Annotated in this window: 53 protein-coding genes (1 of these 53 only partly in view); 32 read left to right on the plus strand and 21 right to left on the minus strand. The window is 71.3% G+C overall.

Annotated elements, in window-relative coordinates:
* Window positions 1–100 precede the first annotated feature (100 nt).
* From ACLQ3F_RS14260 to ACLQ3F_RS14270, 3 genes are read right to left on the minus strand one after another with little or no spacing between them, the layout of a single operon-like run.
* Window positions 101–463: a PH domain-containing protein gene (locus ACLQ3F_RS14260; protein ID WP_030337500.1), complete on the minus strand. Its 363-nt coding sequence runs from the start codon at window positions 461–463 to the stop codon at window positions 101–103.
* 10 nt (window positions 464–473) lie between these two features.
* Window positions 474–1,229: a class I SAM-dependent methyltransferase gene (locus ACLQ3F_RS14265; RefSeq protein ID WP_425849162.1), complete on the minus strand. Its 756-nt coding sequence runs from the start codon at window positions 1,227–1,229 to the stop codon at window positions 474–476.
* Window positions 1,226–2,110, minus strand: coding sequence for a LysR family transcriptional regulator (locus ACLQ3F_RS14270; RefSeq protein WP_425849165.1), 885 nt, complete (start codon window positions 2,108–2,110; stop codon window positions 1,226–1,228). The genes ACLQ3F_RS14265 and ACLQ3F_RS14270 overlap by 4 nt, the downstream gene beginning before the upstream one ends.
* A 114-nt stretch (window positions 2,111–2,224) precedes the next feature.
* Here ACLQ3F_RS14270 and ACLQ3F_RS14275 point away from each other — a divergent pair, with 114 nt between their 5' ends.
* A complete protein-coding gene (locus ACLQ3F_RS14275) occupies window positions 2,225–2,674 on the plus strand; it encodes a VOC family protein (protein WP_355010146.1) in 450 nt (149 codons plus the stop codon).
* On the opposite strand, the gene ACLQ3F_RS14280 is transcribed toward ACLQ3F_RS14275, so the two are convergent.
* Window positions 2,661–2,969, minus strand: coding sequence for a 4a-hydroxytetrahydrobiopterin dehydratase (locus ACLQ3F_RS14280; RefSeq protein ID WP_112604995.1), 309 nt, complete (start codon window positions 2,967–2,969; stop codon window positions 2,661–2,663). The two genes, ACLQ3F_RS14275 and ACLQ3F_RS14280, sit on opposite strands and share 14 nt — an antisense overlap.
* Window positions 2,970–3,152: 183 nt before the next feature.
* Between ACLQ3F_RS14280 and ACLQ3F_RS14285 the strand changes: the two genes are divergently transcribed.
* Window positions 3,153–3,599, plus strand: a complete 447-nt coding sequence (locus tag ACLQ3F_RS14285; RefSeq protein ID WP_355010145.1) for a (deoxy)nucleoside triphosphate pyrophosphohydrolase — start codon at window positions 3,153–3,155, stop codon at window positions 3,597–3,599.
* Window positions 3,600–3,738: 139 nt separating this feature from the next.
* On the opposite strand, the gene ACLQ3F_RS14290 is transcribed toward ACLQ3F_RS14285, so the two are convergent.
* From ACLQ3F_RS14290 to ACLQ3F_RS14315, 6 genes are all read right to left on the minus strand, one after another.
* Complete coding sequence (locus ACLQ3F_RS14290) at window positions 3,739–4,803, minus strand: succinate dehydrogenase/fumarate reductase iron-sulfur subunit (protein ID WP_425849170.1); 1,065 nt, start codon at window positions 4,801–4,803, stop codon at window positions 3,739–3,741.
* Window positions 4,800–6,728, minus strand: coding sequence for a fumarate reductase/succinate dehydrogenase flavoprotein subunit (locus ACLQ3F_RS14295; protein WP_357207963.1), 1,929 nt, complete (start codon window positions 6,726–6,728; stop codon window positions 4,800–4,802). Before ACLQ3F_RS14295 ends, ACLQ3F_RS14290 begins: the two co-directional genes overlap by 4 nt.
* 12 nt (window positions 6,729–6,740) lie before the next feature.
* On the minus strand, window positions 6,741–7,547 hold the full coding sequence (locus tag ACLQ3F_RS14300; RefSeq protein ID WP_124859396.1) for a hypothetical protein: 807 nt from the start codon (window positions 7,545–7,547) through the stop codon (window positions 6,741–6,743).
* Between the two features lie 265 nt (window positions 7,548–7,812).
* Entirely contained in the window at window positions 7,813–9,219 is a 1,407-nt protein-coding gene (locus ACLQ3F_RS14305; RefSeq protein ID WP_425849174.1) for a TldD/PmbA family protein, read from the minus strand.
* Between the two features lie 120 nt (window positions 9,220–9,339).
* Window positions 9,340–10,776: a TldD/PmbA family protein gene (locus tag ACLQ3F_RS14310; RefSeq protein ID WP_425849176.1), complete on the minus strand. Its 1,437-nt coding sequence runs from the start codon at window positions 10,774–10,776 to the stop codon at window positions 9,340–9,342.
* 32 nt (window positions 10,777–10,808) lie between these two features.
* Complete coding sequence (locus ACLQ3F_RS14315; protein ID WP_425849178.1) at window positions 10,809–11,360, minus strand: Uma2 family endonuclease; 552 nt, start codon at window positions 11,358–11,360, stop codon at window positions 10,809–10,811.
* Between the two features lie 600 nt (window positions 11,361–11,960).
* Here ACLQ3F_RS14315 and ACLQ3F_RS14320 point away from each other — a divergent pair.
* From ACLQ3F_RS14320 to ACLQ3F_RS14355, 8 genes are all read left to right on the plus strand, one after another.
* On the plus strand, window positions 11,961–13,016 hold the full coding sequence (locus ACLQ3F_RS14320; protein ID WP_425849306.1) for an ABC transporter ATP-binding protein: 1,056 nt from the start codon (window positions 11,961–11,963) through the stop codon (window positions 13,014–13,016).
* Between the two features lie 55 nt (window positions 13,017–13,071).
* Entirely contained in the window at window positions 13,072–14,082 is a 1,011-nt protein-coding gene (locus tag ACLQ3F_RS14325; RefSeq protein ID WP_425849181.1) for an ABC transporter ATP-binding protein, read from the plus strand.
* Window positions 14,079–15,086 carry an ABC transporter permease gene (locus tag ACLQ3F_RS14330; RefSeq protein ID WP_425849184.1) on the plus strand — a complete coding sequence of 336 codons (1,008 nt, stop codon included), beginning with the start codon at window positions 14,079–14,081 and terminating at the stop codon, window positions 15,084–15,086. Before ACLQ3F_RS14325 ends, ACLQ3F_RS14330 begins: the two co-directional genes overlap by 4 nt.
* Before the next feature lie 11 nt (window positions 15,087–15,097).
* Window positions 15,098–16,084 (plus strand): ABC transporter permease, encoded by a 987-nt coding sequence (locus ACLQ3F_RS14335; protein WP_112604983.1) that lies wholly within the window; start codon window positions 15,098–15,100, stop codon window positions 16,082–16,084.
* Between the two features lie 145 nt (window positions 16,085–16,229).
* Entirely contained in the window at window positions 16,230–17,972 is a 1,743-nt protein-coding gene (locus ACLQ3F_RS14340; protein WP_425849187.1) for an ABC transporter substrate-binding protein, read from the plus strand.
* Between the two features lie 62 nt (window positions 17,973–18,034).
* The gene (pip, locus tag ACLQ3F_RS14345; RefSeq protein ID WP_425849190.1) at window positions 18,035–18,982 is read left to right on the plus strand and encodes a prolyl aminopeptidase; all 948 of its coding nucleotides are present in this window, start codon (window positions 18,035–18,037) and stop codon (window positions 18,980–18,982) included.
* Window positions 18,983–19,099: 117 nt separating this feature from the next.
* On the plus strand, window positions 19,100–19,561 hold the full coding sequence (gene coaD, locus ACLQ3F_RS14350; protein WP_425849192.1) for a pantetheine-phosphate adenylyltransferase: 462 nt from the start codon (window positions 19,100–19,102) through the stop codon (window positions 19,559–19,561).
* A 76-nt stretch (window positions 19,562–19,637) separates the two neighbouring features.
* Window positions 19,638–20,174 carry an ATP-binding protein gene (locus ACLQ3F_RS14355; protein ID WP_425849195.1) on the plus strand — a complete coding sequence of 179 codons (537 nt, stop codon included), beginning with the start codon at window positions 19,638–19,640 and terminating at the stop codon, window positions 20,172–20,174.
* 134 nt (window positions 20,175–20,308) lie between these two features.
* Here the strand turns inward: ACLQ3F_RS14355 and ACLQ3F_RS14360 are convergent, their stop codons facing one another.
* Window positions 20,309–21,211, minus strand: a complete 903-nt coding sequence (locus ACLQ3F_RS14360; RefSeq protein WP_425849199.1) for an NADP-dependent oxidoreductase — start codon at window positions 21,209–21,211, stop codon at window positions 20,309–20,311.
* 103 nt (window positions 21,212–21,314) lie between these two features.
* On the opposite strand from ACLQ3F_RS14360, the gene ACLQ3F_RS14365 reads away from it, so the two are divergent.
* Both ACLQ3F_RS14365 and ACLQ3F_RS14370 read left to right on the plus strand, forming a co-directional pair.
* Window positions 21,315–21,713, plus strand: a complete 399-nt coding sequence (locus ACLQ3F_RS14365; RefSeq protein ID WP_425849201.1) for a winged helix-turn-helix transcriptional regulator — start codon at window positions 21,315–21,317, stop codon at window positions 21,711–21,713.
* Window positions 21,714–21,855: 142 nt separating this feature from the next.
* Complete coding sequence (locus ACLQ3F_RS14370; protein WP_425849203.1) at window positions 21,856–22,269, plus strand: nuclear transport factor 2 family protein; 414 nt, start codon at window positions 21,856–21,858, stop codon at window positions 22,267–22,269.
* Window positions 22,270–22,357: 88 nt separating this feature from the next.
* Here ACLQ3F_RS14370 and ACLQ3F_RS14375 read toward each other — a convergent pair whose 3' ends face one another.
* Together ACLQ3F_RS14375 and ACLQ3F_RS14380 are read right to left on the minus strand one after the other, a co-directional pair.
* Entirely contained in the window at window positions 22,358–22,561 is a 204-nt protein-coding gene (locus tag ACLQ3F_RS14375; protein WP_425849206.1) for a DUF1737 domain-containing protein, read from the minus strand.
* 66 nt (window positions 22,562–22,627) lie between these two features.
* Window positions 22,628–24,772, minus strand: coding sequence for a prolyl oligopeptidase family serine peptidase (locus tag ACLQ3F_RS14380; protein ID WP_425849209.1), 2,145 nt, complete (start codon window positions 24,770–24,772; stop codon window positions 22,628–22,630).
* Between the two features lie 86 nt (window positions 24,773–24,858).
* Here ACLQ3F_RS14380 and mshB point away from each other — a divergent pair, with 86 nt between their 5' ends.
* The 3 genes from mshB to ACLQ3F_RS14395 all read left to right on the plus strand — a co-directional run bounded on the left by mshB (window position 24,859) and on the right by ACLQ3F_RS14395 (window position 26,819).
* A complete protein-coding gene (mshB, locus tag ACLQ3F_RS14385) occupies window positions 24,859–25,785 on the plus strand; it encodes an N-acetyl-1-D-myo-inositol-2-amino-2-deoxy-alpha-D-glucopyranoside deacetylase (RefSeq protein ID WP_387352507.1) in 927 nt (308 codons plus the stop codon).
* Window positions 25,786–25,802: 17 nt separating this feature from the next.
* Window positions 25,803–26,240, plus strand: a complete 438-nt coding sequence (locus tag ACLQ3F_RS14390; protein WP_387352509.1) for a hypothetical protein — start codon at window positions 25,803–25,805, stop codon at window positions 26,238–26,240.
* 114 nt (window positions 26,241–26,354) lie between these two features.
* Entirely contained in the window at window positions 26,355–26,819 is a 465-nt protein-coding gene (locus ACLQ3F_RS14395) for a hypothetical protein (protein WP_425849211.1), read from the plus strand.
* Window positions 26,820–26,847: 28 nt separating this feature from the next.
* Here the strand turns inward: ACLQ3F_RS14395 and ACLQ3F_RS14400 are convergent, their stop codons facing one another.
* Entirely contained in the window at window positions 26,848–27,819 is a 972-nt protein-coding gene (locus ACLQ3F_RS14400) for a GNAT family N-acetyltransferase (protein WP_425849213.1), read from the minus strand.
* A gap of 79 nt (window positions 27,820–27,898) precedes the next feature.
* Here ACLQ3F_RS14400 and fdxA point away from each other — a divergent pair, with 79 nt between their 5' ends.
* From fdxA to ACLQ3F_RS14425, 5 genes are read left to right on the plus strand one after another with little or no spacing between them, the layout of a single operon-like run.
* Window positions 27,899–28,225, plus strand: a complete 327-nt coding sequence (gene fdxA, locus ACLQ3F_RS14405) for a ferredoxin (protein ID WP_030490464.1) — start codon at window positions 27,899–27,901, stop codon at window positions 28,223–28,225.
* Complete coding sequence (gene dapC / locus ACLQ3F_RS14410) at window positions 28,222–29,325, plus strand: succinyldiaminopimelate transaminase (RefSeq protein WP_425849308.1); 1,104 nt, start codon at window positions 28,222–28,224, stop codon at window positions 29,323–29,325. The genes fdxA and dapC overlap by 4 nt, the downstream gene beginning before the upstream one ends.
* A 22-nt stretch (window positions 29,326–29,347) precedes the next feature.
* Window positions 29,348–30,367 carry a prephenate dehydrogenase gene (locus ACLQ3F_RS14415; protein WP_425849215.1) on the plus strand — a complete coding sequence of 340 codons (1,020 nt, stop codon included), beginning with the start codon at window positions 29,348–29,350 and terminating at the stop codon, window positions 30,365–30,367.
* A 10-nt stretch (window positions 30,368–30,377) separates the two neighbouring features.
* Window positions 30,378–31,028, plus strand: a complete 651-nt coding sequence (locus ACLQ3F_RS14420; RefSeq protein ID WP_357262573.1) for an SIMPL domain-containing protein — start codon at window positions 30,378–30,380, stop codon at window positions 31,026–31,028.
* Complete coding sequence (locus ACLQ3F_RS14425) at window positions 31,028–31,675, plus strand: nucleoside/nucleotide kinase family protein (RefSeq protein ID WP_357262570.1); 648 nt, start codon at window positions 31,028–31,030, stop codon at window positions 31,673–31,675. Before ACLQ3F_RS14420 ends, ACLQ3F_RS14425 begins: the two co-directional genes overlap by 1 nt.
* Here ACLQ3F_RS14425 and ACLQ3F_RS14430 read toward each other — a convergent pair.
* A complete protein-coding gene (locus ACLQ3F_RS14430; protein ID WP_357223445.1) occupies window positions 31,672–32,229 on the minus strand; it encodes a sugar O-acetyltransferase in 558 nt (185 codons plus the stop codon). The two genes, ACLQ3F_RS14425 and ACLQ3F_RS14430, sit on opposite strands and share 4 nt — an antisense overlap.
* Before the next feature lie 75 nt (window positions 32,230–32,304).
* Here ACLQ3F_RS14430 and ACLQ3F_RS14435 point away from each other — a divergent pair, with 75 nt between their 5' ends.
* Window positions 32,305–35,724: a S8 family serine peptidase gene (locus ACLQ3F_RS14435; protein ID WP_425849219.1), complete on the plus strand. Its 3,420-nt coding sequence runs from the start codon at window positions 32,305–32,307 to the stop codon at window positions 35,722–35,724.
* A gap of 51 nt (window positions 35,725–35,775) precedes the next feature.
* Here the strand turns inward: ACLQ3F_RS14435 and dapD are convergent, their stop codons facing one another.
* Window positions 35,776–36,735: a 2,3,4,5-tetrahydropyridine-2,6-dicarboxylate N-succinyltransferase gene (gene dapD / locus ACLQ3F_RS14440; RefSeq protein ID WP_112675716.1), complete on the minus strand. Its 960-nt coding sequence runs from the start codon at window positions 36,733–36,735 to the stop codon at window positions 35,776–35,778.
* A 78-nt stretch (window positions 36,736–36,813) separates the two neighbouring features.
* Between dapD and dapE the strand changes: the two genes are divergently transcribed.
* Window positions 36,814–37,887 carry a succinyl-diaminopimelate desuccinylase gene (gene dapE / locus ACLQ3F_RS14445; protein WP_355008204.1) on the plus strand — a complete coding sequence of 358 codons (1,074 nt, stop codon included), beginning with the start codon at window positions 36,814–36,816 and terminating at the stop codon, window positions 37,885–37,887.
* A 36-nt stretch (window positions 37,888–37,923) separates the two neighbouring features.
* On the opposite strand, the gene ACLQ3F_RS14450 is transcribed toward dapE, so the two are convergent.
* A complete protein-coding gene (locus tag ACLQ3F_RS14450) occupies window positions 37,924–38,091 on the minus strand; it encodes a hypothetical protein (RefSeq protein WP_156057972.1) in 168 nt (55 codons plus the stop codon).
* Window positions 38,092–38,245: 154 nt separating this feature from the next.
* On the opposite strand from ACLQ3F_RS14450, the gene ACLQ3F_RS14455 reads away from it, so the two are divergent.
* The 7 genes from ACLQ3F_RS14455 (at window position 38,246) to ACLQ3F_RS14485 (ending at window position 49,373) form a co-directional block, all read left to right on the plus strand.
* The gene (locus tag ACLQ3F_RS14455; protein WP_357206763.1) at window positions 38,246–39,100 is read left to right on the plus strand and encodes a TIGR00730 family Rossman fold protein; all 855 of its coding nucleotides are present in this window, start codon (window positions 38,246–38,248) and stop codon (window positions 39,098–39,100) included.
* A complete protein-coding gene (locus tag ACLQ3F_RS14460; protein ID WP_425849223.1) occupies window positions 39,100–39,645 on the plus strand; it encodes a TIGR00730 family Rossman fold protein in 546 nt (181 codons plus the stop codon). Before ACLQ3F_RS14455 ends, ACLQ3F_RS14460 begins: the two co-directional genes overlap by 1 nt.
* Window positions 39,646–39,827: 182 nt before the next feature.
* Window positions 39,828–43,397 carry an ATP-dependent helicase gene (locus ACLQ3F_RS14465; RefSeq protein ID WP_425849226.1) on the plus strand — a complete coding sequence of 1,190 codons (3,570 nt, stop codon included), beginning with the start codon at window positions 39,828–39,830 and terminating at the stop codon, window positions 43,395–43,397.
* Window positions 43,398–43,476: 79 nt separating this feature from the next.
* Window positions 43,477–46,959: an ATP-dependent helicase gene (locus ACLQ3F_RS14470; RefSeq protein ID WP_425849228.1), complete on the plus strand. Its 3,483-nt coding sequence runs from the start codon at window positions 43,477–43,479 to the stop codon at window positions 46,957–46,959.
* Window positions 46,960–47,185: 226 nt separating this feature from the next.
* Window positions 47,186–47,389: a transcription antiterminator/RNA stability regulator CspE gene (gene cspE / locus ACLQ3F_RS14475; protein WP_007464836.1), complete on the plus strand. Its 204-nt coding sequence runs from the start codon at window positions 47,186–47,188 to the stop codon at window positions 47,387–47,389.
* 224 nt (window positions 47,390–47,613) lie between these two features.
* The gene (locus ACLQ3F_RS14480; protein WP_425849230.1) at window positions 47,614–48,927 is read left to right on the plus strand and encodes a DEAD/DEAH box helicase; all 1,314 of its coding nucleotides are present in this window, start codon (window positions 47,614–47,616) and stop codon (window positions 48,925–48,927) included.
* Window positions 48,928–49,172: 245 nt separating this feature from the next.
* Window positions 49,173–49,373 carry a hypothetical protein gene (locus tag ACLQ3F_RS14485; protein ID WP_357208483.1) on the plus strand — a complete coding sequence of 67 codons (201 nt, stop codon included), beginning with the start codon at window positions 49,173–49,175 and terminating at the stop codon, window positions 49,371–49,373.
* A 216-nt stretch (window positions 49,374–49,589) separates the two neighbouring features.
* On the opposite strand, the gene ACLQ3F_RS14490 is transcribed toward ACLQ3F_RS14485, so the two are convergent.
* The 4 genes from ACLQ3F_RS14490 to ACLQ3F_RS14505 are packed head-to-tail and all read right to left on the minus strand — an operon-like array spanning window position 49,590 to window position 52,761.
* The gene (locus ACLQ3F_RS14490; protein WP_357262552.1) at window positions 49,590–50,045 is read right to left on the minus strand and encodes an RrF2 family transcriptional regulator; all 456 of its coding nucleotides are present in this window, start codon (window positions 50,043–50,045) and stop codon (window positions 49,590–49,592) included.
* Window position 50,046: 1 nt separating this feature from the next.
* The gene (locus ACLQ3F_RS14495; RefSeq protein WP_425849232.1) at window positions 50,047–50,931 is read right to left on the minus strand and encodes an ABC transporter permease; all 885 of its coding nucleotides are present in this window, start codon (window positions 50,929–50,931) and stop codon (window positions 50,047–50,049) included.
* On the minus strand, window positions 50,921–51,700 hold the full coding sequence (locus ACLQ3F_RS14500) for an ABC transporter ATP-binding protein (RefSeq protein WP_425849235.1): 780 nt from the start codon (window positions 51,698–51,700) through the stop codon (window positions 50,921–50,923). Before ACLQ3F_RS14500 ends, ACLQ3F_RS14495 begins: the two co-directional genes overlap by 11 nt.
* On the minus strand, window positions 51,697–52,761 hold the full coding sequence (locus tag ACLQ3F_RS14505) for an ABC transporter substrate-binding protein (protein ID WP_425849238.1): 1,065 nt from the start codon (window positions 52,759–52,761) through the stop codon (window positions 51,697–51,699). Before ACLQ3F_RS14505 ends, ACLQ3F_RS14500 begins: the two co-directional genes overlap by 4 nt.
* Window positions 52,762–52,934: 173 nt before the next feature.
* Between ACLQ3F_RS14505 and ACLQ3F_RS14510 the strand changes: the two genes are divergently transcribed.
* The 3 genes in view from ACLQ3F_RS14510 to ACLQ3F_RS14520 are tightly spaced (at most 10 nt apart) and all read left to right on the plus strand, a layout consistent with a single transcriptional unit that may run on beyond the window.
* Window positions 52,935–54,050, plus strand: a complete 1,116-nt coding sequence (locus ACLQ3F_RS14510) for an LLM class flavin-dependent oxidoreductase (protein WP_425849241.1) — start codon at window positions 52,935–52,937, stop codon at window positions 54,048–54,050.
* Window positions 54,051–54,060: 10 nt separating this feature from the next.
* On the plus strand, window positions 54,061–55,371 hold the full coding sequence (locus ACLQ3F_RS14515; RefSeq protein ID WP_425849243.1) for a M16 family metallopeptidase: 1,311 nt from the start codon (window positions 54,061–54,063) through the stop codon (window positions 55,369–55,371).
* Window positions 55,368–55,963, plus strand: partial view of a M16 family metallopeptidase gene (locus ACLQ3F_RS14520; protein ID WP_425849244.1) — the 5' portion only. Its footprint extends 748 nt past the window's final position; 596 of the gene's 1,344 nt are visible here — the first part of the coding sequence; the start codon lies at window positions 55,368–55,370; the stop codon falls past the right edge of the window. Before ACLQ3F_RS14515 ends, ACLQ3F_RS14520 begins: the two co-directional genes overlap by 4 nt.

Raw genomic sequence — 55,963 nt, forward strand, 5'->3', positions numbered from 1 at the left:
GGGGGTTCCTCCGTGGGGTTTTCTCTCCCCCGAGCCCCCCCGCCCCGGGGGGGGCCGGTCCTGTAAATTCCCCCCGCCGCCCCCACGACGGGACGTGCGGTCAGGAGATGTGGTGCAGGATCACGTTGTGCACGTGGTGGCTCTTCTGCGCGCCACGGAACTCCACCTCGTAGGTGTGCGTGCCGACGTGGATGGCGATGGCGCCGGTGGAGAAGAACGAACCACCCCACGACTTGTTGCTGACCACGCTCACGCTGGTGATCTTCGAGTACGGGATGCTCGTGATCGCGAACCGCTTGCCGACGAACGAGCGGTCCTGGATGATCACGCGCCGGTCGGTCAGCCCGATGAACCCGGTACCGGTGCCGACGGCGTCGTAGACGGCGATGATCTGCTCGCCTTCGAGGAGGCCACTCTCGATCTGCTGGACCTGCTCTTTGCGGTCGTACGCGATGTTCGCCATGTGCCCCAGGTTAGGAAACCGGCGCCAACGCGCCCACCCGGGCGACGACCACGAACTCGCCGTCACCGAGGCCGACGGGCTCGCCGTGCCAGCCCCCGTGAACACGGTCCACGACAAAGCCCGCCCTGGTCAGCGAGGTGCGCAGCTCGGCCTCGGTGCGGAAGCGCAGGCTCGCCGAGCTGAGCAGTTCTTCCCCGTCATCGAAGTGGTAGTGGTGCGTGAAGTCGACCACTCCGCCGCGTACCCCGGTGACAGTGGTCCACGCGCGGACCTCGCCGCCGTCGGGCAGCGTGACCACCCGGTGCGAATCCACCGGGTTCCACCGCTCCCAGCGACGGTCCGCCGGGTCGCGGGCGTCGAACACCAGCCGGCCGCCGGGCACGAGCGCCCGGGCCAGGTCGGCGAGGGTACGCGCCCACTCCGCATCGTCCACGAGGAACTGCGCGACGTGGCTGGTCAGCACCGCCACGTCGAACGCCCGCTCCGGCAGTAGCGCCGAGGTGCCCTCGATCCAGGTCACCTGATCGCCACCCGGTCTGGCGCGGGCGGCGGCCAGGGACGCGCCGGCCGGGTCCACCCCGGTGACGGTGTGGCCGGCAATGGCGAGGGCAACGGTCAGCCGGCCGGTGCCGCAGCCGAGGTCGAGCACCCGGGCGGCCGGGGTCTCGTCGACCACCGCCTGGAAGAAGTCGTCGTCCGGCCCCCACCGGCACTCCGCGTCGTACACCTGGACCAGCCGGTGGTGGCGGAACTCGGCGTGCCTCACCGGGGGTTCGCGTCGGTTGCGGCGCGGACGAACTCGCGTACCCGGGTGGTGGTGTTGCTGGGCAGCCAGACCGGCCCTCGTTCGATCGGTGGCGCGTCGTGGATGGGCACGTACGCCACGTCGGGGCGCGGGTAGTAGCGCCGCGTGTGTTCGCCCACCGGCAGGACTCCCCGGCCCAGCGCGACCAGGGACAGCATCTCGGAGAAGGTGTTCCCGGCGGGCCCCCTCGGCACCGTCCGGCCGGACGGGGTGCGCTCCGGGGTGCGGTCCCGCTTGAATTCCACCGAGGTCACTGTCGGGTACTGCACCACGGGGTGGTCGGCGAGCACCTCCAACGACACCGACCGTTCCCGGGTGAGCGGGTGACCCGCCGCCACCGCGAGCACGCGGTCCTCGCAGAGCAGCACCGGGCCGGTGGCCATGCCGTCGAACGGGTACGAGGCGATCAACACGTCGGTCGAGCCGTCGAGCAGCCCGGACCGGGTGGTCGACAACTGCGCCTCGTGCACCTCCACCCGACAGTCGGGGTGCCGTTCACCGAACAGGGCCACCGCCCGGAGCAACACCGGCGCGGTCCACTCGCCGAGGAACGCCACCCGCAGCGTCCCGGTCACGCCCCGGGCGGCGTCGGTCGCGCGGCGGACGGCCTCGTCCATGCCTGCCACCAGCGGGGCCAACTCGTCGGCGAGCTGTCGGCCGATCGGGGTGAGCCGGACGACCCGACTGGTGCGGGCGAACAGCGGTGCGCCGATCTGGCGCTCCAGCTTCTTCACGATGTGGCTCACCCGGCCGGTGCTGAGGGTCAAACGCTCGGCGGTCCGGCCGAAGTGCAGTTCGTCCGAGAGGGTCAGGAACGTCTCGACCTCGTACCGCTCCAGCACACCAATCCCATCGTTGACCTGTGGGCAACGATCGTAGCGGCATCAGGTCTTGGTCGGCGCACCTCGTCCGGGGATCGTGAACGCGGCAGGGAAGACCGAGCGAAAGGCTCCGACATGAGCATTGACGACTACCTGGCCGGCGTGAGCGCGGTGCGGGTAACCGGTTTCGACCACCTGGTGCTGACCGTCGCCGACGTGGAACGCTCCCTGAGCTTCTACTGCGACCGCCTCGGGCTGGCACCGGTACGGGTCGACGAGTGGCGTGCGGGCACCGTCCCGTTCCCGTCGGTGCGGATCAGCCCCGACAGCATCATCGACCTCGTCCGCGGTGAGCCGCAGGGCGCGAACGTCGACCACTTCTGCCTCGTGGTGGCTCCACTGGAATGGGCGCAGGTGATCGAGTCGGGGGTCTTCACGGTGCTGACCGGGCCGGTCAGCCGGTTCGGCGCCCGCGGTTCGGCGACCTCGATCTACGTACGGGACCCGGACGGCAACTCGGTGGAGCTGCGCTGGTACCCCCAGGACGCCGGGTCGGATGCGGAGACGGTCGTCAGGCCTCGGTGACCGCCCGGTAGGCGTCCTCGATGCGGGCGGCCAACAGCACCTCGCCCTCGGTCAGCGGCTCGCCGCTGCCGTGCCCGACCCGGATCTGGGTGCTGTCGGCCCGGCGGCTGATCTCTGGCCGCAGATGCAGCGCATCCGCGACGACCTTGACCCGTTCAGTTAGTGCGGCGTGTTGGGTATCGTCGATCACGAGCGTCCGTCGGATCTGCTCGCCCTCGCGCGTCCAACCAGATAGCAAGGTCAACGCGTCGGAAAGGTAGTCGTGCTTGGCCCTGCTGTTGAACAGCACGCGCATCACCGCACCCCCCAAGCGCCGTTGCCGGCTTGTGGCCAAATCGTCGCCATCCCGTGTCTTGTCGGTGCCCCCTAGTCTCCCGCTGCTCGGAGGGGGTGTCCACGCCCACACTTCCGTGTCTTGCTGGCCTAGCGGACGGCTACGGTACCCAAACCGCCGATTGATCTGGCACCCTGGACGCCCGTGCGGACCGAACGGGCGAATGATGGCGGGCAGGCCGAACGACGGGACCTGAAGGTGATCGTCGGTGCGGCGATCATCCGGGATGGGCGGGTGCTCGCCTGTGCGCGTTCCGCCCCACCCGAAGTAGCGGGCATGTGGGAGTTTCCGGGCGGAAAGGTCGAGCCGGGGGAGGCCGAGACCGACGCGTTGATCCGGGAGTGCGCCGAGGAGTTGGCCGTACGCGTCGAGATCGGCGCCCGGGTCGGCCGCAACGTACGGATGGCGCACGGCCGCTCGGTGCTCAAGGTGTACGCGGCCCGCCTGCTCGGCGGCGACCAGCCACAGGCGCTGGAACACGAGGCGCTCCGCTGGCTCACGGCCGACGAACTGGACTCGGTCACCTGGCTCCCCGCCGACGCCCCCATCGTGGCCGCCCTCCGCCCCCTCCTCCTGCGCAACCCTCGTTGATCATGAAGTTATTGCCATGACACGCCGCGCAGGAGGGCAATAACTTCATGATCAACGGGGGCCGGGGGTTGGGGGCTGGGGTTGGGAAGTGGGACGGGGGCCGTGGCAGCTGCCACGGCCCCCGTTGTTGTTCAGGTGGTCAGTGCTTGTTGTCCTGCTCCGGGTGAGCGAAGTTGAGGTGCTCCGGAGGCAACGGGAAGGTCACGTCGTCGCCGAACGGCGACGGCGCGGCGGCCCGGTCGAAGGTGAGCTCGGTCAGCGGCAGCTTGCCCCGGTCGTCGACCGCCGGAGCGGTCGGGTGGGGCACCTCCCGGTGCCAGTTGACGCCGCTCTGTGCCTGCGCCTCAGCCCCCGAGTCGTGGGAGCCACCCGCGTGCGAGTGCACCCCACTCCGGGCGGAGCCCGGCGTCGCCGAGCCCTGACGGGCGGTGGTCACGCTGGTCTGGGGCGTCTCGCCCCGACGGAAGATCTTGCTACCAAGCCACACAAGGGGATCGTACCTGCGGTCGACGACCCGTTCCTTCATGGGGATGATCCCGTTGTCGGTGATCTTGATGTGCTCGGGGCAGACCTCGGTGCAGCACTTGGTGATGTTGCAGAAGCCGAGGCCCTGTTCGGCCTGCGCGTACTCCTTGCGGTCGGTCCGGGCGTCCAGCGGGTGCATGTCCAGCTCGGCCGCCCGGATGAAGTACCGCGGACCGGAGAACGCCTGCTTGTTCTCCTCGTGATCGCGGATCACGTGGCAGACCGTCTGGCACAGGAAGCACTCGATGCACTTGCGGAACTCCTGCGAGCGCTCCACATCGACCTGCTGCATCCGGTAGTCGCCCGGCGCCACGTCCGTCGGAGGGGCGAACGCCGGGGTCTCCCGTGCCTTCTCGTAGTTGAACGAGACGTCGGTGACCAGGTCCCGGATGACCGGGAAGGTGCGCAGCGGGGTGACAGTGACGGTCTCGTCGTCGCCGAAGGTCGACATCCGCGTCATACAACCCAGCCGCGGCTTGCCGTTGATCTCCATCGAGCAGGAGCCGCACTTGCCGGCCTTGCAGTTCCACCGGCAGGCCAGGTCGGGCGCATCGGTGGCCTGCAAACGGTGGATGACGTCGAGGACGACCTCGCCCTCGTTCACCTCCACCATGTAGTCCTGGAGGTCGCCGCCGCTCTCGTCGCCCCGCCAGATCCGGAACTGACGCTTCCCGCTCATCGGTTGTCCGCCTCTCCAGCGTCGTCAACGAGGGCGTCGAAGTCGGCGAGCTCCTCGTCGGTGAGGTACTTGGCCAGCTCGGCCCGGTCGAAGAGGCCGATCAGCTCCGACCGCATCTTCGGCAGCGGCTTGCGGGTCAGCTGCACGGTGTCGCCGTCCAGCGCGCAGACCAGGTTGACCTGCCGCCACTTCGGCTCCATCGTCGGATAGTCCTCGCGGGTGTGCCCGCCGCGCGACTCCTGCCGCTCCAGCGCCGCCTTCGCGGTGCACTCCGAAACCACCAGCATGTTGCGCAGGTCCAGGGCCAGGTGCCAGCCCGGGTTGTAGCGTCGGCCGCCGGCCGCGCTCACCTTGGCCACCCGCTCACGCAGCTCGGCGAGCCGGACCAGCGCGTCGGCCAGCTCACCCTCCCGGCGGATGATGCCCACCAGATCCCCCATCACCGCCTGGAGGTCCTGCTGAAGGGTGTACGGGTTCTCGCCGGTGTCCCGTTGCAGCGGCGCGAGGGCGGTCTCCACGGCCGCCTCGACCTCGTTCACGGCCACCTTCGGTCGGGCGGTCAGCCCGTCGGCGTAGCTGGCCGCGTGCCCGCCCGCCCGCTTGCCGAAGACCAGCAGGTCGGACAGGGAGTTACCACCGAGGCGGTTGGAGCCGTGCATGCCACCGGAGACCTCACCGGCGGCGAACAGCCCGCGTACGTGGCCGAAGGCCGCACCCGAATCCGGATCGACCTCGACGCCGCCCATCACGTAGTGGCAGGTCGGGCCGACCTCCATCGGCTCGGCCGTGATGTCGACGTCGGCCAGCTCCTTGAACTGGTGGTACATCGACGGCAGCCGGCGGCGGATCTCGTCGGCGGAACGTCGGCTCGCGATGTCCAGGAAGACGCCACCGGCGGGGGAACCCCGGCCGGCCTTGACCTCGCTGTTGATTGCCCGGGCCACCTCGTCGCGCGGCAGCAGCTCCGGCGGGCGTCGGTTGTTGTCCGGGTCGGTGTACCAGCGGTCCGCCTCCTCCTCGGTCTCCGCGTACTGCTTGCGGAAGACGTCGGGGACGTAGTCGAACATGAACCGCTTGCCGTCGGAGTTCTTCAGAACGCCGCCGTCACCGCGCACCGACTCGGTGACCAGGATGCCCTTCACCGAGGGCGGCCAGACCATGCCGGTCGGGTGGAACTGGAGGAACTCCATGTTGATCAGCGTCGCCCCGGCGCGCAGCGCCAACGCGTGCCCGTCCCCGGTGTACTCCCAGGAGTTCGAGGTGACCTTGTAGGAGCGCCCGACGCCGCCGGTGGCCAGCACGACCGCCGGCGCCTCGAAGAGGATGAACTCGCCCGACTCGCGGTAGTAGCCGAACGCGCCGGCCACCCGGTCACCGTCGAGCAGCAGCTCGGTGATGGTCGTCTCGGAGAACACCCTGATCCGGGCGTCGTACGAGCCGAACTCCCGCTGGTCCTCCTGCTGAAGCGAGACGATCTTCTGCTGGAGGGTGCGGATCAGCTCCAGCCCGGTCCGGTCACCAACGTGCGCCAGGCGCGGGTACTCGTGGCCACCGAAGTTGCGCTGGGAGATCTTGCCGTCCTTGGTGCGGTCGAAGAGCGCACCGTACGTCTCCAGCTCCCAGATCCGCTGCGGCGACTCCTTCGCGTGCAGCTCGGCCATCCGGAAGTTGTTGAGGAACTTGCCACCGCGCATGGTGTCGCGGAAGTGCACCTGCCAGTTGTCCCGGCTGTTCACATTGCCCATCGCGGCGGCGGCGCCGCCCTCGGCCATCACCGTGTGCGCCTTGCCGAACAGCGACTTGGAGATGATCGCGGTCTTCTTGCCGGCCAGCCGGGCCTCGATCGCCGCGCGCAGACCGGCGCCGCCGGCCCCGATGACGACGACGTCGTAGTGGTGTCGTTCGATGCGAGTGGTTGTGGTCATGTCAGGGGCCCTTTAGTTGATGAACCGCAGGTCGGAGAACCAGCCGGCAGCGAGCGCCATGATGTAGAAGTCGGCCAGCGCCAGGGTGCCGAGGGTGATCCAGGCGAGCTGCATGTGCCGGACGTTCAACGCCGAGACGAAGGTCCAGGCCTTGTACCGCACCGGGTGCTTGGAGAAGTGCTTGAGCCGGCCGCCGATGATGTGCCGGCAGGAGTGGCAGGAGATCGTGTACGCCCAGAGCATCACCACGTTGAGCAGCAGGATGATGTTGCCCAGCCCGAAGCCGAAGCCCTTCGGCGAGTGGAAGGCGAGAATCGCGTCCCAGGTGTTGATCAGCGAGATGATCGCGGCGGCGTAGAAGAAGTAGCGGTGCAGGTTCTGCCCGAGCAGCGGGAAACGGGTCTCACCGCCGTACTCCTTGTGCCCGTCCGGGACCGCGCAGGCCGGCGGCGACAGCCAGAACGACCGGTAGTACGCCTTGCGGTAGTAGTAGCAGGTGAGCCGGAACAGCAGCAGGAACGGCAGGGTCAGCGCGGCGTCCGGGATGATCCACCAGCCGGGCAGGAACCGGCCGAAGTGCGAGGCTTCCTCGACACACCGGTCGGTCACGCACGGGGAGTAGAACGGGGTCAGGTAGTGGAACTGGTCCACCCAGTACCACTTGTGCATGAAGACCCGGACCGTCGCGTACGCGACCCAGGCGCTGAGCCCGATCACGGTGATCAGCGGGGCGAACCACCATCGGTCGGTACGCAACGTCTTCGCCGCGATGGCGGCGCGCGCCCGCGCCCCCTTCGGCCTCGTTGCCGTTGAAGTCATTCGAGTCGTCTCCTCGACGGGCCCGTACGGGCGGGCTGGTCTCTCTCCGGTCGGCACGCGGACCGGCGAACCCGCACCCGCTGCCACGTCATGCGCACACCAACGACCACGCCGGATCGACCGACGCAGCTAAGTGACACACGTTACGCCGATCTCCGCGAGCCGTCCGCGCAAGGGAGTGTCCCGTGTGTCTGGCCTGCGGAAAAGCCCTCGACGCGCCGGTTTGGCGCGCGTCGTCGACCATCAGCGAGCGTGGCCGACAGCGTCAGCCGGATGCTCCTCCGGTGAAGTGCCACGACGCCAGCCGCAGCGACGGCGCCGCCCACCAGGCACCGTCCACCCGGTCCGGTTGGCGCACCGCCCGCGCGCCGAGCCCGAGCACCGCCCCCGGCCCGAGCGCCCGCGGGTACGACTCGGTGAACCGCAGGTCACGGACCGCCCGGACGACAGTGCCGTCCTCGATCAGCCAGACGCCGTTGCGGGTCAAGCCGGTGACGACGAGGCTCTTCGGGTCGAGCACCCGGGTGTACCAGAGATCGGTGACCAGCAGCCCTCGGCGTACGCCGGCCACCAACGCGGCGGTGTCCGCGTCGACGACCGCCCCGGCCGCCGCGCCGGTGGTGCTCCGGCCCACCGCACTGGCCGGACCCGCCACCGCGCCGGTCAACCGCAGGTTGCGGGGCATCGGGCCCCAGGTGGCACCCCCCGCGACCGCGTGCCCGGTGGACTCCGCGCCCGCCTCGGCGGCGGTCCGGCGATCGTGCGCCACCGCCCGGGTGGTGCCCGCCTCGACGAGCGTCAGCGCCCGTCGGCCGGTGCCCTCCGCGTCGAACGGCAACCCGGACCCGCCCAGCGGTTCGTCCACCACTGTCACCGCCCTGTCGAACTGGGCTGCGCCCGGCTCGGCGAACGACTGCCGCTCGGCGTACCGCTTGCCGTTGAAGCCGAAGAACGACAGGTTCTGCAGGAGGTCCGCCACCGCAGCCGGCTCGAACACCACCTCGTAGTGCCCCGGCGGCAGCTCGACCGGGTCGGCCGCCGCCCGCACCTTCGCGGCCGCCTGCGCGCCCAACTCGGCGCCGTCGAGGTCGGACAGCCGGTCGGCGCTGCGCCGGGCCACCCCGTCGGCGCCGTCGAGGCGGGCGATGCCGTCCATCGCCGCCTCCACCGAGCGGCCGTACGCCGAGTGCCCGGCCGAGTTGGCGAACGCCGACGAGCGGTGCGCGGTGCGGCAGTAACCGGCGGTGCTGAGGCCACCGGCGGCGGCCACGAACGCCCGCACCCGATCGGCCCGTTGATCCGGCTCAGCGTGCGCGGTGGCCTCGTCGACGGGCGGGGCGTCCGGCGTGGGCGTGGGCGGGGTCAGCCCCGGCCAACCCGGGTCGGGCGGGCAGAGCCGCGCCGCGGCCAGGGTGCGCTCCACCAGACCGGACAGCCCGTCGGCGGTGACCACGCTGCCGCCACCGGCAGCCGTCCGACCGTCGACGTGCACCCGCAGCCGGACCCCGACGGTGGACTCGGAGACGTTCTGGTGGATGCCCGAGTTGGCGAACCGGGTCAGCGCCAGGTCCGCCCGCGTCACCACCGCCTCGGCCTGCGCGGCCGGCCCGCCAAGACGCCGAACCAGCTCCACCACCTGCCCCGCCAGCTCCAACTCCGTCTGCCCACTCATGCCGAGCCACCTTTCGTTCGCGACTGCGGGGCTCGCAAACCCGGCTCACTCCTCGCGCTCACGCTGAGCCACCTTTCGTTCGCGACTGCGGGGCTCGCAAACCCGGCTCACTCCTCGCGCTCACGCTGAAACCCCCACGCGGACGTTGCGGAACCGGGCCGGCGCGGCCGGGTGGCCGGTGTGCCCGATCTGGCCGGGCTGGCCCTTACCGCAGTTGGGCGTGCCCCAGGAGACCGTCTCGCTGGAGAGCATGTCCATCGAGCGCCAGAACAGGGGGCCGATCCCGGTGTACGTGGGGTTGCGCAGCATCCGCCCCCGCCGCCCCTTCTTGATCTCCCAGCCGACCTCGCAGCCGAACTGGAAGTTGAGCCGCTTGTCGTCGATCGACCAGGACCGGTTGAGGTCCATCAACACGCCGTCGTCGGTGGCCGCGATGATCTCCTCCAGCGTGTGCGGGCCGGGTTCCAGGCCGACGTTGGTCATCCGCACCATCGGCAGCCGGGCCCACCCGTCGGCCCGTACGCTGCCGCCGTAGTCGAGGCTCGCCATGGCTGCGGAGTCCCGGCCGGCGAGCACACCCACCCAGCGACCGTCCCGGACCGCGTCCCGTTTGACCGCCGGGGAGCCCTCGTCGTCGAAACCGAAGCTGCCCAGCGCACCCGGGATCGTCGGGTCGATGGTGATGTTCATCAGCTCCGAGCCGTAACGCAGCGAGCCGAGCTGGGCCAGGTCCAGCCAGGACGTGCCGGCGAAGGCCGCCTCCCAGCCGAGGATCCGGTCCAGTTCGATGGCGTGCCCGACCGACTCGTGGATCTGCAGGGCCAACTGCTCGCCGCCGAGGATCAGGTCTGTCTCGCCGGCCGGGCAGGCCGGCGCGGTGAGCAGCGCCCGGGACTCCTCGGCGATCTGCGCGGCGTGCGCGGCCAGGTCCAGCGACTCGACCAGCTCCCACCCGGTGGTGCCGTACTGGCCGCGGTAGCTCGGCCAGGAGCGGCGCTGCGTCTCGCCGTCGCCGATCGAGGTGGCCGAGATGCCGCCGCCGCACTCGCGGATGCGCTGGTCGATCCGGTGGCCCTCGCTGGAGACGAACCACTTCGCGGTGTCCCAGATCTGGTAGAGGCCCTCGGCCAGGTCCGCGCCGTGCTCGGCCATCGTGCGGGTCGCGTCGACCAGCAGATCGCCCTTGTCGGACAGCGGCACCCCGAGCGGGTCGATCTGGCAGCCGGAGGCCCAGCTCGCGGTGACAGCCTGGACCGGTACCAGGTCGACCGCAGGGCCCGGGACCCGCGCGCTCGCCATGGCGGTCCGCGTCGCGCGCCGGCCGGCGTCGCGGGCGGCGGCGTCCGACAGATCGGGTACGGCGTGGAAGCCCCAACTGGCCCCGACCAGCGCTCTGACCCCGAGCCCGATGCTCTCGTCCTGGGTCAGTTCCTCCACGTCACCGTTGCGCGCGGTCATCGACTCGTAGCGGCGGTGCATCACCCGGGCGTCGGCGTACCGGGCGCCCGCGTCGAGGGCGGCCTGGACGGCGGCGGCGGCCGCGTCGAACTCGGTCATGGACCGACCCTAGGCCAGCGGACCGACACCCGTCAGGGGAGCAGTTCCTCCGGCCGGATGGTGGCCTTCACCGGCTCAGTCAGCTCCAACACCTCTCCGGTCCTGGTGGCCGACCGCTCTACGTAGTGGGCCCCCTGTAGCTGGTAGAGGTTCACGCTCAGGCTTTCTTGCTCAACGAGCAGATACCACTCGATCCCGGCTGTGGCGTACAGGTGCGGCTTCAGCACCCGGTCGATGGTGGCGGTGTGTGGTGCGGTGACCTCCCCGACCAGCAGGACCGGGTCCGCCGGCACGCAGTCGGCCGTGAGATCCAGCTCTGCCGTCACCACAAGGTCGGGATTGAGGATCCGCGTGCCGTTCAGTCGTAGGTTGATCACCGGGAGCAGAGTGCGATTCGTCGCCGCGCAGCCGGGTTCCAACGCGGCCGTCAGACCATGGACGATCACCTGGTGTCGGACGGACGGCGGTGGTCCGATGAGCAGGCTGCCGTCGAGGAGTTCGATCCGCTGGGCTGTCTCACCGAGGGCGAGGTAGTCCGACTCGGTCCATGGCAGCGCCTGGCCAAGAATGCTGGCGGGATTCACCAGCCCAGTGCAGCTCATTCCGGATCGCCCAGGTCGCACCTGACGTGCGAGCACGGGATGGAATGCCCGGTCAGAAGGGGTAACCGTCAAGGTTGAGTCGCCAAAGATCGCGCTCTGTGCAGATGTAGGCGTTCCCGGCGCTCCGCGGAGGCAAGATCGCGCAACATCCTGGTTGTAGCGGTGTCCGCGCGTCGGCGATGCCACTGAATCCTGGTTCGAGCGTGACCTTGGCGGCGATGGGTGCACCAAACCCTGCTCCTGCTCTCCGGGGCGGTGGTTCGTCGTCAAGATCCGCGCAGTATCGGAGATGTTGCTGCCTCCTCGCGTGTCGGAGGCAGCAACATCGGGGAAGTTGCGTAGATCTTGGCGCGGGGCGCGGGGCGCGGGGCGCGGGGCGCGAGATGAACGGGTGTGGATGGCGAGGTGACGGGGGTGCGGGGCCGATGCCGACTCGTTACGCTCGGGCCCGCTGACACGTGCCGACTTTGTAGCTTATTTTCACCCTCGGGACTTTGCTGTAAGTTCTCTTCGTCACTGAGGGAGGTGGCCGTGGACAGCTCGGAACCCTCGCCGTCCGGGGACCCGGACGACCGTCCCGCCGTGCCGGCGCAGCGCTCCGACCAGGACGCCTACCTGCGGGTGCGTGATCTTCGGGTCCGGTTCGACACCGAGGACGGCGTGGTGCGCGCTGTCGACGGGGTGTCGTTCGCCGTCGAGCGGGGCCGCACCCTCGGCATCGTGGGTGAGTCCGGCTCCGGCAAGAGCGTCACCTCGCTGGCGATCCTCGGCCTGCACGACCCGAAACGGACCACCATCACGGGGGAGATCTCCGTGGGTGGCCGGCAGGTGGTCGGCCTCGCCGACGAGGAGGTACGCCGGCTGCGCGGCCGGGACATGGCGATGATCTTCCAGGATCCCCTGTCGGCTCTGCACCCGTACTACACGGTGGGCCGGCAGATCGCCGAGGCGTACCGGGTGCACCACCCGAAGGTCAACCGGCGCGAGGCCCGCCAGCGTGCTGTCGACATGCTGGACCGGGTCGGCATCCCGCAGCCGGCGCGTCGCTTCGACCAGTACGCCCACGAGTTCTCCGGCGGCATGCGCCAGCGGGCGATGATCGCGATGTCCCTGGTCAACGACCCGGCGCTGCTGATCGCCGACGAGCCGACCACCGCGTTGGACGTCACAGTGCAGGCGCAGATCCTGGACCTGCTCGCCGACCTCCAGGCCGAGTTCCACTCCGCGATCATCCTGATCACCCACGACCTCGGTGTGGTCGGCCAGGTCGCCGACGACGTGCTGGTCATGTACGGCGGGCGGGCCGTCGAGCGGGGCAGCGTCGAGCAGGTGCTCCGTGCGCCGCAGCATCCGTACACCTGGGGGTTGCTCTCCAGCGTGCCGTCGCTGCACGGCGACGCGGACGCGGACCTGGTGCCCATCCCCGGCAACCCGCCCAGCCTGATCAACCTGCCGTCGGGCTGCGCGTTCCACCCACGCTGCCGGTACGCGGACCGCGCCGGCAGCCGCTCCCGCACCGAGGTGCCCGAGCTGCGCCCAGCCGGGGCCGATGGCCACCTGGTCGCCTGTCACCTGAGCGCGGAGGAGCGCGCCGCGTTCTACGCCGAGGACATCGCACGAGTGGGGGTGGCTGTGTGAGGGCGAGGAACGTAGCGCAGCGGAGTACCGCAGTCCCGAACGGAGGACTGTGGAGATGACCGATGAACCACTGCTGCGCGTACGCGGCCTGAGCAAGCACTTCCCGGTACGCCAGGGGCTGCGCTCCACCGGTCTGGTGCGGGCGGTCGACGGGCTCGACTTCGACGTGCGCCCGGGCGAGACGCTCGGCCTGGTGGGGGAGTCGGGCTGCGGCAAGACCACCACCGGTCGGATGCTGGTGCGGCTGCTGGAACCGACGAGCGGCAGCATCGAGTTCGACGGGCGGGACATCACGCATGCCGGCCGCCGGGAGTTGCGCCCACTGCGCCAGGAACTCCAGATCATCTTCCAGGACCCGTACGCCTCGCTGAACCCTCGACACACGGTGGGCCGGATCGTGGCGATGCCGCTACAGGTCAACGGAATCAAGCCGCCGGGTGGCATCAAGGCCCGGGTGCAGGAGTTGCTGGAGCTGGTCGGGCTGAACCCGGAGCACTACAACCGGTACCCGCACGAGTTCTCCGGTGGTCAACGCCAGCGCATCGGCATCGCCCGCGCGCTGGCCCTGCGGCCGAAGCTGATCGTCGCTGACGAGCCGGTGAGCGCGCTGGACGTCTCGATCCAGGCGCAGGTCGTCAATCTGCTGCGCGACCTGCAACGCGAGCTTGGCCTGGCCTTCGTGTTCATCGCGCACGACCTGGCCGTGGTCCGGCACTTCTGCCAGCGGGTCGCGGTCATGTACCTGGGGCGGATCGTGGAGATCGGCGACCGGGCGGACATCTACGAGCGCCCACAGCACCCGTACACCCGGGCCTTGCTCTCGGCGATCCCGGACATCACCCAGCTCGGCCCGGCGGGGCGGATCCGGCTGACCGGTGACGTACCCACCCCGCTGGACCCGCCGTCGGGTTGTCGGTTCCGCACCCGGTGCTGGAAGGCGCAGGACATCTGCGCCACCGAGGAGCCCGCGCTGATCCCGCGCGACGGCGGCAACCAGGCCACCGCGTGTCACTTCCCCGAAGGGGCGGGGTCGATCACCCAGGTCGTCGAGGAGGTGTCGTCGTGAGCCTGTCCCCGGTGGAGGGTGTGGCGCTGGCCGAGATCGAGTCCGGTGGCGACGAGGGCGGAGCCGCGACCACTGGCGTCGTGGGCCGTTCGCCCGGTCAGCTCGCCTGGCTGCGGCTGCGCCGCGACCGGACGGCGGTGATCAGCGGCGTACTCCTGGTCTTCTTCCTGTTGTTGGGGTTGGCCGCTCCGCTGATCGAGATGGTCTACGGGATCGGCCCGCGGGAGCAGTTCCAGAACATGCTGGACGGCTTCGGCATGCCGCTGGGGTACGCCGGCGGGGTCAGTGGCGAGCACTGGTTCGGTCTGGAGCCGGGGCTGGGTCGGGACATCTTCATCCGGCTGGTCTACGGGCTGCGGACCTCGCTGTTCATCGCGTTCGCGGCGGCCCTGATCACCGCGACGATCGGGATCGTGCTGGGGGCGCTCGCCGGCTACCTCGGCGGCTGGCTCGACGCGGTGATCAACTGGATCACCGACCTGACCCTGGCCATGCCCTTCCTGATCATCGCGCTGGCACTCACGCCCACCATCACGCTGCGCTTCTACGGTGAGCGGGGGCAGGTGTCGTCCGCCTTCGGGGTGGGCGTGCTGATCGCCGTCTTCGCCATCTTCGGCTGGACCAGCACGGCCCGGCTGGTTCGCGGGCAGGTGATCGCGCTGCGCGAGCGGGAGTTCGTGGAGGCGGCCCGGGCCAGCGGGGCCGGGTTGGGGCACATGCTCTTCCGGCAGTTGCTGCCGAACATCTGGGCGCCGATCCTGGTGTCCTTCTCCCTGGCGGTGCCGCAGTTCATCACCAGCGAGGCGGCGCTGTCGTTCATCGGCGTCGGCCTCAGCGACGAGACGCCGAGCTTCGGCCGAATGATCTACCGCAGTCTGGACTTCCTTCAGACCGACCCGGCGTACGTGTTCTTTCCGGGCATCACGATCTTCGCGCTGGTGTTCGCCTTCAACCTCTTCGGCGACGCGTTGCGGGACGCGCTCGACCCGAAGTCGTCCCGGTAGGGGTCAAAATCATGGCGCGATTTCTGCTCAAGCGACTCTTCTCCGCCACGCTGACCCTCTTCGCGGTGAGTGTGTTGACCTTCCTGATGTTCTTCGCTCTTCCGCGCGACCCGGTCAGCAGCATCTGCTCCAAGAACTGCAACCCGGAGCGGCTGGAGCGGGTCCGCGACGACCTGGGCCTGAACGATCCGCTGATCAGCCAGTACGCCGGTTACATGAAGGGCATCGTGACCGGTCGGGACCTGGGCAGCGCCCAGGGCGGCCGGTGCGACGCACCCTGCCTGGGCTGGTCGTACGTCACCAACGAGGCAGTCTCGGACACCATCGCCCGGGTGCTGCCGGTGACGCTGAGCATCGTGATCCCGGCGGCCATCCTCTGGTTGCTGCTCGGCGTGGGGCTCGGCATGGTGTCCGCGCTGCGTCGGGGCACCTGGCTGGACCGGCTGGCCATCGGCTTCTCGCTGACCGGCGCCTCGTTGCAGCTGTACTTCGTGGGCGCGGTGCTGCTGCTGGTGTTCGTCTACAACCTGCGGCTGTTGCCGGTGCCCAGCTACACCTCGATATTCGACAACCCGGCGAAGTGGGCCAGCGGGCTGGTGCTGGCCTGGGTGGCGCTGGCCTTCCTCTTCTCGGCGATCTACGCACGGCTGTCCCGCGCGCAGATGTTGGAGACGCTGTCCGAGGACTTCGTCCGGACCGCGCGGGCCAAGGGCCTGGCCAAACCCACTGTGTACGGGCGACACGCGCTGCGCGCGGCGATCACTCCGGTGGTGACCATCGCCGGGCTGGACGTGGGCGGGGCGCTGGGCGGGACGGTGATCACCGAGACGACGTTCGGCATCCAGGGGTTGGGGCGTACGGCGGTGGACGCGGTGCGCTCGGGTGACCTGCCCACCATCATGGCCACCGTGCTGATCGCCGCGGTCTTCGTGGTGTTGGCGAACGTACTGGTGGACCTGCTCTACGCGGCCATCGACCCACGGGTGCGGCTGCGCTGAGCCATCGGTGACCAGCGCGCGGCCGGTGGCGAAAGTTATCGACAACTGTTACACAACTCGTAGGTTTTCTTCCTTACGATCCTCGGGACGTCGGCGGTTCTCGCCCCGACGAAACCGCACGGCACATGGGTGAAGGGGGTACTTCATGAGACCACGCGTGGTGGCTGCCGCAGGCGGCGCGATCGCTCTGGTTGTGGCACTGGGTGCGTGCTCGAAGAACACGGGCGAGGGCACCACAGTGGACAGCGAGCGGAAGCAGACCGGGGTCATCGCGACCGACCCCAAGGACTCGCAGGGGCCGGCGGCCGAGGTGAGTGGCGCCCAGAAGGGTGGCACGTTCAGCGTCATCCGGGAGTCCCCGATCTCCCACCTGGACCCGCAGCGGACGTATTCGTTCGCCGGTCTGATGGCCAACCCCCTCTGGTCGCGCTACCTGACCACCTGGAAGGACGACGGCAAGGGCGGCCTGGTCCTGGTGGGCGACCTGGCCGAGACGCCGGGCAAGAACGTCAACAACGACTGCAAGGTCTGGGAATTCACGATCAAGGACGGGGTGAAGTTCGAGGACGGCCGGCCGATCACCTCCAAGGAGATCGCCTACGGCATTGCTCGCTCCTTCGACCCGGACCTGTCCGGCGGCCCGACCTACATCCAGGAGTGGCTGGCCGACACCGCGCAGTTCGACACCAAGTGGGACTTCAAGAAGAACAAGACGTCGCTGCCCCCCGGCCTGAGCACGCCGGATGCCAAGACGCTGCGCTTCGAGTTCGCCAAGCCCCGCTGTGACCTGCCGTTCGCTGTCTCGCTGCCGACCACCGCGCCGCTGCCCGCCGACAAGGACACCGGCGTCGACCTGGACAAGCAGCCGTTCTCGTCCGGCCCGTACAAGGTCGCCAAGAACCAGGTCGGCGTGCAGATCACCCTGGACCGCAACCCCAACTGGGACCCGAAGACCGACCCGGTCCGGCACCAGTATCCGGACCAGTTCGTCTGGAGCTTCGGCCCCACCGCGGACGCCGCCAACAACCGGGTGATCGCCGACAACGGCGCCGACCAGAGCGCGCTCGCCTTCAACACCGTGCCCGCCTCGCTGGTCGCCAAGGTGGCCGGGGACGCGTCGCTGAAGTCCCGGACGCTCCTCTCGCCGACTCCGAGCGCAAACCAGCTCGTCATCAACAACCAGCGGGTCACCGACCTGAAGGTGCGTCAGGCGCTCAACTACGCCATCGATCGCGAAGGCATGATCAAGGCGCTCGGTGGTCAGACCGTCGCCGCGCCGCTGACCACGCTGATGCCGCCGGCCACCATCGGCTACAAGGCATACGACACGTACCCGGCGGGCGCCAACGGCAACGTCGACAAGGTCAAGGAGCTGCTCGGCGGCAAGACGCCGGAGCTGGTTCTCGGTGTGGCCGACAACTCGACCGAGCAGCAGCAGGGTGCCCAGCTCAAGGCGAACCTGGAGCGGGCCGGCTTCAAGATCACCGTCCGGAACATCTCGGACGACGCGAAGCTCGACGAGATCAAGAAGAAGAACAACCCCTGGGATCTGTACATCGGTAACTGGGCGGCGGACTGGCCCAGCGGGGCCTCGATCCTGCCGGTGCTCTACGACGGCCGGACCATCAAGGCCGAGGGCAACAGCAACCAGTCCTACTTCAACGACCCGACGATCAACGCAGAGATGGACCGCATCCTGGCCATGCCCCCGGCCGACCAGGGACCGGAGTGGGCCAAGCTCGACGAGCGGATCATGAAGGAGCACGCACCGGTGGTGCCGTTCTACGTCGACGTGGCCTACAACGTGCACGGCTCCAAGGCCGGCGGGATCTTCATCTCCAGCGTCTTCGGCTACCCGTCGTTCGTGAACGCGTACGTCAAGCCGTAAGTCACACCGCAGACCAGCAGGGTCCCCTTCCGACAACGTCGTCGGGAGGGGACCCTGCTGTCATGGACTGGTACCCGCCCATCGAGCCGTACGACTCCGGGATGCTCAGCGTCGGCCACGGTAACGAGCTCTACTGGGAACTGTGTGGAAACCCCGGCGGCAAACCCGCGGTGTTCCTGCACGGCGGCCCCGGCGGTGGCCTGCTCCCCGGCAATCGGCAGTACTTCGACCCGTCCGGCTACCGCGTCGTGCTGTTCGACCAGCGAAACTGCGGTCGCAGCCGGCCGTTCGCGGGCGACCCGAAGACGTCACTGGAGCACAACACCACACCGCATCTGGTGGCGGACATCGAGCAGCTACGCGAGCACTTGAGGATCGAGCGTTGGCTCGTCTTCGGCGGCAGTTGGGGCAGCACACTCGCCCTGGCCTACGCGCAGGCCCATCCCGAGCGGGTCACCGAACTCGTGCTCCGTGGCGTGTGGCTGGTTCGCAGGTCCGACGAGGCGTGGGCGTTCACCCCGGCGGGCGCAGCGCATCTGTTCCCCGCCGAGTGGGCGGCCTTCTGCGCTGCGATCCCCGCGACGGAACAGGACGACCTCATCGGCGCCTATGGCCGCCGCATCTCCCATCCCGACCCCGCGGTCCACGGCCCGGCGGCCCGCGCCTGGATGAGCTGGGAGCTCTCGGCCAACACCCTGCTGCCGATGGCGCCGCCCGGCCTCGACGACGCCAGCCTGCTGGCGTTCGCCCGCATCACACACCACTACATCAGTAACGGCGGCTTCCTCCCGCCGGAAGGTCTCCTGGCGGGCGTCGACCGCATTCGACACATCCCGACGGTCATGGTGAACGGCCGATACGACATCAAGACGCCACCGAACCAAGCCTGGGACCTGCATCGGGTCTGGCCTGAGGCGAAGTTCCACATCGTGGAGGACGCGGGCCACAGCGGCTCCGAACCTGGCACCCGCAGCCTGCTCATCGAAGCCACCAACCAGTTCCTCGCGTAAAGGTGGTCGATGGGGCTCGGCGTCGGCAGCTTTGGATGTCGGCGGCGAGCGCCGAGATCAGAGTTGGGTCAGGGCCGGTACGGCTGGGATGATCGGGGCCATGCGGTTGGAGTCGCGGTGACGGCTGTGCCGGTGCTGCCGGTGCGCGGTTCGCTGGCGGTCTATCCCGGCACATTCGATCCGTTCACCCCCGGCCACGGCGACCTGGTGGCGCGTGCCCGGATGATGTTCGACCTGGTCATCGTGTTGCTGGCGGTGAACGCCGACAAGCAACCAACCGCCGAGGCCACGGCCAGGGCGGCCCGCGTACGCGACGCCATGCCGGCGGCCTGGGGCAATGTCGAGGTGGACACCTGGACCGGGCTGACCGCTGCCTACTGCGCGCGTCGAGGTGCCACGGTCATCGTTCGCGGCGTGCGCACCGCCGCGGACCTCCGCTACGAGTACCAGCTCGCCGCGATGAACGAGCAACTCGGCATCCAGACCGTCTGGCTGCCGCCCCGTCCGCACCTGGCCGCCGTCTCGTCCACTGCCGTACGGGCGTATGACGCGGCGCGGCCGGCACCGCCGATCCCATAGCGTCCCGGAGAGCCGGAGCGGGTGGCCGAGTCGCGGAGAGGGCCGGCGATGGGCGTTCGAACGGAAGGGGGCGTCGATGACACGACCAACACTGTTCCTGACGGTAGGGCTGCCGTGCACCGGGAAGACCACCGCCGCTCGGCGCATCGAGATCGAGTCGGCGGCACTTCGTCTCACGAAGGACGAATGGGTGAAGGCTCTCTACGGGCCTGAGAATCCGTCGTCGGCTCAGGACGTGATCGAGGGACGACTCATCGAGATCGGACTGCGGGCGCTCGAACTCGGCAACAACGTGGTGATCGACTTTGGCCTCTGGAGTCGGGACGAGCGCTCCGCCCTGCGCCAGGCGGCAGCAGACCTGGGGGCGTTTGTGAAGCTGCGCTACTTCGAGGTCAGTCCAGTCGAGCAGCGCCGGCGACTGGATCGGCGGCAGGCCGAAGCGCCGCACACCACGTGGCCGATGTCCGACGCGGAACTCGCCGAATGGGCTGCCGGCATCGACATCCCGACGCCCGGCGAGCTGGACGGCAGCGAGCCTGTCGATGACCCACCTGCTGGTTTCGCGACATGGTACGAGTGGCGCAGACACCGCTGGCCGCCCTCGGTCTCCTGACCCCGTACGTCCTCGACCGGAGCGGACGCGGCCGGCCTGCCAGCCAGAGGAGCACCCAACCGGCCACTCCACCCGACTCGCCCGCACCGCCAGGTAGGCCAACCGGGGCGTGACAGCCGAGCTTTCGCCACGGATCAGGGGACGATCACCACGCCGCCGCGCACCCCGCCCTGGGCCAGCCGCTCGTGGGCGCTCGCCGCGTCGGCGAAGGGGTACACGTCAGCGACCCGGAGCGGGATGTCGCCGCTGGTGACGAGTTTGACCAGTTCGCCGAGCCGGGTTCCGTCCGGTAGCACCTCCAGCGCGACGGTCCGGATTCCGCGTACCGGCTCCGGGCGGAGCGGAGGTGACGCGGCCACGTAGCCGCCGCCGTCCCGAACGAGGTCCAGCAGTGAGGAGCCGATCACCGCCAGGTCGATGACCGCGTCGAAAGTGCCCGTCGGATCATCGGTGCGGGACAGGAACGCCGCACCCAGCGACTCGACGAACTCGCGGTCGTTCGCCCCGGCGAGTCCTGTGGCGTGCAGACCGGTCGACCGGGCGAGCGCCAGAACGAACCCACCGACCTGTCCGGCGGCGCCGGTGACGAGCACTGTCGAACTCGCGGGGAGCGCGAGCAGGTCGAGTGCCTGGGCGGCGGCGAGGCCGTTGGTCGGCAGGGTCGCCGCCTCGGTGGCGGGGACGCCGGCGGGCGCGGAGGTCAGCCAGGCAGCGTCGAGGACCACGTATTCGGCGTGGGCGCCGGCCGTGGTTTGCAGCCATGGCGAGAAGCCGATGACCTCGTCGCCGATCGCGTACTCGTCGACCGATGGGCCGACTGCGTCGACGCTGCCGGCAACGTCCCAACCGGGCGTGTACGGCAGACCGGTCGGCAACGGGGCCGGGAACCGACCGGAGCGGACCATCAGATCGACCGGATGGACGACCGACGCCGCGACCCGCACCCGTACCTGCCCCGGCCCGGGCTCTGGCACCGGCATCTCGGCCACGTGCAGGACCTCCGGTCCTCCGAACTGTGCATAGCTGACTGCGCGCATCGCCGTCTCCTTCGTGGATTTCGTTCTCACCACGACCGTACGAATCATCAGCACTGTGAGAAAGTAGGTACCTTAAAGTGCCTAGGGCACCAAAGGAGGATAGATGGCGACGTCGACCGCAGCGCAACGCCGTGAACAGGCGAAACGTGACTACGACGCGTTCCTTGACCAGTGCCCGACCCGTGAGCTGCTGAGCAGACTCACCGACAAGTGGGTCGCCCTGGTGATCCCAGCGCTCGTCCACGGCCCGCAGCGGCACGGCGAGCTCGCCCAGCGCATCGCCGGCGTCAGCCAGAAGATGCTCACCCAGACCCTGCGCACCCTGGAGCGTGACGGACTGGTCACCCGCACCGTCACCGCTTCGGTGCCGGTCCGTGTCGACTACGAGCTCACCCCGCTCGGCCATGAACTGTTCCCGGTCATGATCGCGATCAAGGACTGGGCCGAGTCGCACATGGACCGCGTCTTCGAAGCCCGGACCCGATACGACACACGCCCCTGAGATTCCGCGACGCCGGTTGTGTCAGAAACCGCCGCGACTCTTCCGCCCGGAGCTGCCTGGCGCGGGCCGCCACGGCCACGGCCACGGCGTCGGCCGGACATCGGTCTGGTGGGGTCGTTGATGCACCGACGGCTCGCCAGATTTGTCGCTGGCGGCGGCTAGGGTTCGCGCCGTGGACGACACCTCGACGGCCCGGCAGGCCGCCCACGCCTACGTTGATCTCGTGGAGCGCCGCGACTGGTCCGGGTTGGCCGCCCTGCTCACCGATGACGTGGTCTACGAGATGCCGCAGACTCGGGAGCGCATTCGCGGCAGGGACGCGTTCCTGCGGTTCAACAGCGAGTATCCCGGTGACTGGCACCTGCGGCCGCGACGGGTGATCGCCGACGGTCGTCTCGCTGCCCTGCTGCTCGACGTTCGCGTTGGCGGCGGGCAGCAGGACGCGTGCGTTTGGCTTGAAATGTCCGGGCAGGGGCTGATCAGCAAGATCATCGACTACTGGCCGGAACCGTACGATCCGCCACCGGGCCGGGAACACCTCGTGGAGCGTTGGTGATCGTCAGCCTGCCACAGCGGACCAGGCGCTGCGGGCATGGCGTTCTCACCCCGCATGGGTACGGAGGAAGTCGAGCTCCAGAGCGTCTCTACCCGGCGCTTGCCTCGGAGTCGACAGGGCGCGACAGCACCAACGCCTGAGCGGCGATGACGCGTTCGCCGTCGAAGGTCAGCGCCGGTGACCCGTACAGCTGATAGCCCTTATCGAGAAGCGCGCTGACGCGGGCGCAGAACTCGGGATCGTCGGGCCCGGTGATGAGGCGGTAGCCGAGTGGCTTCGCGTGATCCGACACCGCTGCATTGTCACCGCCCCGACGCCGGAGCGCCGTCCCGGGCAGCATCCCGTGACAGAACGCTGCTCACAGCAGGTGGGTGCGGAGGAACTCCAGCTCCAGGGGGAGTAGCCGCTCGGCGATGCCGTTCGCGGCCATGTGCGTAGCCCCGGTCAGCGGCAGCACGGCGTGCGGTCGGCCGGTGCTCAACAGGGCAGCCGAGAGCCGGAGGGTGTGCGCGGCCACCACGTTGTCGTCGGCCATGCCGTGCACCAGCAGCAACGGGCGGGCGTGGTCCGGGCTGGTGACCGGCTCGGCGGCCAACTCGACCAGCGAATGGTGCGCGTAGATGTCCTGGCCGTCTTCCGGCAACCCCAGATAACGCTCGGTGTACGCGGTGTCGTACAGCGCCCAGTCGGTCACCGGGGCACCCGCGATCCCGCACCGGAACAGCTCCGGGTGACGCAGCACCGCCAAGCCGGCCAGCCACCCGCCGAACGACCAACCGCGCACGCCCACCCGTCCCAGGTCCAGGTCCGGGTGCTTGCCGGCGAGCGCGGTGAGCGCGTCGATCTGGTCGGTCAGGATCACGTCGGCGACCCGCCGGTGGATCGCCTTCTCGAACGACGGCGCGACGCCCGGCGTACCCCGGTTGTCGATGGTGACCACCGCGAACCCGGCGTCGGCCCACCACTGCCGCTCCAACCACGCGGCCCGAGCCGCCACGACCTCCTGGTGCCCCGGGCCGCCGTAGATGTCCAACAGCACCGGCAGCCGCCGGCCCGTCACGTGGTTGTCCGGGTAGAGCACCGCCGCCGGCAGCCGCCGGTCGGTCACCCGTTCCAGCAGCGGCAGCGGAGAATACGGCGGGGCGGCGGCGAACGAGCGCAACTCGGCGATCTCCTGATCGCCGCGACGCACCGTCCAGCGCACCCCTGCGTGATCAAGCGACGCGACCCCGACGGCCAGCACGTCCCCGCCGACGGCGGCGGTGTACCAGCCGGAGTCGGTGGTGATTCGACGCGCGTCCACCCCACCGCCGATGGTGGTGCGGACCCGGAACAGGTGCCGCTCGCTCGGCTCGCCGTCGCTCGCCTCCACCAGCAGGTCGGCCGGGCCGGTGGCGGCCGGCAGCCGACCCACCACCCGTCGTACGTACAGCGACGGCGGGGTGAGCAGGGTGCCGTCCGCGAACAGGCACCGGGCGTCGTACCCGTCGTGGGCCAGTTCCCCACCGACCAGTACGCGGCCGTCCGGCAGGTGCGCGGGGGTGCCGGCGATCGGTTCGACCCAGCGCGGGTCGGCCAGCTCGGCGTGCACCTGCGTCTCACCTGTGCGCGGGTCGACCGCCAGCACCAGCCCGTGCTGCTGCGAACGGCGCAGCACGGTGATCAACGGAGTGCCCTCACCCCAGCTCACCCCGGTCAGGTACGGGTAGGTCTCCCGGTCCCAGTGCACGTCGACCCAGCCGTCGTCCAGGTCCAGCAGGTGCAGGCTGACCTCCGCGTTCGGCCCACCGGCCCGGGGGTACGCGACGGCGGTCGGCGGGCTCGCCGGCTCGGCCGGGTCGTGCAGGTGCCACCGCTCCAGGCGGGACTCGTCGACCCGGGCGGCGAGCACCGAACGGCTGTCCGGCGACCACCAGTACCCCCGGAACCGGCCGAACTCCTCCGCCGCGATGTGCTCGGCCAACCCCCAGCTCACCCCGGCGTCCTCGCCGGCCAGCAGGGTGTCGGTGCCGTCGGGGTCGATCACCCGCAGTTCGCCCCGACGCACCCCTTCGGCGGCGTCCGTCACGTACGCCAGCCGCTGCCCGCTCGGGTCCGGACGTGGGTCCAGCACCGGGCCGACGGTCGCCACCTCCACCACGTCGCCGTGCACCAGATCGGCCCGGAACAACCGCCCGGCCAGCGCGAACACCGCAACCCGGCCGGCCGCGTCCAACGCGTACGAGCCGATGCCGGCGGCGCTGAGCCGCAGCCGCTCGCGGAGCGCGCGTTCGCCGGGGGAGAGGGAGCGGACGTCCCCGCCCTCGCCCAGCAGGGTCGCCGGATCGGCGACCAGCCGCTCCTCGCCGGTGCTCACGTCCAACAGCCAGAGCGCGTCCGCCGGATCCTCGGGGCCGGCGGAGCGCAGGAAGATCACCCGGGAGCCGTCCTCAGCCACCGAGACAGCGCGTGGCGCGCCGTGGCTGAACCGGCGGGTGCGGGCGGCCAGCTCCGGAAAGTCCACACGCCAAATCGTAGAGCGGGAGCGGGGGTGATGTGGCCGACCTGGGCGGACGCGTCAGCGTTGGCTGGGCCGAACCGCCAGTTAGAGTGACCGTCGTGACGATGCTGCCCGACCGCCGCCTGTTGCTGGTCCACGCGCACCCCGACGACGAGTCGATCGGCACCGGCTCGACGATGGCCCACTACGCCGCCGACGGCGCGCACGTCACGCTGGTGACCTGCACGCTCGGCGAGGAGGGCGAGATCCACGTGCCAGCGCTGGCGCAGCTCGCCGCCGCCGAGGCCGACCAGCTCGGCGGGTACCGGTTGGCCGAGCTGGCCGCCGCGTGCGCCGCGCTCGGCGTCAGCGACCACCGTTTCCTCGGCGGCGCCGGGCGCTACCGTGACTCCGGGATGATGGGGCTCGCGACGAACGAGCACCCCCGGGCGTTCTGGCAGGCCGACCTCGACGAGGCCGCCGGGCACCTCGTGGAGATCCTGCGAGAGGTACGCCCGCAGGTGCTCGTCACGTACGACCCGAACGGCTTCTACGGCCACCCCGACCACATCCAGGCGCACCGGGTGGCCATGCGCGCCGTCGAGCTGGCCGCCGCGGAGGGCTGCGCCCCGCTCAAGGTCTACTGGACGGCCCTGCCGCTCAGCGTCCTGGAGGCCGGCATGACGCATTTCGCCGAGTCGTCCGACAATCCGTTCGGCGGCATCGAGGACATCGCCGACCTGCCCTTCGGCACCCCGGACGCCCAGATCGCCGCCCGGATCGACGGCACCGACCAGCACACGGCCAAGGAGGCCGCGATGCGGGCGCACGCCACCCAGATCCCGGCCAACTCGTGGCTCTACTCGATCGCCGGCAACTTCGGTGGTGAGTTCATGGGCGTGGAGTTCTTCACCCTCGCGCTGGGTGAGAAGGGCCCCGGCGCCGGGCCGTACGGCTGGGAGGACGACCTCTTCGCCGGCCTGCCCGCGGAGACCGCCCCGGACCGGTCCCCGGTCGCGGCGGCGGGTTCCCGGTGACCCTGCCGGCCGCACCGATGACGGTCGTGGAGGACCAGGAAGCCCCGCCCCCGGCGGGGCCACCGCCGCGCCTGCTGGACCTGGGCGTCCGGCTGGTCGGTGGGATCGTCGTGGTCCTCGCTGGTGTGCTGACCGGCGTACTGGAGCTGCTGCTCGCCACGCTCCGCGTCGGCGGGCAACTGGTCGGCGTGTCGGTGCTCCTCGCCATCGGCGCCAACATCCTGCTGAGCTGGTTCGCGTACGAGGCGGTCGGCCGTCGCTGGGCGGTGGCGCTGCCGGCGGTGCCGTGGTTCGCGCTGATGGCGGTCGCCGCCATCCGAACCAACGAGGGCGACCTGTTGCTGGCCGGCGACAACTGGGTCGGGCTGGCCATGATCGTGGCCGGCGCGATGACCTTCGCGGTGATGGGCTTCCGGCAGATCCTCGCCCCACAGCCGACCATGCTCGGCGGCTGACGCCGGGCTGGTTCGGGCCGCTGTCGGGTGATGACGGCTCCCAGGTAAGAGTGGTAGATATTCCTGCCAGGGATGCGAACCCCGCGACGGGGCGTACGGCAGGAGGGTCCGGCGATGAACAAGCGGTGGCGTGACCTCGGGGTGCTCGTTGCAGCGCTGTTCGCGGTCAACGTGGTCGCCCGACTGATCATCCGGTTCGGCTTCGACGGTGACGACACCGCCGCCGACCGGGTGTCGCTGGCGATGTTCACGGTGATCGGCCTGATCCTCGCCGTGGTCGCCTTCCGTTGGGGTCGTCGCCGACCGCTGGCGGGCTGGGCCGCCGACATGGCCCTCGTGGTGCCGGTGGCGTTGCTGCTGACTGTGCTGGTCGGTCCCCTGCTGGTCGGTCACGACCCGTTCGCCGGCGGCGCGGCGACGTTCTTCGCCCAGATCTGGCTCTACCTGCTCGCCAGCGGCGCCGGCTTGCTGATCGGCTATCTGGTGCTCACCGCGCTCGGCCGTGACTACCGCTCTCAGCAGCTCAAGCGGTACGCCGAGGTCAAGGCCGCGAAGCCCCGCCGGGTCGTCCGCCGCTGACACCGCCCGGCTCGACGCGCCTCGCGAGTCAGTTCGGGGCGACCCGGGTCAGGTAGGTGTGGTGGGTGACGAAGCCGAGCCGCTGGTAGAGCGCGACCGCCGCCGCGTTGCGCTGCTCGACCTGGAGGAACGTGTGCGTCGCGCCACCTGACACGCCCCAGCTGGCCAGCTCGTGGACCACGCGGTGGGCCAACCCCTGACGGCGGGCCGCCGGTACCACCTCGATCAGGCTGAGGCCCAACCAGCGCCCCTGGCCGGTCACGGTGCCGCGGCCGACGGCCACCAGGGCGTTGTCGGCGTACACGTGGGCGAAGCGGACCTGGCCCACGGCGGTGAGGACGTGTCGGGCGGCGTCCGGCAGGCCGCCCTTGCGGCCGGCGGCGATGGCCAGCCACTCGTCGCTGGGCGCGGTGGCCAGCTCGACGACCGCACTGCCCCACCCGTCGGGCCGGCTGCTGGCGGGCGTCGACTCCGGCAGGGGCAGCGGCGCGGTCTGCACCAGCGTCGGCGGGCGGGTGCCCCAGCCGCGGTCGTCCAGTTCGGCGCCGACCGGGGCGGCGAGGGGCAGCGGCGTGTTGATCAACGCGGGTTGCCCTCGCTCGGCGTACCAGCGCTCCACGGCGTCGACCGCGGCGGCCAGCGGTCGGTCCGGGTCGCCGATCGGCAGCGCCGAGTTGGCGCGCCCGGTCCAGCCCTCGGCCGACCGGAGCAGCCAGTCACCCAGTCGGCCCCGGGTCGGTGCGGGCCAGGCCTCGTCGGCGGCCCGCTCCAGGGCCACGACCGCCGCGGCGGTCGGCCGACGGGTCGGCGGAACGCGCTTGGCGCGGTGGACCTGCGCCACCGGGACCCGAAGCGGCCCCTGCGCGGTGGCCAGCGTGAGATGAGTCTCGCTCAGCTCGACGAGCTCGCCGAGGGCATCGGAAAATTGCGGGCGGCCCTCGCGAATCCCCACAATCCGGCGGACCACGATTCGGTGTCCCACATCCTGCTGTCGGAGCACGATCGACCCCCTCCCCGGCGAGATACTAGGCTCTTACCGTCGCGGGAGATCGCGGCGAGTCTTGCGGAGGAGAAGACCGGTGACCTACATCATCGCCGAGCCGTGCGTAGATGTGCTCGACAAGGCATGCATCGAGGAGTGCCCGGTCGACTGCATTTACGAGGGCAATCGGATGCTCTACATCCACCCCGACGAGTGCGTCGACTGTGGTGCCTGTGAGCCCGTCTGCCCTGTAGAGGCGATCTTCTACGAGGACGACGTCCCGGAGCAGTGGAAGGACTACACCGGCGCGAACTACGAGTTCTTCGAGGACCTGGGCTCGCCCGGTGGCGCCTCGAAGGTCGGCAAGGTGGAGAAGGACGCCACCTTCGTCGCCGCGCAGCCGCCGCGCGGCGAGGGCCACTGAACCGGCCCGCGCCGGTCTCGTCGCGGCTGCCCGAGTTCACCTGGGACACCCTGGACGCCGCGGCCACGTTGGCCGCGGCGCATCCGGAGGGCCTGATCAACCTCTCCATGGGTACGCCGGTCGACCCGGTGCCCGAGGTGATCCGGCGGGCGTTGGCTGACGCGTCCGACGCTCCCGGTTACCCGCTGACCGCCGGCACCCCGGCGTTGCGGGCCGCCATCGCGGCGTGGGTGTCCCGGGCCTGTGGCGCCGGCGTCGACGGTCTCGGTGTGCTGCCGACCATCGGCTCTAAGGAGCTGGTGGCCTGGCTGCCCACGCTGCTCGGCATCGGCCCGGGTGACGTGGTGGTGGTGCCGTCGGTCGCGTACCCCACCTACGAGGATGGCGCCCGGCTGGCCGGTGCCACAGTCGTTCGTGCCGACTCGCTCACGGCGGTCGGGCCGACCTCGCGGGTTCGCCTGGTCTGGGTCAACTCGCCCGGCAACCCGACCGGCCGGGTGCTGCCCGCGGCGCACCTGCGCAAGGTGGTCGACTGGGCCCGCGAACGTGGCGCGGTGGTCGCGAGCGACGAGTGCTACCTGCCCCTGGGCTGGTCGGCCGACCCGGTCTCGGTGTTGTCTCCGCAGGTCAGCGGAGGCAGCTACGCCGGGGTGCTGGCCGTGCACTCGCTCTCCAAGCGGTCCAACCTCGCCGGCTACCGGGCCGGGTTCGTGGCCGGCGACCCGACGCTCGTCGCCGAGCTGCTCAAGGTCCGCAAGCACGCCGGCATGATCGTGCCCGCGCCGGTGCAGGCGGCCATGGTCGCCGCGCTGGGGGACGAGCGACACGCCGAGGAGCAGCGGGAGCGTTACCGCGCCCGGCGGGAGGTGCTCGCCGCGGCGTTCACCGGTGCCGGGTTCACCGTCGAGCACTCCGAGGCGGGCCTCTACCTCTGGCTGACCAGGGGTGAGGACTGCTGGCAGACGGTCGACTGGCTGGCCCGACGCGGCATTCTGGTCGCCGCCGGCGTCTTCTACGGCCCGACGGCCGGGCAGCATGTCCGGGTCGCGCTGACCGAGTCCGACGAGCACATCGCCGGCGTCGCGGCGCGCCTCGCCTGATCGCGGCGCCGGGCGGTCGAGCATGGTGGACAGGCCGGGTGCGCGGGTACGGGCAGCGGTCGTCGGCACCGGCCTGATCGGTGGCTCGGTGCTGCTCCGGATGGTCGCCGCCGGCATCGACGTGGTCGGGTGGGACCCGGACGAGGCCACCCGGCGGGAGACCCGTCGGGTGGGCGTACCCGCGCCGGACCGCCTGGTCGAGGCGGTGACCGACCGGGACGTGGTCTTCCTGTGCGGACCGTTGCCCACCCTGCCGGCGACGCTGGTCGAGGTGGCGGCGATGACCGGTGAGCGTTGTGTGCTCACCGACGTCGGTAGCACCAAGGAGCAGGTGGCGGTGTTCGCCGCCGCGCACGGGCTGACGCACCGGTTCGTGCCCGGCCACCCGATGGCGGGCACCGACCGGGCGGGCTTGACGGCCGCGCGCCCGGACCTGCTCACCGGCGCGGCCTGGGTGCTCTGTCCGGCGCCCGGCCCGGCCACCACCGCGTTCCGTTGGCTGGCCGAGCTGCTGGTCGAGGTCTTCGAGGCCCGGGTGGTGCCGATGTCCGCCACGGAGCACGACTCGGCCGCCGCGCTCGCGTCACACGTGCCGCACCTGCTCGCCGGCGCGCTGGCCGGCGCCGTGCAACGCGCGCCGCTGCGCGACGCGATCCTCGCGCTCGCCGCCGGCAGCTTCTCCGACGGCACCCGGGTCGCCGGAACCCCGGCCGATCGGACCGCCAACATGCTGCTCGGCAACCGGGCCCGGGTGCTGCGTGAGCTGGCCGAGGTCACCGCGTTCCTGGACGACCTGACCACCGCGCTGCGCGCCGATGACGCCCCGGCGCTGACCGCACGCTACGACGAGGCGCGGGCCTCCCGGGTGGCGCTGCGCGACAGGCGGTTCGACGTGGACGACAGACAGTTCCCGGCCGGTGGTGACCACGCCGCAGAGGTGTCCTGGTTGCGCGAGCTGGGGGTGGCCGGCGGCTACCTGGCCGGCCTGCACGTCGACGCGGACACCGTCTCCTACGCGGCGCGGCGCCCCGTCGCTGACTAGGCTGAGGGGCATGGCGACGGACGGTCCGGTGGTGCAGGTGCGCGGCGAGGCGTACCGGGAGGTGCCGCCCGAGCTGGCCCGGTTCGCGGTCACCGCGACGGCGCGTGACCGGGACCGGGAGGCAACGCTCACCCGGTTGGCGGAGCGGGCCGCCGCCGTTCGGGTGCTGTTGGACGGCTCCGGGCCGATGGTGGCGCGGCGGGAGACGGGCGACCTGCGGGTGCGGCCGGAGACGCGGCGCTCGGGCGAGCGGGTGGTCGCCTGGCACGGCAGTGTCACCACGACCGTCACCGTCACCGACTTCACCGCCCTTGGTGAGCTGATGCTGCGGCTGGCCGACCAGGACCAGGTCGAGGTGGCCGGCCCGTGGTGGGAGCTTCGTCCGGACAGCCCCGCCCACCGTGCGGCTCGGCACGCCGCGATCAGCGACGCGCTGTTGCGGGCCCGGGAGTACGCGGAGGCGCTCGGTGCCCAGGTCACGTCGCTGATTGAGCTGGCCGACGCGGGGCCCGTCGATCGGCCGATGTTCGCCCGCGCGGCGTTCGCCGGCGGCGGTGGTGCGGGTGGTGGCCCGCCGGAGCTTGAGCTGGACCCGCAGCCGCAGACCGTGCAGGCGGCGGTGCAGGCGCGGTTCACCATCAGCGACCCGGTTCTGGGCTGATGCCGCCGGCCCGGGTGCTGTCCGCCGACGAGTTGGTGGCGCGGGCGTTGACGCTCGTCGAGGCCGGCCCGCGACAGCTGCTCGGCATCGCCGGCGCGCCGGGCGCCGGGAAGTCCACCCTGGCGGAACGGATCGTCGCCGAGATCGGGCCGGCAGCCTGCCTGGTGCCGATGGACGGTTTCCACCTGGCGCAGACGCAACTGGTTCGCCTGGGCCGCGCCGACCGCAAGGGCGCTGTGGACACCTTCGACGCCAACGGGTACGTCTCGTTGCTGCGCCGGCTCCGCCGGTTGGAGCCGACGTCGGTCTACGCGCCGGAGTTCCGCCGGGAGCTGGAGGAGCCGGTGGCCGGCGCGATCGAGGTGCTGCCGTCGGTCCGGCTGGTGGTGACCGAGGGCAACTATCTGCTGTTGCCGGATTTCCCCTGGCAGGAGATCCGACCACTGCTGCACGAGGCATGGTTTCTCGACCTGGACGCCGAGGTGCGGCACCGCCGGCTGACCGCCCGGCACGAGGCGTTCGGTCGGTCTCCGGAGCAGGCGCGGGCGTGGGCGCTGGGCAGCGACGAGTCGAACGCCGCCTTGATCACCCCCACCGCCGACCGGGCTGACCTGGTCGTCCGCCTGTCAGATCCACCGACCGTCTAGCCGAGTTCGCGGACCGGCCGGGCCGGGTTGCCGACGGCCACCACGTTGGCGGGCAGGTCCCGGGTGACCACCGCGCCCGCGCCGACGACGGTGTCCGCGCCGATCGTCACGCCGGCCAGGACTATCGCGCCACCGCCGAGCCACACGTTGTCGCCGATGGTGATCGGCTTGGCCGCCTCCCACTTGTCCCGTCGCGGGCCGGGCTCGACCGGATGCGTCGGGGTGAGCAGCTGCACGTTGGGGCCGACCTGGACGTCCGCGCCGAGGGTGATCGGAGCGACGTCGAGGAAGACCGCGTTGTAGTTGACGAAGCTGCGGGGGCCGATCCGGATCTGCCAGCCGTAGTCGCAGTAGAACGGTGGGCGGATCCAGGTGTCCTCGCCGAGTTCGCCGAGGAGTTCACGCAGTGCCGCGATCCGGGCCTGCGGATCGGCCGCGGGAGTGGTGTTGAAGCGCTCCATCAGCCGGGCGGCCCGGTCCAGATCGGCGATGATTTCGGGATCGTCGGCGATGTATGGCTCGCCGGCGAGCATCCTGTCCTTCATGGAGGTCACCGCCCGATCATGCCGGCCGGTTCGTCGGCTCGTGGCGGGTCCGTCACTTTCTGGCCTTCTTTTTGCATACTCGGTATGCAATTCTGGGTTGTCAATGTGACTCCATCCATCAAGACGCTTGACCAGGAGGATCCGTTGCACCAGGGAAGAAGATTGGCCGCTCTCGGCCTCGTGTTCGCGCTGGCGCTCTCCGCGCCGGCTCCCGCCTCAGCCACGGCCGCCGCGCCCGCCCCACCGGGCGGCACCGACAAACAGTCCACTCCGGGTGGACCCATCGCCAACCGCTCGACCACCGTCACGCTGATCACCGGTGACCGGGTCACAGTCACCGCGTCCGGTGCCTCGGTCCGGCGCGGCGCCGGCCGCGAGGACGTGCAGTTCCTGGTCCAGCGCGAGCGCGGACGCCTCACCGTGACGCCGACGGACGCGCTGCCGTTGCTGCGCTCCGGCCGGGTGGACCGGCGACTCTTCGACATCACCGGGCTGGTCGAGGCGGGTTACGACGACACCAGGCGCAGCACCCTGCCGCTGCTGGTGTCGTACGGCTCGACGGGGACCGCCCGGCGTGCCCCGGCCGCCCTGCCCGGCACGCGGCTGACCCGCGACCTGCCGGTGATCCGCGGTGCCGCCCTGAACAGCGACAAGTCCTCCCTCGGCGCGGTGTGGGCGACTCTCGCCACCGGTCCCGCTGGAGCCCGGCTCGACGCGGCGGGGGGCGTCGAGCGGATCTGGCTGGACGGGCGTCGACAGGTGAGCCTCGACCACAGCGTGCCGCAGATCGGCGCGCCCGCCGCCTGGGCGGCCGGGTTCACCGGCGCCGGAGTGTCCGTCGCGGTGCTGGACACCGGCATCGACGCGACCCACCCGGACCTGGCCGGCAAGGTGGCCGATGCGCGCAACTTCACGGAGGCCACCGACGCTCGCGACACTGTCGGCCACGGCACCCACGTGGCCTCGACGATCGCGGGCTCCGGCGCGGCCTCCGACGGTAAGTACCGGGGCGTGGCACCGGACGCGACGCTGCTGGACGGCAAGGTCTGCGAGGACAACGGCTGCCCCGACTCGGCGATCCTCGCCGGCATGCAGTGGGCCGCGGTCGAGAAGAAGGCCGCAGTGATCAACATGAGCCTCGGCGGCTGGGACACCCCGGAGGTCGACCCGCTGGAGGAGGCGGTGCAGACCCTGACCGCGCAGACCGGCACGCTGTTCGTCCTCGCCGCGGGCAACGACGGCTCGGACGGCTCGGTCGGCTCCCCGGCCAGCGCCGACGCCGGGCTCGCAGTGGGCGCGGTGGACCGCGACGACGAACTGGCCGACTTTTCCAGCCGGGGCCCGCGAGTCGGCGACGACGCGCTGAAGCCGGACATCACCGCGCCCGGCGTCGACATCGTCGCCGCCCGGTCCGCCAACGGCGTCATCGGTGATCCGGTGGGGGACCGCTACGTCACGCTCTCCGGCACCTCGATGGCCACCCCGCACGTGGCCGGGTCGGCCGCGCTGCTGGCCCAGCAGCACCCCGGATGGCGCGCTGACCGGCTCAAGGCCACCCTGATGGCAGCCGCCAAGCCGCACCCGGACCAGACCGCCTACCAGCAGGGTGCCGGGCGGGTCGACGTCGCACACGCCATCACCCAGCAGCTCACCTCCGACCCGGTGAGCGTCTCGTTCGGGCGCACGCTCTGGCCGCACACTGACGACGTTCCGATCACCCGCACGGTGACCTGGCGCAACGACGGTCCGGCCCCGGTCACCGTGGACCTGAGCATCGAGGGCGCCGGCCCCGGCGGTCGGGCGCTGCCGGTCGGCCTCTTCCAGTTGGGCGCCGACCAACTCACAGTGCCGGCAGGTGGCACGGCCGCCACGACCGTCACCACTGACACCCGGGTCGGCGACGCCGACGGCTACTGGACCGGGCGGATCGTGGCCCGGTCCGGTGCTGCGGTGGCTGTCACCCCGCTGGCCGTGAACCGGGAGGTGGAGAGCTACACGCTCACAGTGGAGCACCTGAACCGCGCCGGCGCGCGTACCGCGGACCACTGGACGTCACTGGTCGGATTGGACACCTTCGGCTTCTGGGACGTCGTCAGTTCCGACGGGGTGGCCACCGTGCGGGTGCCCAAGGGGCACTACGGCCTGAGTGGCCTCGTCTTCGAGCCCGGTCCGGAGGACGAGCAGCGCGGGATGTCCCTGTTGATGCAGCCCGAGGTGACCGTCGAGCGGGACACCCGGATCGTCGTGGACGCCCGTCGGGCCAGGCCGGTGCGGACGACCGTTCCGGACCGCACCGCCGTCCCGCAACTGATCGACCTCAGCGGCAACTTCACCGCCGACGACGGCAGTGGGTACGGGGTCGGGCTCTGGGCGGAGACGTTCACCGGCCTGACCAGCGGTCAGATCGGCAAGCCGGTCAGCGCCGACAGGTTCGTCGCCACAGTCAGCAGCAACTGGACCACGCCGGAGGCGGACAAGAGCCCGTACCTGTACGCGTTGGCCGAGGCGATCCCGGGCCGGATGCCCACCGGGTTCGTCCGCGACTACACCCGGCGGGACCTGGCCACCGTCGTGCACAAGTTCCGCGGTGGCCACCCGGGCACGGTGGCCGAGCGGCTCGTGTTCCCCGAGCTGGAGTACAACGTCGGCTATTCCGCTGTGGTCCTGCCCGCCGTCGTGCCCGGCCAGCGGGTCGAGCACTACAACACCAGGAACGTGAAGTGGGAATCCGAAATCTACTTCGGAACGGTGGACGAGGAAGGCTGGTTGAACCCGAACGCGGCGCTCTTCTCCGTCCCCACCGCCTACCGGGCCGGCCGGACGGTCCAGGAGATCTGGAACCAGGCCCCGTACTCACCGTCCTTCCCGAAACCGCGCTGGCCGCACCAGAGCGTCTCCCGGGTCGGCGACACCATCCTGGCCGACGTGCCGATGTACAGCGACGCGGCCGGGCACCCCGGCGCCTCGCTGACCGACAGTGAGCACACCAAGCTCTGGCGCAACGGCAAGCTGGTCGGGGAGAGCGAGTACGCCGGCTACGGGGAGTTCACAGTGCCACCGGGTGCTGCGGACTACCGGCTCGTCACGTCGGCGAAGCGGAGCTTCACCGACCTGAGCACCGAGGTGGAATCCAGCTGGACCTTCCGGTCGAGGCACGTCGCCGGTGAGACGCCGGCCCGACTACCCCTGTCGACGGTGCGCTTCGCGCCGCCGCTGCGGGTCGACAACAGTGCTCCGGCCGGTCAGGGCTTCGTCGTGCCGGTACGGGTGCAGCGGCAGCCCGGCGCAGCGGCCAACCGGGTGGAGAAGCTCACCGTCGACATCTCCTACGACGGCGGGAAGACCTGGAGCAGGGCGAAGCTGGTCCGCACCTCGACCGAGGGCTGGTCGGCCCTGTTGCGGCATCCGGCCGGCGCCGGCCACGTGTCGCTGCGGGCCACCGCCCGGGACACCGCCGGCAACACGGTGACCCAACGGATCATCCAGGCGTACCGGTTGCGCTGAGGCGTACCCCGTCCGGGTCCGCGGCCGAGCGCCGCGGACCCGGCGGGGCCGTCAGTCGTTGGCGTGCAGGGCGGCGTTCAGCTCGATGCCCCGGCCGGTGCGCGGCCGGGCCTCCAGCCCACCGGTGACCGAGTTGCGCCAGAACAGCAGACCGTCGACGCCGGACAGCTCCCGGGCCTTGACCACCCGGCCGTCGGGGAGCGTGATCTTCGACGCGGCGGTGATGTAGCAGCCGGCCTCGACCACGCAGTCGTCGCCGAGTGAGATCCCGACGCCGGCGTTCGCGCCGACCAGGCTGCGCTCACCGATGCTGATCTTGTCGGTGCCGCCGCCGGAGAGGGTGCCCATGATGGAGGCCCCGCCACCGATGTCGGAGCCGTCGCCGACCAGCACGCCCTGCACGATCCGCCCCTCGACCATCGAGGTGCCGACAGTGCCGGCGTTGAAGTTCACGAAGCCCTCGTGCATCACAGTGGTGCCGGCGGCCAGGTGCGCGCCGAGACGGACCCGGTCGGCGTCGGCGATCCGCACACCGGAGGGCACCACGTAGTCGGTCATCCGCGGGAACTTGTCGACCCCGTACACCGCCAGGTGCCGGCCGGCAGCCCGCTCGATCACCCGCAGCTCGTCCACCCGCTCCGGGGGGCACGGCCCGGCGGACGTCCAGGCCACGTTGGCCAGCTTGCCGAAGATGCCGTCCAGGTTGAGCTGGTTGGGTCGCACCAGGCGGTGCGAGAGCAGGTGCAACCGGAGGTACGCGTCGGAGGCGTCCTTGATCGGGTCGTCCAACGAGCCGATCACGGTCACGACCTGCACGGTACGCAGGCCAGGCAGGGGCCGGTCACCGAGCGCGGCCGGCGGCAGGTCGAGTACGTCCGCCTTGTCCTCGCCGGCTACCAGCGGCAGCTCGCCCAGGCCCAGCTTGCCGGTCGGGTACCAGGTGTCGAGCACCTGCTCGTCTGCGGTGACCGTAGCCAGGCCGATGCCCCAGGCGGAATCTGCGGACGTCACTGTTACACCTCTCGGTCACGGCCGGGCTGACCTCGGCTCGCTCCTCGCGCTGACAGACCTGAAGGTACCGTGCGAACCATGGAGAACCCGCTGACCCCCGAGGTCCTCGCCGATCCGGTGCAGCTGACCCGCGCTCTGGTCGACATAGAGTCCGTGTCCCTCAACGAGAAGGCGATCGCCGACTGTGTCGAAGAGGTGCTGCGGGCCGTACCGCACCTGACCACCCACCGGCACGGCAACACGGTGATGGCCCGTACCGACCTCGGTCGGTCGCAGCGTGTCGTGCTGGCCGGGCACCTCGACACGGTGCCGTTGAACAACAACTTTCCGTCGACGATGCGCGGCGACCTGATGTACGGCTGCGGCACCTCCGACATGAAGTCCGGCACCGCGTACGCGCTGCACCTGGCGGTGACGCTGCCCGAGCCGCGCTACGACGTGACGTACTTCTTCTACGAGGCCGAGGAGATCGAGTCCAAGTACAACGGGCTCAACCTCGTCGCCCAGGCGTTCCCGGAGTGGTTGCAGGCGGACTTCGCCGTGCTGCTGGAGCCGACGTACGGCATCGTCGAGGCGGGCTGCCAGGGCACCATGCGCTCGGTGGTCACCACGACCGGCGTACGCGCCCACTCGGCGCGCTCCTGGCACGGGGTCAACGCCATCCACGCCGCCGGCGAGGTGCTGCGACGCCTCCAGACGTACGAGGCGCGCCGGGTCACCATCGACGGCTGCGACTACCGCGAGGGCATGAACGCGGTGCGGATCAACGGTGGGGTGGCCGGCAACGTGGTCCCCGACCTGTGTGAGGTCGAGGTCAACTACCGGTTCGCCCCGGACCGCACCCCGGCCGAGGCGGAGGCGCACCTGCGTGAGGTGTTCGCCGGCTTCGAGCTGAAAGTCACCGACACGGCTGCCGGTGCCGCGCCCGGGCTCGACGCGGCCCCCGCGAAGGAGTTCCTGGCGGCGGTCGGCGCCGCGCCGATCGGCAAGCTGGGCTGGACCGACGTGGCCCGGTTCGCGGCGATGGGCATTCCCGCGCTGAACTTCGGCCCGGGCGACCCGAACCTCGCCCACCACCCCGACGAGCACGTCGAGATCAGCAAGATCCGCGACGGCGCGGCAACCCTGCACCGCTGGCTAGCCCCAGCCTGACCCCCGCCGGAGCGCCCGGTGATCAAGAGGTTTGCGTCAGCCTGGCCCGTTGTCGGCGACGCAAACCTCTTGATCGGCTCCGGACGGGGTGGGGGAGGTGGGGATCGGGTTCTGCTGGCGGGTGCGGCGGCGTTCGGCCACCACGTCTCGGATCCGTCGCTGCATCTGGCGACGAATCCGGATCATCTCGCTGTTACTGATCACGCTGTCTCCTCCCCCGAAGGCGCGCGCCGGGGCATACCCGGTATGTGAATAGTAAGACGTACGGGAGCGCCGAATAGTTGCCCGTGATCCCGAACAATTTCTCGGCGTCCCCGCCCCGCGCACCCGGGCGGTGCTGCTCCACTACGGTTGCCCCATGAGCCAGAGCAACGGGCGGGAGGCCGGTCGCGGTCCCGGACAGGAGCGGCATCGCGGTGCGGTCACCCTGCGCAGAGGGGCGATCCCGAGCAGCACCGCCGACCAGCGACTGCTTGATTCACGGGGGCGGGGCGACTGGAAGACCAAGGACGCCTGGCGCGCGCTGCGCATCCTCGCCGAGTTCGTCGAGGGTTTCGACACCCTTGCCGACGTGCCGTCGGCGGTCAGCGTCTTCGGCTCGGCGCGTAGCGCGCCGGACAGCGCCGAGTGCCAGTTGGCCGAGGAGTTGGGCGGTGCGCTGGCCCGAGCCGGCTACGCGGTGATCACCGGAGGTGGGCCCGGCGTGATGGAGGCCGCGAACCGGGGCGCCAGCGAGGCCAACGGGCTCTCCGTGGGGCTCGGCATCGAGCTTCCGTTCGAGCAGGGCATCAACGACTGGGTCGACCTGGCCATCGACTTCCGCTACTTCTTCGCCCGCAAGACGATGTTCGTCAAGTACGCCCAGGCGTTCGTCGTACTGCCCGGCGGGTTCGGCACCATGGACGAGTTGTTCGAGGCGCTCACCCTGGTGCAGACCGGCAAGGTCACCCGGTTCCCGGTGGTGCTCATGGGCGTCGCCTACTGGCAGGGCCTGCTGGACTGGCTGCGCGACACGATGGCCGCCACCGGCAAGATCGGGCCGGTGGACCTGGATCTGATCTGCCTCACCGACGACGTCAACGAGGCGGTCCGGTACATCGTCGCGTCGGAGGCCGCTCTCTCCGCCGAGCAGGAGGCGGTCCGCGAGGAGGCCGTCGCCCGCACCGGCGCAGACCAGCAGGCGGCAGCCGAACAGGCTCGGGACCACGACTGATGGCGGCGATCTGCGTCTTCTGCGCCTCCTCTCGTACCCTCGATCAGCGCTGGTTGGACCTGGCCGCCGAGACCGGCGCGGAGCTGGCCCGGCGTGGGCACACGCTGGTCAGCGGTGGTGGCTGTGTCGGCATGATGGGCGCGCTGGCGGACGGCGCGCGATCCGCCGGCGGGCGCACCGTCGGCGTGATCCCGCAGTCGCTGGTCGACCTGGAGGTCGCCGACCTGGCCTCGGACGAGCTGCTGGTGACCGACTCGATGGCCAGCCGCAAGACCCTGATGATCGAAAAGTCGGACGCCTTCCTCACCCTGCCCGGCGGGCTGGGCACCCTGGACGAGTTGTTCGAGGTCTGGACCACCGCCACCCTCGCCCAGCACACCAAGCCGATGGTGCTGATCGACACCGACGGGTTCTACCGCCCCCTGCTGGACTGGCTCGACGCGCTGGCCGACCAGACCTTCCTCAAGCCCGCCGGCCGCGACCTCCTGACGGTCACCGCCACCGTCACCGAGGCCCTCGACGTCCTGGAATCCCACCTGACCTGACCCCCACCCCGCCCGCCCGGACCTCGGCCCGCCCCGGTGATCATGAAGTTAGCGGCGTGTCCGTCGGCGTGTCGCGCCGCTAACCTCATGATCGACAGGGGTAGATGGGGTGGGGTGCACGGGGGCGGGGTGTGGGGGTAGGGGTGGGGTTGGTTGTCGTATGGGTCTGATGGGATGAGCTGATGCAGGCGTACCGGTTGGTGCGGCGGCCCGGAGGGTCGGCGCGGGGGGACGGGGCGACGCCTGACAGCGTTTCCGTGCTCGCCAGCGACGGCACGTCCGTGGGCGGTGTCGGCACGCCGGGTGGGCCCGATCGCGTGGCCGGGGCCGAGCTTGCCGTCGGTGGCGGCTGGCGGGCCGATCCGGTGCAGGCCGAGGTGGTCGGGCACACCGACGGGCCGATGCTCGTGCTCGGCGGCCCGGGCACCGGCAAGACCAGCACGCTGGTCGAGGCGGTCGCCGCCCGGGTGGCCGAGGGGGCCGACCCCGAACGGATCCTGGTGCTGACTTTCGGCCGCCGAGGCGCCACCGCACTGCGACAACGCATCGAGGCCCGGATCGCCCAGGACGGCCACCGGGTGCTGCGCGAGCCGTTGGTGCGCACCTTCCCGGCGTACGCCTTCGGGCTGCTCCGCCGCGCCGCCGCCGAGCGGGGCGAACCGTCGCCGCGGCTGCTCACCGGCCCCGAACAGGATCTGATCATCCGTGAGCTGCTGGACGTGGTGGGCGAGGAGCCCGAGGACGACCCGGTCGGCTGGCCCACCGACCTGCGCCCCGCCCTGCGCACCCGGGCGTTCGCCGGCCAACTGCGCGACCTGCTCATGCGCGCCGCCGAACGCGGCGTGGGCCCGATCGAACTGGCCCGGCTGGGTGAGAAGCTCGGCCGCGCCGACTGGCCGGCCGCCGCCCGCTTCCTGCGGGAGTACGTCGCCGTGCTCGCGTTGCGCGACGTCAGCAACCGGGGCTCCATCGCGTACGACCCGGCGGAGCTGGTCCGGGCGGCCACCGGCCTGCTGCGCGACGACGAGGAGTTGCTGGCCGCCGAGCGTCGTCGGCTCGCGTACGTCTACCTCGACGAGCTGGCCGACACCGACCCCGCCCAACTGGAGCTGCTCTCGGTCATCGCCGGCGGTGGCAAGTCGCTCGTCGCGTTCGCCGACCCGGATTCCTCCACGTACGCGTTCCGGGGCGCCGACCCGGCCGGGGTGGCGACGTTCCCGCACCGGTTCCGGACGGCATCCGGTGCGCCTGCCGCGCAGGTGCTGCTGACCACGTCGTACCGGGCCGGGCCGGGTCTGCTCATGGCGATCGCCCGGCTGGGTCGCCGGCTGCGGGGCCCGGCCGCGCACCGCCGGCTGCACCCCCTGCCGGACGCGCCGCCCGGCGTGGTCGAGGTGCACACCTTCCGCTCGGCGACCAGCGAGGCCGCCTGGCTGGCCCACGCGCTGCGCTCGGCACACCTGCTCGACGGCGTGCCGTGGTCACGGATGGCGGTGCTGGTGCGGTCCACCGCGTTGCAGCTGCCCACCCTTCGACGGGCGCTGCACGCTGCCGGCGTACCCACAGTGGTGCACGGTGAGGATCTGCCCCTGCACCTGCAACCGGCGGTCGCACCGCTGCTGCTCCTGCTGCGCTGCGCGCTGGAGCCGGAACGACTCGACGAGGAGGCGGCGGTCGCGCTGCTGCACTCGCCGCTCGGCGGGGCCGACCCGCTGGCCGAACGGCGGCTGCGGCAGGGCCTTCGCGCGCTCGCGTTGGCCGGCGGTGACCGACGTCCCTCCGGGGAGCTGATCGTCGAGGCACTACAGGATCCGGAGGAGTTGGCCGGCATCGAGCGGCACTGGGCGGAGCCGGCGCAGGCGGTGGCCGGGCTGCTGGCCATCGCACGCGAGGTCGCTGCCCGGCCGGGCGCGACCGCCGAGGACGTGCTCTGGGCCGTCTGGCACGCCAGTGGCCTCGCCGAGCGGTGGGCCGGCGCGATCAACCAGGGGCGTCCGGAGGCCGGTGAGGGCGACCTGGCCCGGCGTCGGCGAGCCGAGGCTGCCGACCGCGACCTGGACGCCGTGCTGGTCCTCTTCGACGCCGCGGCCCGGTTCACCGACCGGCTGCCCGGTGCCCGTACCGAGGTCTTCCTCGACCACGTGCTCGCCCAGGACCTGCCGGCCGACACCATCGCGCCGACCGCCGACCGGGGAGCGGCGGTACGCCTGCTCACCGCGCACGCCGCGAAGGGCCTGGAATGGGACCTGGTCGCGGTGGCCGGTGTGCAGGAGGGCATCTGGCCGGACCTGCGGTTGCGCGGCAGCCTGCTCGGTTCCGAGCGACTGGTCGACGTGCTGGCCGGCCGGTCGGTCGACGGGGCGACCGCGGCGAACGTGGTGGGTCAGACCTCGGCGTTGCTGGACGAGGAGCGTCGGCTCTTCCACGTCGCCATCAGTCGGGCCCGCCACCGGCTGCTGGTCAGCGCCGTGGCGTCGGCCGCCGTCGGCGGCGACGACCACGAGGAGCAACCCAGCCGGTTCCTGCACGAACTGGGCCCGAGCATCCCGCCACCGACCCCGCCGAGCACGCCACCGACTCCGCCGCCCACCTCGCCGCCCACCCCGCCGAGCGCGACGCCGCCGGCCCCACCGACCCCGCCCGGTCCCCGCACCGAGCCGTCGTCCGGCGGCAACGGGGGCGCTGCGGCGGGTGAGACCGGCGACGAGGAGCCGGACCGCCCCGGAGCGCTGCCGGTGACCCGTCCACCCCGGGCGCTCACCCTGCCGGCGTTGGTCGCGGAACTCCGTACCGCCATCACCGACCCGGCCGCCCCGGCGGCCCGGCGGCGCGCCGCGGCGGCCGAGCTGGCCCGGCTCGCCGCCGCCGGGGTGCCCGGCGCGCACCCCGACGACTGGTGGGGGTTGCGGGTTCTCTCCGACGACCGGCCGCTCGTCGACGACGGCGACCCGGTGCGGGTCACCCCGTCGGCCATGGAGAGTGCGCTGCGGTGCAGCCTGCGCTGGCTGCTGGAACGGCACGGCGGTAGCGGCCCTACCAGCACCGCGCAGGGGGTGGGCAACCTGGTGCACGCCGCCGCGATGCTCGCCGAGGACGCCAGCGCCGACCGGGGCGCGCTGCTCGACTACGTGGCCGCCCGGTTCGACGCGATCGAGCTGGCGGCCCGGTGGATGGCCGGGCCGGAGCGGGAACGCGCCGAGGCGATGGTCGACAAGCTGCTGCGCTGGCTGGCCACCAATCCGCGCCGGTTGCTCGCCATCGAGCACGAGTTCGCCGTCCGCCTGGACGACCCGAATCGGCCCGTCGACCTGACCGGTCGGGTCGACCGGCTGGAGGTCGACGAGGCCGGGCGGCTCGTGGTGATCGACCTGAAGACCGGCAAGTCGACAGCTGTCACCGGCACCGACCTTGCCGAGCACCCGCAGCTCGGCGCCTACCAGGCGGCGGTGGAGGCAGGGGCGTTCGCCGAGTTCGGTGACGAGTCCGGGGGCGCCGCGCTGGTGCAGCTCGGGACCTCCGCCAAGGACGCCAGGGAGCAGAATCAGCCGGCCGCCAGCGAGGGGCCGGCGGCCGGTTGGGCGACCGCGCTGGTCCGACGGACCGCCGATACGATGGCAGCCGCCACGTTCGCCGCGGTGGCCAACTCGAAGTGCCGGGTCTGCCCGGTGCGCACCAGCTGCCCGGTCTCCGGGCAGGGTCGCCAGGTCGTCGAGCCGCCCACCGTCCGACGCGCAGGCGAGGGCGAGCAGTGAGCGTGCGAACCCAGTCACGACCTGGGACTGGACCCGTGAGGGCGAGGAGTGCGCCGGTGTTGGGAACTGAGACGGCACGGTGAGTCAGCCCACCCTGTTCGGCGCGGGTCCCGCGCCGACGCCCCGACTCGCGGACTCCGGCCCTCGGTACACACCGGTGGAGCTGGCCAAGCTGCTGCGGTTGCCGGCGCCCACCCGGGAACAGGCCGCGATCATCGCCGCCTCGGTGGAACCGCTGCTGGTGGTCGCGGGCGCCGGGTCGGGCAAGACCGAGACGATGGCCGCCCGGGTGGTCTGGCTGGTGGCCAACTCGTACGTGCGGCCGGAGCAGATCCTCGGGCTGACCTTCACCCGCAAGGCGGCCGGCGAGCTGGCCCATCGGGTACGAACCCGGCTCGACCAGCTGATCCGCCGACTCGGCAGGCAGGGGCGGGACCCGCTGGACGACCCGCTCGCGGGTGAACCCACCGTCTCCACCTACCACTCGTACGCGGGGCGGATCGTCACCGAGCACGGGCTGCGGGCCGGCTACGAGCCGTCCACCCGGCTGCTCACCGAGGCGTCCCGCTGGCAGTTGGTCGACCTGCTGGTGCGCAACTACGACGGCGACATGTCCGAGGTGGACCGGATGCCGAGCACCATCACCGACGCGGTGCTGGCGCTGGCCGGGGAGTTGGACGAGCATCTGGTCGCGCCGGACGACCTGGCGGCCTGGACCGGTCGGTTCTTCGCCGAGGTGCAGTCCCGGCCGGGTCGGGTGTACGCCGACGTGCGTAAGGCGCTCACCCTCCAGCAGACCCGGTTGCGCCTGTTGCCGCTGGTGCGGGCGTACGCCCGGCGCAAGGAGGACTTCGAGGCGATGGACTTCGCCGACCAGCTCGCCCGGGCGGCCCGGGTGGCCCGGGACCACCCGGGGGTCGGCGTGATCGAGCGGGACCGCTTCCGGGTGGTGCTGCTCGACGAGTACCAGGACACCAGCCACGCACAGGTGGTGTTGCTCAACGCGCTGTTCGGTGGCGGGCACCCGGTGACCGCGGTGGGCGACCCGTGCCAGTCGATCTACGGCTGGCGGGGGGCCAGCGCGGGCACCCTGGACCGGTTCCCCACCGAGTTCGCCCGCGCCAACGGTGAGCCGGCCCCGGCGCTGGGGCTCACCACGAGTTGGCGCAACCGCCCGGAGATCCTCCGGGTGGCGAACGCGCTCTCCACCCCGCTGCGGGCGGCGGGTGCCCGGGTGCCGGAACTGCGTTCCGCGCTGACCGTCCGGGACCCGATCCCGCACCGCAGCCCGGGCGGCGCGGCCGGCGGCACCGTGCACTGCGCGATGCTGCCCACGTACGCCGACGAGGCCGCCTGGATCGCCGACAGCGTGCTCGCCGCCTGGCGTGGCGCGGCCGGGATGCCGGGCGCGGCCCCGGAACACATCCCGGTGGAGCGCCGTCCGACGACGGCCGTGCTGGTCCGGGTGCGCAGCCAGATCCCGGCGATCGAGTCGGCGCTGCGTGAGCGGGGCCTACCTGTCGAGGTGGTCGGGCTGGGCGGCCTGCTGGACACCCCCGAGGTACGTGACGTGGTCTGCACGCTGCGGGTCCTGGCCGACCCGACCGATGGCGCCGCGCTGCTGCGGTTGCTCACCGGCGCCCGTTGGCGGATCGGGCCGCGTGACCTGGTGGCGTTGCACCGGCGAGCCCGGGCCATCGCGAACGCCCGGCGACAGGTGGCCGCCGACGAGGCCTCGGAGATCAGCCCCGACCTGTTGGACGAGGCGACCCTGGTGGAGGCGTTGGCCGACCTCGGGCCGGCGCAGGCGTACTCGGCCGAGGGTTTCGCACGGCTGCGCGCGTACGGCCGGGAGTTGGCGCTGCTGCGCTACCGGCTGGACCAGGCGCTGCCGGACCTCATCGCGGACATCGAGCGGACCATCGGCCTGGACGTGGAGGTCGCGGTGCGGGCCGGCCGGGACGGCGCCGGCGACGCGGGCCTGGCCCGGGGGCATCTGGACGCGCTCGGCGACGTGGCGGCCCGGTTCAGCGGGGAAACGCCCGGCGCGACCCTGTCCGGGTTCCTGTCCTACCTGGCCGCCGCCGAGGACGAGGAGCGTGGTCTGGCGCCGGGCGAGGTCGAGGTGGTGGAGGGCGCGGTGCAGGTGGTCACCGCGCACGCCGCCAAAGGCCTGGAGTGGGACGTCGTGGCGGTGGCCGGGCTCAGTCGTGGGCTGTGGCCGGGGCCGGTCCGCAACTCCGACCACTGGCTGGGTGGGCTGGGCGTGCTGCCGTTCCCGCTGCGCGGCGACGCCGACGGGCTGCCCGAGCTGGCGCTCGACGAGGCGGGGGACCAGCGGGCCGTGGCGCGGGCGGTGACCGACTTCACCGACGCGTGGCGGGCCCACGACGAGCGGGAGGAACGCCGGCTGACGTACGTGGCGGTCACCCGGCCGCGCCGGCTGCTTCTCTGCTCCGGTTACTGGTGGGGAGAGGGCACGAAGCGGCCGCGAGGTCCGTCGGTCTTCCTTCGTGAGGTGTACGACGCCTGCTTCGACGGCGGGCCGGGGCACCTGATCGACGCGTGGGCGACCGAGCCGACCCCGGACGCGACGAACCCCACGGCCGAGGTGGTGCTCCGCGCGGAGTGGCCGGCCGACCCGCTGGGCGGTCGCCGGCCGGCGTTGGCCGAGGCGGCCGGGCTGGTGCGTCGCCTGATGGCCGACGGCCCGGCGGCGGCGCTCCCCGGGCCGGTCGGGCCGGTGCTCCCTGGGCCGGTCGGGCCGGTGCTCGCCGGGCCGGTGCTCGCCGGGCCGGTCACGCCGATCGGCTCGGCGGTCGAGTCAGGCGAGCCGGTCGAGCAGGTCGAGCCGGAGGTGGATCCGGAGGTGGCGCGCTGGCAGCGCGAGGCGGACCTGCTGTTGGCGGAGCGCGCCGAGCTGACCCGGCTCTCCGGTGCGGTCGAGGTGGCGCTGCCCGGGGCGCTGAGCGTCACTCAGCTGGTAGCGCTGCGGCGTGATCCGGCGGCGCTGGCGCGTACGCTGCGTCGCCCGGTGCCGTCCGAACCCAACCCGTACGCCCGTCGAGGCACCGCCTTCCACGCCTGGTTGGAGCAGCGCTTCGGCGCCGACCGCCTGTTGGACCTGGACGAGCTGCCCGGCGCGGCCGACGCCGACGCCGCACCCGACGAGGCGCTGGTCGAGCTTCAGGAGCGGTTCCTGGCCAGCGAGTGGGCCGACCGGTCACCGGTGGAGGTCGAGGTGCCCTTCGCCACGGTGATCGCCGGAGTGGTGGTGCGGGGCCGGATGGACGCGGTCTTCGCCCGGCCGGGTGGCCGGTTCGACGTGGTCGACTGGAAAACCGGCGCGCAGCCCACCGGGCCGGCAGCCGACGTGGCTGCCGTGCAGCTGGCGGTGTACCGGCTGGCCTGGGCGGAGTTGGCCGGCGTGCCGGTCGACCGGGTGGGCGCGGCGTTCCACTACGTCCGCCACGGGGTCACCGTCCGGCCCGCCGACCTGCTGGATGTGACCGGCCTCACGGCCATGATCGCCCAGTTGCCCGAGGATTCTGCCCAACATTGACCACTGCGGGGAAAACCGTGGTAGGTTGACCGGGTTGCAGTTTTGGTTACCAGAGACTCTGTGTGCGCCTGGCGGGATTGTGGCCCCAGGCGCTCTTTGTTGTGTCCGGAGTTCTCCGGGCGGGGCGACCAGAAGCGACAGGCGATTCGCGCATCCCCGCGCGGAGCGCTCCTCTTCGGGCACGCAACAAGTGCGTGTCCGACGTTCCGTCAAGGAGACGAAACACATGGCTATTGGCACCGTGAAGTGGTTCAACGCTGACAAGGGCTTCGGCTTCATCACCCCCGACGGCGGCGGCGCCGACGTCTTCGCCCACTTCTCGGCGATCCAGTCCTCCGGCTACCGGAGCCTGGACGAGAACCAGCGGGTCGAGTTCGAGGTGACCCAGGGCCAGAAGGGCCCGCAGGCGGAGAACATCCGCCCGCTCTGATCTTCGGATCGGTCAGCATTACCTGTCGCGCCCTCCGGGTGTGACGGTGACGGGACCGGCCCGCCCCGCCGCCGCCTGCCTACGCAGGCGGCGGCCCGGCGGCGGGCCGGCCTGTACTCCCTTTCGGTTCGTGCTTGTGAGTCCTGGCGGCCTTGTTCCGCTGGTTGACAGCGCCGATTTCGGCGCCCTCCCTCGACACGTGCCGCGTCGAGGAAGGCTTCCGCATGACCACAGTTATTCCCTCTTTCGCTCATACCGGTCTGGCGCCGGCGCTGCTCACCGCGCTGACCGCGCAGGGCATCACCGAGCCGTTCCCGATCCAGACGGCGACGCTGCCCGACTCGCTCGCCGGCCGGGACGTGCTGGGCCGGGGTCGTACCGGCTCCGGCAAGACCCTCGCCTTCGGGCTCCCGCTGCTGTCCCGCACCGTCGGCCGTAAGGCGCGGCCGGGCCGCCCGCTGGCCCTGGTGCTGGTGCCGACCCGCGAGCTGGCTCAGCAGGTAACCACCGCCCTGGCCCCGTACGCCCGCGCCGTCGGGCTGCGCTGCGCCACAGTGGTCGGCGGCCTGTCGTTGCAGCGGCAGGCGGACGCCCTGCGCGCCGGCGCCGAGGTTGTCGTCGCCACCCCCGGTCGGCTGCACGACCTGATCAACCGTGGCGACGCCCGGCTCGACCAGGTCGAGATCACAGTGCTCGACGAGGCCGACCAGATGGCCGACATGGGTTTCCTGCCGCAGGTCACCAAGCTGCTGGAGCAGGTCGCGCCGCAGGGGCAGCGGATGCTCTTCTCCGCGACCCTGGACGGTGGTGTGGACCGGCTGGTCCGCCGCTTCCTGAGCAACCCGGTCACCCACTCGGTCGACCCGGGCACCGCGACGGTCACCGCGATGACCCACCACGTGCTGCACGTCGACGCTGCGGACAAGCCCGACGCGTTGACCCGGATCGCCGCCCGTGAGGGCCGCACCATCCTGTTCATGGGCACCAAGCACCGCGCCGACCGGCTGGCCCGCCAACTGCTCTCCAAGGGCGTACGCGCGGCCGCGCTGCACGGCGGCAAGTCCCAGCCGCAGCGCACCCGGATCCTGGAGCAGTTCCGCAACGGTCAGGTGACCGCACTGGTCGCCACCGACGTGGCGGCCCGTGGCATCCACGTGGACGGCCTGGACATGGTGGTCAACGTGGACCCGCCGACCGAGGCGAAGGACTACCTGCACCGCGGAGGCCGTACCGCCCGGGCCGGCGAGTCGGGTTCCGTGGTCACCCTGGTCCTGCCGGAGCAGCGCCGGGACGTGTCCCGCCTGATGGCCACCGCCGGTATCCGGCCCGAGTCGGTCCAGGTGCGCGCGGGTGACGGATCGCTGGCCCGGGTTACCGGTGCCCGCGAGCCGTCCGGTGTGCCGGTGACCATCGTCGCTCCGCCGGCACCCGCCTCTCGGCCCCGTACCTCCGGCGGCTCGGCCACCGACGGTGGCGCCCGTCCGGCGCACCGCGCGTCGGGCCGGTCCCGTCGGCCGCGTCGCCCCCGTACCGTCTGATCTTCTGCGCGTCGACCGACCCGTCCCGCTTCGGCGGGGCGGGTCGGTTTTGTCTGTGCGGTGACCCCGGCCGGTCGGGTGTCAGCGCGGCCCGACCGGTCAGCCGGCCGCGCCGGGTGGCCTCTCGGCTGAGTCGGTAATCAGCCTTTCCCGGGTCGGCTGGCCGACTGCGCCCCGGTCGGTCGTGGTCAAGGCTGACCGACGGGGGGAAGTCGGGCGGGGGGCCCGGCTCGGGAGGGGTGACCATGGCGGGCGAAGCCGGCTCGGGTGCGCTGCGTGAACTGATCCTGGTGGTCGCGGTCGCGCTCGCCGGATTGTTGCTCGCCATGGTTGCGGCCTTCGCGCCCTGGCATGCCACCCCGGCGGGTAACGCTCCCGCCGGTCTGGTGGAGCTGCGCAGTCCTGGCGACCCGGGCCTCGGCCCGGCGACCGCACACGTGGGCTGAGCAGCAACCGGCCTACCGGTGCCGGCGGAGGGGCAGGCCCGGTCAGGATCGGTACGAGATGTGGTCGGGTCGGCGGGGCACCGACCCGACCACATCGCCCCCACACCCCACACCCACCGCGCCGATCTTGCAGTTTCTGTTGCCGGTATGGGCCGTTACGCCCCCTACGCCACGACAGAAAGTGCAAGATCGCGAGGCGAGGCGAGGCGAGGTGGGTCAGGCGGGGGGTGTGGGGATGGGGCTGACGGGGGCGTGGGTGAGCAGGTCGGCCAGGGTGGTGCTGTCCACCACAGTGGCGATCGCCCCGTGCACCGCCAGCCAGACGTCGGTGAGCCCGGCGGCCACTCCGTGATAGCCGGCCCGCTCGGCCGGCAGGCCGCGCACCGTGGTGAGCGACCCGCCGACCGCACGCAGCACGTCTCCGACGGTGATCTCGTCGGCCGGGCGAGTCAGCGCGTACCCGCCGTCGGCGCCGCGATGGCTGTGCAGCAGACCGGCCCGGCGCAGATCGAGCAGGATGCCCTGCAGGAAGCTGAGCGGGATGTCCTGCGCCTCGGCCAGGCTGGCCGCCTTCGCCAACTCGCCGACCCGGTCGCCGTCGCCGCCACCACCGGCGGCGGCGACGGCGAGCATCGCCCGGAGCGCGTAGTCGCTGCGCGCGGAGACGAACACGTCACTGACCAGCCTGGTCCAGTACGCCCCAACGGCGCCGGATCGCCTTGTCCGCAGCGCCGAACGCGGCGTCCACGACGAGGCCGACGACCAGGATGACGATCATCGTGGAGAGCAGCCAGGGTGAGTCGGACAACTCGCGGGAGTAAGTGAGCTGGGCGCCGAGCGAGGTCTGCGAGATGCCGACCACGAGCAGCTCACCTGCCATCAGGCTGCGCCAGGAGAACGCCCAGCCCTGCTTGAGCCCGGCGACGATCGCCGGGAGGGCGGCCGGTGCGATGACGTACCGGTAGAGGTTGAGCCCTCGGGCGCCCAGGTTGCGACCGGCGCGCTTCAGCAGTGGCGGCACATAGTCCACCCCGGAGATCACCCCGTTGGCGATGGACGGCGCCGCACCGAGCACCACCACGAAGAAGATCGCCTTCTCGCTCAGCTCGAAGAGCAGGATGGCCAGTGGGAACCAGGCGATCGACGGCATCGTCTGTAATGCGGTGATCATCGAGCCGATGGCGGCGCGCAGCACCATGGACCGCGCCACCGCGAGGCCCAGCAGCAGGCCGACGGCGACCGAGAAGACGTACCCGACGGCGGCTCGGCGCAACGTGGTGAGCAGACCGTCCCACAACTGCGGACCCTGGACCTGGGTCATCAGCTCACGGCCGACCTCCAGCGGACCCGGCAGCGAGTACGGCGGCTTCCAACCCGAAAGGACCACTAGTTGCCAGGCGGCGATGGCGATGGCCAGTGCGGCGAGCTTGGGCCAGGTGGCCGCCCAGATCCGGGCGCCCCGGGAGACCTCCTTGTCCCGACCGGCGATCTCCAGCGCGTCGAGGCCGGTGATCTCCGCGTCGGTACGCGCCGAACTGGTGAGGGTGTCACTGGCCATGGCGGCCCACCTCCGTACGGAGCCGCTCGGTGACCTCGGCGGCGATGGCGGCGACCTCGGGGGAGTCGATCCGGCGAGGGCGCGGGATGTTCACCTCGGTGGAGTAGATGATCCGGCCGGGGCGGCTGGAGAGCAGGATGATCCGGTCGGCCAGCCGGGCCGCCTCGCGGACGTTGTGCGTCACGAAGAGCACCGAGAGTTTGCGCTCGGACCAGATCCGTTCCAACTCGTCGTGCAGGATGTCCCGGGTCATCGCGTCCAGCGCGCCGAACGGCTCGTCCATCAGCAGCACCGGAGTGTCCAGGGCCAGCGTGCGGGCGAGCGCGACACGCTGCCGCATCCCGCCGGAGAGCTCGTGCGGGCGCTTACGGCCGAAGTCGGCCAGGTGGACGGTGCGCAGCAGCTCGGCCACCCGCTCGCGACGCTGGGCCCGGGGCAGTCGGCGAAGCTTGAGGGGCACCTCCACATTGGCGTCGACGGTCAGCCACGGGAAGAGCGCCGGCTCCTGGAACATCAGGCCCGGGTTGACGTCGCCGCCCAGGGTGATCTGCCCACCGCTGACCCGGTCCAGCCCGGCCACCAGGTTGAGCAGGGTGCTCTTGCCGCAGCCGGACGCGCCGACCAGGCAGACGAACTCGCCGGGTGCGACGTTCAGCGACACTCCGTCCAGGGCCAGGACGGCGTTCGCCCCGCGCCCGTACACCTTTGTCACGCCGGAGAGCGCGACCGCTGTGGTCGCGCTCTGCGGCGTCGTCGTGGTCGACGTCATGGTTGGACGACCTCGGGCTTGCCCTGCGCCTTGAGCGCGTTGTTGAGGTACTTCAGGTCGTACAGGCCCTTGAGGTCCACCGGTTCGGTCAGGCCGACGTCGACGGCGTGGTCGAGCCCGGCCTTCAGGGAGGACGAGATCGGGTCGTTGGTGAACTCCAACGTCGGCCACGCCTGCTTGATGAGCTTCAAATCGAGCGGCTTTCCGGTGATCTTGCCGATCGCGTCGGAGATGGCCTGCTGCGCCTCGTCCGGCTTGGTGTTGACGAACTCGTTGGCGGCCACCTGACCGTCGACCAGCCTCTGCACCACGTCCGGGTGCGCCTTGAGGAACTTGGTGCTCACCAGCAGGTTCGTGATGACGAACTTCTTGTCCGGCCACAGGTCGCGCTCGTCGACGAGCACCTTGCCGCCGGCGTTGACCAGGCGGGAGACGAACGGCTCGGGCACCCAGGCGCCGTCGATCGCGCCGCTGTTGAACGTCTCGATGGTCTGGGCGTTCTCCTGCGGCACGATCTTGACGTCGCCGCCGCCCTCCTTGGTGGTGGTGAGGCCCTGCTGCTTGAGCCAGTACCGGATCGCCACGTCCTGGGTGTTGCCCAGCTGTGGGGTGGCGATCTTCTTGCCCTTCAGGTCCTGCACGCCGGTGATGGTGGGCTTGACCACCAGTGCCACGCCGCCGGAGGCCGCGCCGGAGATGACCCGGACGGCCTCGCCCTTGGACTTGGAGAAGGCGTTCACCGTCGGGTTCGGACCGATGTAGGTGGCGTCCAGCGCACCGGAGAAGACCGCCTCGATGGCGGCCGGGCCGGCGTTGAAGGTCTTAGGGTCCAGCTTGACGTTGGTGCCGAGCTTCTCCGTGAAGATGCCCTTCTCCACGCCGACGACGGCCGGCGCGTGGGTGATGTTGGGGAAGTAGCCGAGGCGCAGCGTGACCGGGCCGGAGCTGCCGCCCGCGCCCTCGCTGTCGTCGCCGCACGCGGCGGTGCTGCCCAGGGTCGCCGCGCCGACCGCGGCGAGGGTGGCCAGGGTGACCAACCGGCGCAGGGGGAGCCGTCTCATCGTCCATCCAATCCGCAGTATTCCTACTTAGTTGGTAGGAAGAGTGGGCCAGGCTGCGGTCAGCGTCAAGGCCCATCCACATGGCGGGATGGCGCATCTCAATTATGTCGGTATTTCCTACCAGCTTGCTAGGGTAATCGGCGTTCGGTCACCGGCAGAGAGGCGACTTCGCGATGACCTTCCACTGGTTCCTGCCCACCTCCGGCGACGGCGACCAGGTCGGTGCCGCCACCGTCACCGCGGGCGCCGCGAGGCACGACCGGGCCGCGACGGTGGCCTACCTGGCCGAGGTTGGCCGGGCCGCCGAGACGAACGGGTTCACCGCCGTTCTCACCCCGGTGGGCGCCGGCTGCCCCGACCCGTGGATCGTCTGCGCCGCGGTCGCCCAGCACACCGAACGGCTCGGCATGCTGGTCGCGGTCCGGGCCGGGTTCGCGCTGCCCACCCTGATCGCGCAGCAGGCCGAGGCGTTCCAGGCCATCTCGGGCGGTCGGCTCTCGCTCAACATCGTGACCGGGGGCGACCCGGCCGAGCAGCGGGCGTACGGCGACTTCCTCGGGCACGACGACCGCTACGCGCGCACCGGCGAGTTCGTCGAGGTGCTTCGCCGTGCCTGGGCCGGCGGGCCGTTCGACTACGCCGGACAGCACTACCGGGTCGACGGCGGTGGCCTGGCCACCCCACTCGCGGCGCCGCCGCCGGTCTACTTCGGTGGCGCGTCCCCGGCTGCCGAGACGGTGGCCGCCCGGCAGGCCGACGTGTACCTGATGTGGGGTGAACCACCGACGTCGATCGCGGCCCGGGTCGCCCGGGTCCGGGCGCTCGCCGCCGAGCACTGCCGCACCCTGCGCACGGGCCTCCGGCTGCACGTCATCGCCCGTCCCACCAGCGCCGAGGCGTGGGCCGAGGCCGACCGGCTGCTGGCCGGGATGAGCCCGGAGCGGATCGCCGCCGCCCAGGCCCGGTTCCGTCGGATGGACTCGGTGGGTCAGACCCGGATGGCCGCGCTGAACGCCGGCCGCACCGACGGGCTCACCGTCGCACCGAACCTCTGGGCCGGCGTCGGCCTGGTCCGCGAGGGCGCCGGCACCGCGCTGGTCGGCAGCTACGCCGAGGTCGCGGCACGAATCGACGAGTACGCAGCGCTCGGCGTCGACGAGTTCATCCTCTCCGGCTGGCCGCACCGCGAGGAGGCCGAGCGGGTCGGCGCCGAGGTGCTGCCCCTGGTGACAGCCCCGGTCGCGGCGGCTCCGGGAAGGTCGCGGGTGGCGGAGGTGTCGACGCGCTAGGGTCGACTCCGTGGCGGCGCGGAGATCCAGAATTCCAGCGACGAAGTATCCGGTCGAGCGGTTCACCCTCGACAACGGCCTGCGGGTGGTGCTCACCCCCGATCGCAGTGCCCCGGTTATCGGGGTGGCGGTGGTCTACGACGTGGGCATCCGCTCGGAGCCGGAGGGGCGTACCGGCTTCGCCCACCTCTTCGAGCACCTGATGTTCCAGGGCTCGGAGAACCTGGAGAAGCTGGCCCACTTCCGGCACGTGCAGGGGGCAGGCGGCACCTTCAACGGCTCCACCCACCTGGACTACACCGACTACTTCGAGACGCTGCCGAGCAACGCGCTGGAACGCGCGCTGTTCCTGGAGGCGGACCGGATGCGGGGCCCCCGGCTGACCGAGGAGAACCTGCGTAACCAGGTCGACGTGGTCAAGGAGGAGATCCGGGTCAACGTGCTCAACCGGCCGTACGGCGGCTTCCCCTGGCTGACCCTGCCTCCGGTCATGTTCGACACCTTCCCGAACGCCCACGACGGCTACGGCTCCTTCGACGACCTGGAGTCGGCGACCGTCGCCGACGCCGCGGACTTCTTCCGCCGCTACTACGCCAGCGGCAACGCCGTACTGGCCGTCAGCGGGGACATCGACGTGGCCGAGGCGACCGAGCTGGTCACCCGGCACTTCGGCGACGTTCCGGCCCGGCCGGCACCGCAACGGCCCGACTTCACCGAGCCCGACCTGACCGCCGAGCGGCGCACCTCGTACACCGACGCCCTGGCGCCGCTGCCGGCGGTGGCCGGCGCCTGGCGCGTGCCCGATCCGGTCACCGACTTCGACGGCTACCTGCCGTACGTGGTGCTGGCCGAGGTGCTCACCGACGGCGACGCGTCGCGGCTGGTCGAACGACTGGTGCAGCGGGACCGTACGGTGACCAGCCTCGGCGGATACCTCGGTTTCATGGGCGACCCGTTCGACGTCCGCGACCCCACCGCGCTGCTGTTGCAGGCGCACCTGCCGCCCGGTGGCGACGTGGACAAGGTGCTGCGCACCATCGACGAGGAACTGGACCGGCTGGCCACCGACGGGCTGACCGACGGCGAGCTGGCCCGCACCCAGGCGCGGATGGCGACCCACCTGCTGCGGGACACCGACGCGGTGCTCGGTCGGGCGCTACGCATGGCGGTGCTGGAGCAGCAACGCGGCGAACCGGGCCTGCTCAACGAACTGCCCCGGCTGGTCGGCGAGGTCACCGAGGAGCAGGTCCGGGCCGCCGCGGCCACCCTGCGCCCGGAGCGCCGGGCCGCCATCGAGGTAATCGCCGGAGGTGCCCGATGAGTGTCACCACCGCTCCCGCCCACCCGCGTACGCTGCCGCCGCTCGGGCCGAACCGCAAGCTCAAGGTGCCCAAGCAGGCCGAGCGGACACTGCGCAACGGGCTCACCGTGATCGCCGTACGCCGGCCCGCCGTACCCCTTGTCGAACTGCGGCTCTGGGTGCCGTTCGGCCGGGTCCACCTGGCCCGCGGCGCGATGCTCTCGCAGACCATGCTCTCCGGCACCGAGTCGATGTCCAGCGTGCAGATCGCCGCCGAGTTGCAGAAGGTGGGCGGCGGGCTCTCCGCGGGCGTCGACCCGGACCGGCTGATGCTCTCCGGCGCCGGCCTGGTCACCGGTCTGGACCGGATGCTGGAGCTGCTGGCCGAGGTGCTGACCGGCGCCAGCTACCCCGGTGACGAGGTGGCCACCGAACGGGACCGACTCGTCGACCGGATCCAGGTGGCACAGAGCCAGCCTTCGCACCTGGCCCGGGAGGCGCTGCTCAAGCGGATCTACGGCCGGCACCCGTACGCGACGCAGACGCCGGAGCCCGGCCAGATCCGTGCCGTCCGACCGGCGGCGCTGCGCACCCTGCACTCGGAGCGGGTCCA

The organism is Micromonospora sp. DT15, from assembly GCF_049841475.1.
Classification (GTDB): Bacteria; Actinomycetota; Actinomycetes; order Mycobacteriales; family Micromonosporaceae; genus Micromonospora.

What these genes read in the sequence shown, in the direction of transcription:
- ACLQ3F_RS14260 (WP_030337500.1), bottom strand. Translation starts at nt 463, where the DNA reads ATGGCGAACATCGCGTACGACCGCAAAGAGCAGGTCCAGCAGATCGAG.
- ACLQ3F_RS14275 (WP_355010146.1), top strand. Translation starts at nt 2,225, where the DNA reads ATGAGCATTGACGACTACCTGGCCGGCGTGAGCGCGGTGCGGGTAACC.
- ACLQ3F_RS14280 (WP_112604995.1), bottom strand. Translation starts at nt 2,969, where the DNA reads ATGCGCGTGCTGTTCAACAGCAGGGCCAAGCACGACTACCTTTCCGAC.
- ACLQ3F_RS14290 (WP_425849170.1), bottom strand. Translation starts at nt 4,803, where the DNA reads ATGAGCGGGAAGCGTCAGTTCCGGATCTGGCGGGGCGACGAGAGCGGC.
- ACLQ3F_RS14295 (WP_357207963.1), bottom strand. Translation starts at nt 6,728, where the DNA reads ATGACCACAACCACTCGCATCGAACGACACCACTACGACGTCGTCGTC.
- ACLQ3F_RS14300 (WP_124859396.1), bottom strand. Translation starts at nt 7,547, where the DNA reads ATGACTTCAACGGCAACGAGGCCGAAGGGGGCGCGGGCGCGCGCCGCC.
- ACLQ3F_RS14305 (WP_425849174.1), bottom strand. Translation starts at nt 9,219, where the DNA reads ATGAGTGGGCAGACGGAGTTGGAGCTGGCGGGGCAGGTGGTGGAGCTG.
- ACLQ3F_RS14310 (WP_425849176.1), bottom strand. Translation starts at nt 10,776, where the DNA reads ATGACCGAGTTCGACGCGGCCGCCGCCGCCGTCCAGGCCGCCCTCGAC.
- ACLQ3F_RS14325 (WP_425849181.1), top strand. Translation starts at nt 13,072, where the DNA reads ATGACCGATGAACCACTGCTGCGCGTACGCGGCCTGAGCAAGCACTTC.
- ACLQ3F_RS14335 (WP_112604983.1), top strand. Translation starts at nt 15,098, where the DNA reads ATGGCGCGATTTCTGCTCAAGCGACTCTTCTCCGCCACGCTGACCCTC.
- ACLQ3F_RS14340 (WP_425849187.1), top strand. Translation starts at nt 16,230, where the DNA reads ATGAGACCACGCGTGGTGGCTGCCGCAGGCGGCGCGATCGCTCTGGTT.
- pip (WP_425849190.1), top strand. Translation starts at nt 18,035, where the DNA reads ATGGACTGGTACCCGCCCATCGAGCCGTACGACTCCGGGATGCTCAGC.
- ACLQ3F_RS14355 (WP_425849195.1), top strand. Translation starts at nt 19,638, where the DNA reads ATGACACGACCAACACTGTTCCTGACGGTAGGGCTGCCGTGCACCGGG.
- ACLQ3F_RS14360 (WP_425849199.1), bottom strand. Translation starts at nt 21,211, where the DNA reads ATGCGCGCAGTCAGCTATGCACAGTTCGGAGGACCGGAGGTCCTGCAC.
- ACLQ3F_RS14365 (WP_425849201.1), top strand. Translation starts at nt 21,315, where the DNA reads ATGGCGACGTCGACCGCAGCGCAACGCCGTGAACAGGCGAAACGTGAC.
- ACLQ3F_RS14390 (WP_387352509.1), top strand. Translation starts at nt 25,803, where the DNA reads ATGACGGTCGTGGAGGACCAGGAAGCCCCGCCCCCGGCGGGGCCACCG.
- ACLQ3F_RS14395 (WP_425849211.1), top strand. Translation starts at nt 26,355, where the DNA reads ATGAACAAGCGGTGGCGTGACCTCGGGGTGCTCGTTGCAGCGCTGTTC.
- ACLQ3F_RS14415 (WP_425849215.1), top strand. Translation starts at nt 29,348, where the DNA reads ATGGTGGACAGGCCGGGTGCGCGGGTACGGGCAGCGGTCGTCGGCACC.
- ACLQ3F_RS14420 (WP_357262573.1), top strand. Translation starts at nt 30,378, where the DNA reads ATGGCGACGGACGGTCCGGTGGTGCAGGTGCGCGGCGAGGCGTACCGG.
- ACLQ3F_RS14425 (WP_357262570.1), top strand. Translation starts at nt 31,028, where the DNA reads ATGCCGCCGGCCCGGGTGCTGTCCGCCGACGAGTTGGTGGCGCGGGCG.
- ACLQ3F_RS14435 (WP_425849219.1), top strand. Translation starts at nt 32,305, where the DNA reads ATGCAATTCTGGGTTGTCAATGTGACTCCATCCATCAAGACGCTTGAC.
- dapE (WP_355008204.1), top strand. Translation starts at nt 36,814, where the DNA reads ATGGAGAACCCGCTGACCCCCGAGGTCCTCGCCGATCCGGTGCAGCTG.
- ACLQ3F_RS14455 (WP_357206763.1), top strand. Translation starts at nt 38,246, where the DNA reads ATGAGCCAGAGCAACGGGCGGGAGGCCGGTCGCGGTCCCGGACAGGAG.
- ACLQ3F_RS14460 (WP_425849223.1), top strand. Translation starts at nt 39,100, where the DNA reads ATGGCGGCGATCTGCGTCTTCTGCGCCTCCTCTCGTACCCTCGATCAG.
- ACLQ3F_RS14465 (WP_425849226.1), top strand. Translation starts at nt 39,828, where the DNA reads ATGCAGGCGTACCGGTTGGTGCGGCGGCCCGGAGGGTCGGCGCGGGGG.
- cspE (WP_007464836.1), top strand. Translation starts at nt 47,186, where the DNA reads ATGGCTATTGGCACCGTGAAGTGGTTCAACGCTGACAAGGGCTTCGGC.
- ACLQ3F_RS14480 (WP_425849230.1), top strand. Translation starts at nt 47,614, where the DNA reads ATGACCACAGTTATTCCCTCTTTCGCTCATACCGGTCTGGCGCCGGCG.
- ACLQ3F_RS14485 (WP_357208483.1), top strand. Translation starts at nt 49,173, where the DNA reads ATGGCGGGCGAAGCCGGCTCGGGTGCGCTGCGTGAACTGATCCTGGTG.
- ACLQ3F_RS14495 (WP_425849232.1), bottom strand. Translation starts at nt 50,931, where the DNA reads ATGGCCAGTGACACCCTCACCAGTTCGGCGCGTACCGACGCGGAGATC.
- ACLQ3F_RS14500 (WP_425849235.1), bottom strand. Translation starts at nt 51,700, where the DNA reads ATGACGTCGACCACGACGACGCCGCAGAGCGCGACCACAGCGGTCGCG.
- ACLQ3F_RS14505 (WP_425849238.1), bottom strand. Translation starts at nt 52,761, where the DNA reads ATGAGACGGCTCCCCCTGCGCCGGTTGGTCACCCTGGCCACCCTCGCC.
- ACLQ3F_RS14510 (WP_425849241.1), top strand. Translation starts at nt 52,935, where the DNA reads ATGACCTTCCACTGGTTCCTGCCCACCTCCGGCGACGGCGACCAGGTC.